Annotated in this window: 47 protein-coding genes and 1 pseudogene (1 of these 48 cut by a window edge); 31 read left to right on the top strand and 17 right to left on the bottom strand. The window is 39.3% G+C overall.

What is annotated here, in order from left to right; all coding sequences use genetic code 11:
* Window positions 1–43 precede the first annotated feature (43 nt).
* Both leuS and F903_RS15970 read right to left on the bottom strand, forming a co-directional pair.
* Complete coding sequence (leuS, locus tag F903_RS15975) at window positions 44–2,668, bottom strand: leucine--tRNA ligase (RefSeq protein ID WP_005198622.1); 2,625 nt, start codon at window positions 2,666–2,668, stop codon at window positions 44–46.
* Window positions 2,669–2,811: 143 nt separating this feature from the next.
* Window positions 2,812–3,162, bottom strand: coding sequence for a DUF4124 domain-containing protein (locus tag F903_RS15970; RefSeq protein ID WP_005198620.1), 351 nt, complete (start codon window positions 3,160–3,162; stop codon window positions 2,812–2,814).
* Window positions 3,163–3,668: 506 nt separating this feature from the next.
* Here F903_RS15970 and F903_RS15965 point away from each other — a divergent pair.
* The 4 genes from F903_RS15965 (at window position 3,669) to F903_RS15950 (ending at window position 9,557) form a co-directional block, all read left to right on the top strand.
* Window positions 3,669–5,393, top strand: coding sequence for an acetolactate synthase 3 large subunit (locus F903_RS15965; protein WP_004672683.1), 1,725 nt, complete (start codon window positions 3,669–3,671; stop codon window positions 5,391–5,393).
* On the top strand, window positions 5,393–5,884 hold the full coding sequence (gene ilvN, locus F903_RS15960) for an acetolactate synthase small subunit (protein WP_004672684.1): 492 nt from the start codon (window positions 5,393–5,395) through the stop codon (window positions 5,882–5,884). Before F903_RS15965 ends, ilvN begins: the two co-directional genes overlap by 1 nt.
* 105 nt (window positions 5,885–5,989) lie before the next feature.
* Window positions 5,990–7,006 (top strand): ketol-acid reductoisomerase, encoded by a 1,017-nt coding sequence (gene ilvC / locus F903_RS15955; RefSeq protein WP_004672686.1) that lies wholly within the window; start codon window positions 5,990–5,992, stop codon window positions 7,004–7,006.
* A 487-nt stretch (window positions 7,007–7,493) separates the two neighbouring features.
* Window positions 7,494–9,557 carry a putative bifunctional diguanylate cyclase/phosphodiesterase gene (locus F903_RS15950; protein WP_005198616.1) on the top strand — a complete coding sequence of 688 codons (2,064 nt, stop codon included), beginning with the start codon at window positions 7,494–7,496 and terminating at the stop codon, window positions 9,555–9,557.
* Window positions 9,558–9,642: 85 nt separating this feature from the next.
* On the opposite strand, the gene F903_RS15945 is transcribed toward F903_RS15950, so the two are convergent.
* Window positions 9,643–10,788 carry an alpha/beta fold hydrolase gene (locus F903_RS15945; RefSeq protein WP_005198614.1) on the bottom strand — a complete coding sequence of 382 codons (1,146 nt, stop codon included), beginning with the start codon at window positions 10,786–10,788 and terminating at the stop codon, window positions 9,643–9,645.
* A gap of 294 nt (window positions 10,789–11,082) precedes the next feature.
* On the opposite strand from F903_RS15945, the gene F903_RS15940 reads away from it, so the two are divergent.
* Both F903_RS15940 and F903_RS15935 read left to right on the top strand, forming a co-directional pair.
* On the top strand, window positions 11,083–12,156 hold the full coding sequence (locus tag F903_RS15940) for an AraC family transcriptional regulator (protein WP_005198613.1): 1,074 nt from the start codon (window positions 11,083–11,085) through the stop codon (window positions 12,154–12,156).
* 307 nt (window positions 12,157–12,463) lie between these two features.
* Window positions 12,464–14,161, top strand: coding sequence for a zinc-binding metallopeptidase family protein (locus tag F903_RS15935; protein WP_005198610.1), 1,698 nt, complete (start codon window positions 12,464–12,466; stop codon window positions 14,159–14,161).
* A gap of 75 nt (window positions 14,162–14,236) precedes the next feature.
* On the opposite strand, the gene F903_RS15930 is transcribed toward F903_RS15935, so the two are convergent.
* A complete protein-coding gene (locus tag F903_RS15930) occupies window positions 14,237–15,745 on the bottom strand; it encodes a hypothetical protein (protein ID WP_005198608.1) in 1,509 nt (502 codons plus the stop codon).
* A 424-nt stretch (window positions 15,746–16,169) separates the two neighbouring features.
* Complete coding sequence (locus F903_RS15925; RefSeq protein ID WP_005198606.1) at window positions 16,170–16,556, bottom strand: carboxymuconolactone decarboxylase family protein; 387 nt, start codon at window positions 16,554–16,556, stop codon at window positions 16,170–16,172.
* Between the two features lie 782 nt (window positions 16,557–17,338).
* Here F903_RS15925 and F903_RS15915 point away from each other — a divergent pair.
* On the top strand, window positions 17,339–18,163 hold the full coding sequence (locus tag F903_RS15915) for a hypothetical protein (RefSeq protein ID WP_005198604.1): 825 nt from the start codon (window positions 17,339–17,341) through the stop codon (window positions 18,161–18,163).
* Window positions 18,164–18,177: 14 nt separating this feature from the next.
* On the opposite strand, the gene F903_RS15910 is transcribed toward F903_RS15915, so the two are convergent.
* A complete protein-coding gene (locus F903_RS15910) occupies window positions 18,178–18,528 on the bottom strand; it encodes a COG3415 family protein (protein ID WP_005198602.1) in 351 nt (116 codons plus the stop codon).
* A gap of 443 nt (window positions 18,529–18,971) precedes the next feature.
* Between F903_RS15910 and F903_RS15905 the strand changes: the two genes are divergently transcribed.
* The 10 genes from F903_RS15905 to F903_RS15860 all read left to right on the top strand — a co-directional run bounded on the left by F903_RS15905 (window position 18,972) and on the right by F903_RS15860 (window position 33,003).
* Window positions 18,972–20,477, top strand: coding sequence for a YadA-like family protein (locus F903_RS15905; protein WP_005198601.1), 1,506 nt, complete (start codon window positions 18,972–18,974; stop codon window positions 20,475–20,477).
* Between the two features lie 56 nt (window positions 20,478–20,533).
* Window positions 20,534–22,153, top strand: a complete 1,620-nt coding sequence (locus F903_RS15900; RefSeq protein ID WP_005198599.1) for a YadA-like family protein — start codon at window positions 20,534–20,536, stop codon at window positions 22,151–22,153.
* Window positions 22,154–22,433: 280 nt separating this feature from the next.
* Window positions 22,434–23,297, top strand: coding sequence for a hypothetical protein (locus F903_RS15895; protein WP_005198597.1), 864 nt, complete (start codon window positions 22,434–22,436; stop codon window positions 23,295–23,297).
* 282 nt (window positions 23,298–23,579) lie between these two features.
* Entirely contained in the window at window positions 23,580–25,169 is a 1,590-nt protein-coding gene (locus tag F903_RS15890; protein WP_005198595.1) for a peptide chain release factor 3, read from the top strand.
* Between the two features lie 125 nt (window positions 25,170–25,294).
* Window positions 25,295–26,122, top strand: coding sequence for a hypothetical protein (locus F903_RS15885; protein ID WP_005198592.1), 828 nt, complete (start codon window positions 25,295–25,297; stop codon window positions 26,120–26,122).
* Window positions 26,123–26,226: 104 nt separating this feature from the next.
* A complete protein-coding gene (locus tag F903_RS15880) occupies window positions 26,227–27,138 on the top strand; it encodes an RsiV family protein (RefSeq protein WP_005198591.1) in 912 nt (303 codons plus the stop codon).
* The gene (locus F903_RS15875; RefSeq protein ID WP_005198589.1) at window positions 27,138–27,950 is read left to right on the top strand and encodes a TatD family hydrolase; all 813 of its coding nucleotides are present in this window, start codon (window positions 27,138–27,140) and stop codon (window positions 27,948–27,950) included. Before F903_RS15880 ends, F903_RS15875 begins: the two co-directional genes overlap by 1 nt.
* A 141-nt stretch (window positions 27,951–28,091) precedes the next feature.
* On the top strand, window positions 28,092–30,848 hold the full coding sequence (gene acnA, locus F903_RS15870; protein ID WP_005198587.1) for an aconitate hydratase AcnA: 2,757 nt from the start codon (window positions 28,092–28,094) through the stop codon (window positions 30,846–30,848).
* 107 nt (window positions 30,849–30,955) lie between these two features.
* A complete protein-coding gene (locus F903_RS15865; protein ID WP_005198585.1) occupies window positions 30,956–32,149 on the top strand; it encodes an MFS transporter in 1,194 nt (397 codons plus the stop codon).
* Between the two features lie 62 nt (window positions 32,150–32,211).
* On the top strand, window positions 32,212–33,003 hold the full coding sequence (locus F903_RS15860; protein WP_005198583.1) for a tRNA threonylcarbamoyladenosine dehydratase: 792 nt from the start codon (window positions 32,212–32,214) through the stop codon (window positions 33,001–33,003).
* A 21-nt stretch (window positions 33,004–33,024) separates the two neighbouring features.
* Here the strand turns inward: F903_RS15860 and F903_RS15855 are convergent, their stop codons facing one another.
* Window positions 33,025–33,432 (bottom strand): CHAP domain-containing protein, encoded by a 408-nt coding sequence (locus F903_RS15855; protein WP_416201918.1) that lies wholly within the window; start codon window positions 33,430–33,432, stop codon window positions 33,025–33,027.
* Between the two features lie 601 nt (window positions 33,433–34,033).
* The gene (gene dusA / locus F903_RS15850; RefSeq protein ID WP_005198580.1) at window positions 34,034–35,050 is read right to left on the bottom strand and encodes a tRNA dihydrouridine(20/20a) synthase DusA; all 1,017 of its coding nucleotides are present in this window, start codon (window positions 35,048–35,050) and stop codon (window positions 34,034–34,036) included.
* 134 nt (window positions 35,051–35,184) lie between these two features.
* On the opposite strand from dusA, the gene F903_RS15845 reads away from it, so the two are divergent.
* Window positions 35,185–36,321 carry a tyrosine-type recombinase/integrase gene (locus tag F903_RS15845; protein ID WP_005198579.1) on the top strand — a complete coding sequence of 379 codons (1,137 nt, stop codon included), beginning with the start codon at window positions 35,185–35,187 and terminating at the stop codon, window positions 36,319–36,321.
* Here F903_RS15845 and F903_RS15840 read toward each other — a convergent pair.
* A complete protein-coding gene (locus tag F903_RS15840) occupies window positions 36,284–36,583 on the bottom strand; it encodes a pyocin activator PrtN family protein (RefSeq protein WP_005198577.1) in 300 nt (99 codons plus the stop codon). The two genes, F903_RS15845 and F903_RS15840, sit on opposite strands and share 38 nt — an antisense overlap.
* A gap of 154 nt (window positions 36,584–36,737) precedes the next feature.
* Here F903_RS15840 and F903_RS15835 point away from each other — a divergent pair, with 154 nt between their 5' ends.
* Window positions 36,738–37,895, top strand: a complete 1,158-nt coding sequence (locus F903_RS15835; protein ID WP_005198575.1) for a hypothetical protein — start codon at window positions 36,738–36,740, stop codon at window positions 37,893–37,895.
* Between the two features lie 39 nt (window positions 37,896–37,934).
* Here F903_RS15835 and F903_RS15830 read toward each other — a convergent pair whose 3' ends face one another.
* On the bottom strand, window positions 37,935–38,870 hold the full coding sequence (locus F903_RS15830) for a hypothetical protein (protein ID WP_005198573.1): 936 nt from the start codon (window positions 38,868–38,870) through the stop codon (window positions 37,935–37,937).
* Between the two features lie 565 nt (window positions 38,871–39,435).
* Here F903_RS15830 and F903_RS15825 point away from each other — a divergent pair.
* The 5 genes from F903_RS15825 to F903_RS15805 all read left to right on the top strand — a co-directional run bounded on the left by F903_RS15825 (window position 39,436) and on the right by F903_RS15805 (window position 44,066).
* The gene (locus F903_RS15825) at window positions 39,436–40,323 is read left to right on the top strand and encodes a YagK/YfjJ domain-containing protein (protein ID WP_005198571.1); all 888 of its coding nucleotides are present in this window, start codon (window positions 39,436–39,438) and stop codon (window positions 40,321–40,323) included.
* Window positions 40,324–40,444: 121 nt separating this feature from the next.
* Window positions 40,445–40,711: a hypothetical protein gene (locus F903_RS15820; protein WP_005198569.1), complete on the top strand. Its 267-nt coding sequence runs from the start codon at window positions 40,445–40,447 to the stop codon at window positions 40,709–40,711.
* A gap of 18 nt (window positions 40,712–40,729) precedes the next feature.
* Window positions 40,730–41,758: a DUF932 domain-containing protein gene (locus F903_RS15815; protein ID WP_005198567.1), complete on the top strand. Its 1,029-nt coding sequence runs from the start codon at window positions 40,730–40,732 to the stop codon at window positions 41,756–41,758.
* A gap of 111 nt (window positions 41,759–41,869) precedes the next feature.
* Window positions 41,870–42,925: a YqaJ viral recombinase family nuclease gene (locus tag F903_RS15810; RefSeq protein ID WP_005198565.1), complete on the top strand. Its 1,056-nt coding sequence runs from the start codon at window positions 41,870–41,872 to the stop codon at window positions 42,923–42,925.
* A gap of 241 nt (window positions 42,926–43,166) precedes the next feature.
* Complete coding sequence (locus F903_RS15805; protein ID WP_005198563.1) at window positions 43,167–44,066, top strand: recombination directionality factor; 900 nt, start codon at window positions 43,167–43,169, stop codon at window positions 44,064–44,066.
* A 103-nt stretch (window positions 44,067–44,169) separates the two neighbouring features.
* Here F903_RS15805 and F903_RS15800 read toward each other — a convergent pair whose 3' ends face one another.
* The 3 genes from F903_RS15800 to F903_RS15790 all read right to left on the bottom strand — a co-directional run bounded on the left by F903_RS15800 (window position 44,170) and on the right by F903_RS15790 (window position 45,787).
* Window positions 44,170–44,442, bottom strand: coding sequence for a hypothetical protein (locus tag F903_RS15800; RefSeq protein WP_005198561.1), 273 nt, complete (start codon window positions 44,440–44,442; stop codon window positions 44,170–44,172).
* A gap of 14 nt (window positions 44,443–44,456) precedes the next feature.
* Window positions 44,457–45,338: a copper resistance D family protein gene (locus tag F903_RS15795; RefSeq protein ID WP_005198559.1), complete on the bottom strand. Its 882-nt coding sequence runs from the start codon at window positions 45,336–45,338 to the stop codon at window positions 44,457–44,459.
* A 68-nt stretch (window positions 45,339–45,406) separates the two neighbouring features.
* Window positions 45,407–45,787 carry a copper resistance CopC family protein gene (locus F903_RS15790; RefSeq protein ID WP_005198558.1) on the bottom strand — a complete coding sequence of 127 codons (381 nt, stop codon included), beginning with the start codon at window positions 45,785–45,787 and terminating at the stop codon, window positions 45,407–45,409.
* A gap of 281 nt (window positions 45,788–46,068) precedes the next feature.
* Between F903_RS15790 and F903_RS15785 the strand changes: the two genes are divergently transcribed.
* Window positions 46,069–48,432 carry a heavy metal translocating P-type ATPase gene (locus F903_RS15785; RefSeq protein WP_005198556.1) on the top strand — a complete coding sequence of 788 codons (2,364 nt, stop codon included), beginning with the start codon at window positions 46,069–46,071 and terminating at the stop codon, window positions 48,430–48,432.
* A gap of 73 nt (window positions 48,433–48,505) precedes the next feature.
* Here F903_RS15785 and F903_RS15780 read toward each other — a convergent pair whose 3' ends face one another.
* Both F903_RS15780 and F903_RS15775 read right to left on the bottom strand, forming a co-directional pair.
* Window positions 48,506–49,882, bottom strand: a complete 1,377-nt coding sequence (locus F903_RS15780; protein WP_004959365.1) for a heavy metal sensor histidine kinase — start codon at window positions 49,880–49,882, stop codon at window positions 48,506–48,508.
* Entirely contained in the window at window positions 49,872–50,555 is a 684-nt protein-coding gene (locus F903_RS15775; protein WP_002058525.1) for a heavy metal response regulator transcription factor, read from the bottom strand. Before F903_RS15775 ends, F903_RS15780 begins: the two co-directional genes overlap by 11 nt.
* A 150-nt stretch (window positions 50,556–50,705) precedes the next feature.
* Here F903_RS15775 and F903_RS15770 point away from each other — a divergent pair, with 150 nt between their 5' ends.
* The 6 genes and pseudogenes from F903_RS15770 (at window position 50,706) to radA (ending at window position 56,774) form a co-directional block, all read left to right on the top strand.
* Window positions 50,706–51,056 carry a hypothetical protein gene (locus F903_RS15770; RefSeq protein ID WP_002058521.1) on the top strand — a complete coding sequence of 117 codons (351 nt, stop codon included), beginning with the start codon at window positions 50,706–50,708 and terminating at the stop codon, window positions 51,054–51,056.
* Between the two features lie 88 nt (window positions 51,057–51,144).
* Window positions 51,145–53,034 (top strand): copper resistance system multicopper oxidase, encoded by a 1,890-nt coding sequence (locus F903_RS15765; RefSeq protein WP_005198554.1) that lies wholly within the window; start codon window positions 51,145–51,147, stop codon window positions 53,032–53,034.
* A complete protein-coding gene (locus F903_RS15760) occupies window positions 53,021–53,914 on the top strand; it encodes a copper resistance protein B (RefSeq protein WP_005198553.1) in 894 nt (297 codons plus the stop codon). The genes F903_RS15765 and F903_RS15760 overlap by 14 nt, the downstream gene beginning before the upstream one ends.
* A 111-nt stretch (window positions 53,915–54,025) precedes the next feature.
* Window positions 54,026–54,430 carry a hypothetical protein gene (locus F903_RS15755; protein WP_005198552.1) on the top strand — a complete coding sequence of 135 codons (405 nt, stop codon included), beginning with the start codon at window positions 54,026–54,028 and terminating at the stop codon, window positions 54,428–54,430.
* Between the two features lie 80 nt (window positions 54,431–54,510).
* Window positions 54,511–55,077: pseudogene (locus F903_RS15750) on the top strand (TolC family protein); the annotation flags it as partial.
* A gap of 209 nt (window positions 55,078–55,286) precedes the next feature.
* Complete coding sequence (radA, locus tag F903_RS15745; RefSeq protein ID WP_005198550.1) at window positions 55,287–56,774, top strand: DNA repair protein RadA; 1,488 nt, start codon at window positions 55,287–55,289, stop codon at window positions 56,772–56,774.
* Between the two features lie 206 nt (window positions 56,775–56,980).
* On the opposite strand, the gene F903_RS15740 is transcribed toward radA, so the two are convergent.
* On the bottom strand, window positions 56,981–57,577 hold the full coding sequence (locus tag F903_RS15740; protein WP_005198549.1) for a putative adenosine monophosphate-protein transferase Fic: 597 nt from the start codon (window positions 57,575–57,577) through the stop codon (window positions 56,981–56,983).
* A 12-nt stretch (window positions 57,578–57,589) separates the two neighbouring features.
* On the bottom strand, window positions 57,590–57,671 hold the 3' end of the coding sequence (locus tag F903_RS16515; protein WP_005198548.1) for a YhfG family protein. It continues 86 nt past the right edge of the window; only the last 82 of its 168 coding nucleotides appear in the window; the start codon falls outside the window, past its right edge; it ends in the stop codon at window positions 57,590–57,592.

Raw genomic sequence — 57,671 nt, 5'->3', positions numbered from 1 at the left:
TTCCTCATAGACAATGAGGGCGTATATAATACGCCCTTACAGTTTAAACGACTAAATTCACCAATTTGTTTGGTACAACGATTTCTTTTTTGGTTGGACCAGTTAAGAATTGTTGAACTTCTGGTAACGCTTTTGCCTGAGCCAATAAATCTTCTTTAGAGATATCGACAGCGACGTCTAACTTAGCACGAAGTTTACCATTCACTTGTACAACAATCGTTTGTGTATTACGGGTTAACGCAGACTCATCGACTTGTGGGAATTCAACTGTGGTTAAATCCATTCCGAACTGAGTTAACAAGGTTTGACTCAAGTGCGGTGCAAATGGCGCAAGTAAAGTCAACAATGTCGTAATGGCTTCACGCGCAACTGCAACGTCATTGTCATCTTTGACTTCAAACTTATTACTAGCATTGAGTAATTCCATCAATGCTGCAATAGCAGTATTAAATGCATGACGACGTTCGATGTCATCACCCACTTTTTGAATAGTTTCGTGGGTTTTACGACGTAAGTCTTGCGCATCTTTTGAAAGTTTGCTGTGATCAATCGCCGTTGCTTGATTGTCTTTTTCCAAGAAACCAGACGTTAAACGCCATACGCGTTTCAAGAAGCGGTTTGAACCCTCAACACCTGCATCTGACCATTCTAATGATTGATCTGGTGGTGCAGCGAACATCATAAATACACGTGCAGTATCTGCGCCGTATTGATCAATAATCGCTTGTGGGTCGATACCATTGTTTTTCGACTTGGACATTTTTTCTTGTCCGCCGATCACAACTTCTTGACCATCACCTGAATATTTAGCTGAAAGGATACGACCCTTTTCATCGCGTTCTAATTCGATGTCGGCAGGGTTAAACCATGTTTTTTTGCCATTGTCAGCTTCACGATAGAAGGTATCTGCCAAGACCATACCTTGCGTTAACAAGTTAGTAAATGGTTCATTGCCTTGTACTACACCTTCATCACGCATCAATTTATGGAAGAAACGTGCATAAAGTAAATGCAGAATCGCGTGCTCTACACCACCGATGTATTGGTTGACTGGAAGCCAGTTTTGCGCAGCTTCAGGTTTAACTAGACCGCCCGTAAAGTCAGGCGATGCGTAACGCGCATAGTACCAAGATGATTCTACGAAAGTATCCAATGTATCGGTTTCACGACGTGCATCGCCACCGCAGTTTGGACATTTTGTTTCATAGAACTCTGGCATCTTGTTTAATGGATTGCCAGAACCATCTGGAACCACATCAGTCGGTAATACCACTGGCAATTGATCTTCTGGAACAGGGACTTGACCACATGTATTACAGTTGATCATTGGAATTGGACAACCCCAATAACGCTGACGAGATACACCCCAGTCACGTAAACGGAATTGAACCTTCGCGTTCGCTAAACCTTGTGGTTCTAATTTTGCAAGGAATGCATCAAAAGCCGCTTGGAGGGTTAAGCCATCAAATTCGCTAGAATTGACCAGTTTGCCTTCTTTAGAGCCATACCATTCCTGCCATTCAGTTGCAGTGTATTCAGCATCATCAGCGCCTTTAGCATCAATGACTTGCTTAATTGGTAGGTTGAATTTATTGGCAAATTCAAAGTCACGCTCGTCATGTGCAGGCACAGCCATTACCGCACCCGAACCGTATGACATCAACACGTAGTTTGCGATCCACACTGGCAACTCTTCACCAGTGACTGGATGCTTCACAAATAAGCCCGTTGCCATGCCTTTCTTTTCAGCAGTGGCTAAATCAGCTTCAGCGACTGAACCCATGCGACATTCTTCAATAAATGCAGCAAGTACAGGGTTACTTTCCGCTGCTTTCAATGCCATAGGGTGTTCAGCAGCAACCGCGACATAAGTTGCACCCATCAGGGTATCTGCACGAGTGGTATAAACCGTTAAGCTATCTGCATACACGTCAGGACTTGCAGAAGGGAAAGTGATTTCCATCCCTGTTGAACGACCGATCCAGTTACGCTGCATGGTCAAGACTTGTTGAGGCCAGCCATCTTTTAAGGTATCTAAATCGTCTAATAATTCTTGTGCATAGTCAGTAATGCGGAAGTAGTACATTGGAATATCGCGTTTTTCAACCAATGCACCTGAACGCCAACCACGACCATTTTCAACTTGTTCATTGGCTAAAACGGTCTGGTCTACAGGATCCCAGTTCACGGTTGAAAGCTTACGATAGATCAAGCCTTTCTTATAAAGCTGAACGAATAACCATTGTTCCCAGTGATAGTACTCAGGGGTACAGGTAGCAAATTCACGATCCCAATCGACAGATAAGCCCAATTTTTTTAATTGATCACGCATATAAGCGATGTTTTCAAAGGTCCATTTTGCTGGTGCAACTTGATGGGCAATCGCTGCATTTTCCGCAGGTAAACCAAATGCATCCCAACCCATTGGTTGTAGAACGGTTTCACCTTTTAGGCGGTAAAAACGGCTAATCACATCGCCAATCGTGTAGTTGCGCACATGGCCCATATGCAGTTTGCCACTTGGATAGGGGAACATCGATAGGATATAGCGATGTTTACCCTCTACAGTGTCTGCAACTTTAAAAACTTTGCGATTGTCCCAGTCTTGTTGAACTTGAGGCTCAATGGCACTTGCTTGATATTCGGCGTCAATGTGAGAAGTCGTCATAGGGATATGCGATACAACAAAATAAGTGGAAAATAATTGCTGCACAGCATAGCGCAAAACGGGGTGAAATGTCAGTTTTTAGCAGTGTTTTTATTGGATATAAGTGAGGAGAATGTCTTGGACACTCTCCCTAAACTTTTAAGTTATTGTTCTACTGGTGCTGCTGCTATTCCTATATTTTGTGGTTGGGGTGTTTCATCTCCATGCATATTTTCTTGTTGAAGCTGATTTGTATTCGATGAGGTGTTGTGTTGAGGTGTAGTTTGCTGATTTTGTGAAGAAGCATTGGGACTGCTTTGATTGTTATTTGAACCATAAGTTGAAATTTTATCTAAGCGTTTTGCTCCTTTAGGTGGTGGAGTAGTGGTGTAATGCGTCGAACCATTCGTATCGATCCATTTATAATATTGTTGAGCATATATTTGGCCAGAACAGAACATGAACAAACTAGTTAAGATTATGGATGTAATTGTTTTTAAATGAGATGATTGCATTGTGATTTTCCCCAAGATCATTTGATCCGATCAGTTGTTTAATATTTAAAATAAATACTTTAACTGGAAATTATAAATACCAAAAGTACAATAATTGAAATAAAACTCATTTGAATATGCAGTTATTTTTATAACTGCGCTGTTTAAAAAAACAGCAGCCAAAAAATATTATATAAAAACTGTTGCTTTATTCTTGACTTTGTTTAAGAAAGCTACAAAAATGCTTGCTTTAGTTTTATATGCGTTTATTTGATCACCCTTCGAATAAATGTCATGGCTTGCAATGGACATTCTTTCTAGCCGAGAGAATGATTTTTTGAAATATGTTTATCCCAACATGTTTTGATTCGAGATGTAATAACAGCTTATACGGCTGATGAGTCAGAAAATTTTTCCTATTGCAGCAAAAACGAGTAGAATACGCACACATACAAAAAGTGCATAAGTTAATGAATGAAACACAATTTATGCCTCCCATAAATTGTGTAAACATAGGGTGAATCACGTTGGAACTTTTATCTGGTGGTGAAATGCTCGTTCGTGCCCTCGCGGACGAAGGCGTAGAGCATGTTTTTGGTTATCCAGGCGGCGCAGTTTTACATATTTATGACGCGCTTTTTCAACAAGACAAAATCAATCATTACCTTGTACGTCATGAGCAAGCTGCTGGTCATATGGCAGATGCTTATTCACGTGTAACAGGGAAAACAGGTGTTGTTCTTGTTACTTCTGGTCCAGGTGCAACAAATACTGTAACTCCAATCGCAACTGCGTATATGGACTCAATCCCAATGGTGATTTTGTCTGGTCAGGTTGCGAGTCATTTAATTGGTGAAGATGCCTTTCAGGAAACAGATATGGTTGGGATTTCTCGCCCAATCGTAAAACACAGTTTCCAAGTGCGTCATGCCAGCGAAATTCCTGCCATTATTAAAAAAGCATTTTATATCGCATCTTCTGGCCGTCCGGGTCCAGTTGTGGTCGATATTCCTAAAGATGCAACCAATCCAGCAGATAAATTTGCCTACGAATATCCTGAAAAAGTGAAGATGCGTTCTTATCAACCGCCATCACGTGGTCACTCAGGTCAGATTCGTAAAGCAATTGATGAGCTGATTACCGCGAAACGCCCAATGATCTATACAGGTGGTGGTGTTGTTCAAGGTAATGCGTCTGGGTTGTTGACTGAACTTGCACATTTATTGGGCTATCCAGTTACCAATACTTTGATGGGCTTAGGTGCTTTCCCTGGAAATGATCCACAATTTGTGGGTATGTTGGGGATGCATGGAACCTATGAAGCCAATATGGCGATGCACAATGCAGATGTCATTTTAGCGATTGGTGCGCGTTTCGATGACCGTGTTACCAATAACCCTGCTAAATTCTGTCTCAATGCTAAAGTCATTCACATTGATGTCGATCCAGCAACCATTTCAAAAACCATTATGGCGCACATCCCGATTGTGGGTGCAGTAGAGCCTGTGCTGCAAGAAATGTTGGCACAACTCAAGCAGATGAATGTTTCTAAGCCAAACCCTGAAGCGATTGCAGCATGGTGGTCTCAAATTAATGAGTGGCGTAAAGTGCATGGTTTGCGTTATGAAGCGGCTAAAAATGGTGAAATGAAACCACAACAAGTGGTTGAAGCACTGGACCGTGTGACCAATGGTGAAGCGATCATTACCTCTGACGTTGGTCAGCATCAAATGTTTGGTGCAAACTACTATAAATACAAACGCCCACGCCAATGGATCAACTCTGGTGGCTTAGGTACCATGGGTGTTGGCTTGCCATATGCAATGGCAGCCAAGCTTGCATTCCCTGATCAGCAAGTGGTGTGTATTACAGGTGAAGCATCGATTCAGATGTGTATCCAAGAATTATCAACATGTAAGCAATATGGCTTGAATGTAAAAATTCTTTGCTTAAATAACCAAGCTTTAGGCATGGTGAAACAGTGGCAAGATATGAACTACGAAGGACGTCATTCAAGTTCTTATGTCGATTCATTGCCTGATTTCGCTAAGTTAATGGAAGCTTATGGTCATGTCGGTATCCAAATCGATCATGCAGATGAGCTTGAGTCTAAACTCGCTGAAGCGATGGCGATTAATGATAAATGTGTATTCATTAATGTCATGGTCGATCGGACTGAGCATGTTTATCCAATGTTGATCGCAGGTCAGTCGATGCAAGACATGTGGTTAGGAAAAGGGGAGCGTACCTAATGAGACATATTATTTCGGTACTCGTTGAAAACGAAGCTGGTGCGCTTTCTCGTTTAGTAGGCTTATTTAGCCAACGTAACTACAACATTGAGACTTTAAATGTTGCACCGACTGAAGATGAAACCTTATCTCGTCTGACCTTAACGACTTATGGTGATGACCATAAAATTGAACAAATTACCAAGCAGTTGAACAAACTGGTTGAAGTCGTGAAAGTGGTTGACCTGTCTGAAGGTGCACACATTGAACGTGAGTTGATGTTGATTAAAGTAAAAGCGTTGGGAGCGGCTCGTGCTGAAATCAAACGTACTGCTGATATCTTCCGCGCTCAAATCGTTGATGTAACGCCAACGACTTATACCATTCAGATCGCTGGTACTACCGACAAGATTGATGGTTTTATTGATGCATTGGCTGAAAATACCATCCTAGAGGTTGTACGCTCTGGTGTTTCAGGCATCGCGCGTGGCGAAAAAGTTCTAACAATTTAGTATATATTTCTCCCAATTTTGGCCAAAGCAATGCCAAAATCGGGAGCGACCAAATCTGTCCTTGTACAACAAGGAAAATGACAAAAATTTTAGCGGAGAAAACAGATGCAAATTTTTTACGATAAAGACTGTGACTTATCAATCATCCAAGGCAAGAAAGTTGCAATTATTGGTTATGGTTCACAAGGTCATGCTCACGCACTTAATTTAAAAGACTCTGGCGTAGATGTCACTGTTGGTTTACGTGCAGGTTCTACTTCTTGGAAAAAAGCTGAAAATTCAGGTCTTAAAGTATCTGAAGTTCCAGCTGCTGTTGCTCAAGCTGACTTAGTCATGATCTTGACTCCAGATGAGTTCCAATCTCAGCTTTATCGTGATGTGATTGAACCAAATATCAAAGAAGGCGCGACTCTAGCATTTGCACATGGTTTCTCTATTCTTTATAACCAAGTTGTTCCACGTAAAGACTTAGACGTGATTATGGTTGCACCAAAAGCGCCAGGTCATACTGTACGTTCAGAATTCCAACGTGGTTCAGGTGTTCCTGATTTAATCGCGATTCACCAAGATGCGTCTGGTAATGCACGTAACGTTGCACTTTCTTATGCTTCTGGCGTAGGTGGTGGTCGTACTGGTATCATCGAAACTTCTTTCCGTGAAGAAACTGAAACTGACTTATTCGGTGAGCAAGCAGTTCTTTGTGGTGGTGCGGTTGAATTGGTGAAAATGGGCTTCGAAACTTTGGTTGAAGCGGGTTATTCACCAGAAATGGCATATTTCGAATGCCTACACGAATTGAAATTGATCGTTGATTTGATGTTCGAAGGCGGTATCGCGGACATGAACTATTCAGTATCAAACAATGCTGAATATGGCGAATATGTAACGGGTACTGAAGTTATTAACGAACAGTCTCGTGAAGCAATGCGTAATGCATTGAAGCGTATCCAGTCAGGTGAATATGCAAAAATGTTTATCCAAGAAGGTGCGTTAAACTATCCTTCTATGACTGCTCGTCGTCGTCAAAATGCTGCACATGGTATCGAAGTGACTGGTAACAAGTTACGTGCGATGATGCCTTGGATTCAAGCAAACAAAATTGTTGATAAAGAAAAGAACTAAGTTTTAGTTCCATCTTTGAAAAACCCTTGTTTTGATACAAGGGTTTTTTATTTGCTGTTGATAACAGAGTTATAACAATACAAATAAAAAATAGGCTTAATATTGTTCATGTTTTAATCGATTTAATAAGTATATTTCGTATTTGATTGAGGCAATATCGTTGCATACTTTGGGGTATCTGCACGATTCACAGCATTAAAAGAGTAATCACTTAAACTTTAAAATAATCGAGTAAAAGATAAAGTAAGTCTTTAGATAAAAATGGAATGGGAAAAACAATATTTTTTATAGGAATAAACTGTATTTTATGTTTTTATTCTATTGATTTATAAAGTGAAAAAGACTTGACCTTATGCTAGATGATGTTATTGTTAGGAAAAGTTTATGAAGATAAACTTCATATTTCTTTGAGTGTGAAGGATCGTTCTGATTTTGAGCAATTTGCTCAGTAAATAAAAAAAGTACTGAATAATCATGGAAGTCCTTTATGGTACACGTTGATTACGATAGCACATTGGTCATCGTTTCCATTCTGGTTGCAGTCGTGATCTGTTACGCTGCAGTTTCAATGGAAGAGCTCGTTTTTAAAGCTGCTTATAAAAAGTTTGAAAAAAGCATTTTAGTAGCGAGTGGTCTGATTTTAGGCCTAGCGATATGGTCGATGCATTTTGTGGGGATGCTGGCTAGCCATTTGCCAGAAGGATATCATTTTGATGTTGGTTTGACGGTTCTCTCTTATCTGATTGGAGCGGTCGCCTCTGTCTTTGCGGTATGGTTGACTTCGCGTCAAACTTTACCTCTTGCTCGTTTGATTCTAGGCGCTGTTTTTATGGGGCTTGGGATATCTGGCATGCATTATACGGGGATGACGGCGCTCACCGTTGAATATCATCAGATGTATTATGATCCATTGCTTGTGATCTGCTCGATTTTGATCGCAATTAGTGGCTCAGGACTAAGTTTCTTTTTTATTTTTAAATATAAAGCTGCGGTGAATTATAGAATTACTTTAAAAGTAATTGTTGCTGTATTAATGGCACTGAGTATCGTTGGCATGCACTATATCGGCATGGCTGCAACGTACTTTAATGAAAACCTCGTTAAAGTAATTACTCCTGCACAAACTGAACAAAGCGTTTTATTATTCACGATTATTGTTATTACCAGTTTGGTTTTTGTCGCAGGTTTCGCGGTAGCTATATTGGAAGCTCGATTAGAGCAACGCAATCAACAACTCACTTTAATCAATAAAGAACTTGCGACACAGTCTTTACATGATGCATTAACTAAATTGCCCAATCGTTTATATTTAACCGATTATGCCGAGGTTGTTTTTACTCATCATCGGTTGCGTGAACAGAAAGTTGCTTTTTTATATATCGATTTAGACCGCTTTAAATCTGTGAATGATGCTTTTGGTCATCATGTTGGTGATCAATTACTGATTCAAATGGCAAATCGTTTACATAATCAACTCAATGCCAATCAAAGGTTATTTCGTATTGGTGGTGATGAGTTTGTCTTGATTTCGGAAAACACCGACAGCAATGATGCGATGCAACTTGCAGAACGTATTTTGTACTTCATTCAGGAAACCTACTTGATTGCAGGTAAAGATATTAATATCTCTGCGAGCCTTGGAATTGCGATGTATCCTGAGCATGGAACCAATGTGCAAGATCTCCTGATTAATGCAGATATTGCCATGTTGATGTCTAAAGATCAGGGACGTAATACCTACACCATGTTTCATGCGATGACGGATCAACAAGATGTCCGTAGTCAGTCAAAATTGATCAATGATTTGTATAAAGCAGTGGATGAGCAGCAGTTCATTTTATTTTATCAACCTAAATTTACGGCAAATTATGAGGTATGCGGTGTTGAGGCACTAATTCGTTGGAATCATCCAAACTTAGGATTATTAACGCCGCACATGTTTATTGATGGTGCTGAAAAAACAGGTTTAATTATTCCAATGGGATATTGGGCGCTGGAACAGGCTTGTCAGCAAATTCAGAAATGGGAACAAGAAAATAGTCCGTTTTATCCCATTGCAGTCAATTTATCGGCGCTTCAATTTGAAAATAAAAAACTCTTTAGTGTCTTAGAGCAACTGATCGAACAATATGCTATTCAACCTCAACATCTGATTTTAGAAATCACTGAGTCAACCGCAATGCATCATATTGATTCGAGCATTCGGACTTTAGAGCGTTTACGCAAGTTAGGTATCCGTATTGCAATCGATGATTTTGGTACAGGTTATTCAAGCTTTTTGTATTTAAAAGACTTACCTGTAGATGAGTTGAAAATAGATCGGGGTTTTATCATCGACTTACAGCCAAACTCTAAAGAAGAAGCCATTTTAGAAAGTATCATTCATCTTGCTGCAAAACTGGGTTTGACGGTAACCGCAGAAGGGGTAGAAACTCAACAGCAAGCTGATATTTTAACCAAGTTGGGTTGCCATCAGTTACAAGGATATTTATTGGGGACACCGGTCAATATTGAGAGTTTGGTATTGCATCGTCAGCAACGCTTGGCTTAGCGTCCCAAGCATTTTTCGATTAGGCTGAGTTAAAGGTAAGGTTGTGGCTTTAAAGGATCGCAACCTTACCGACCTATGCAAATGATCAAAGAGAGCGTTGGGCTAACCAATCAGTCACCACAGGCCAAACGGTTTGCGGTGCTTGATTGCCTGAGACCAGTCCCATATGTCCGCCTGCAACGATTTTAAATTGCTTATCTTCACTGCTAATGAGGTCCATTAAAGGGCGTATCGCTTCAGTGGTGACGATGATATCGGTATTACCACCGACCGCGAGTACCGAGCAGTCGATATCTTTTAAGTTGGCAGTCTGTTCACCGAATTGAACTGAACCCGTCGACAACTCATTATCGATCCAGAAGCGTAAAATAATATCTCGCATAACACCACCTGGATAGGCCAGCATGTTATCGACAAAAGAGCTTGAGGTTGCATGGTTAATCACAAATTGGCGATCATTCAGATTTCTGACCAGGTCCCAATAATTTTTAAAGTTACCGATAGGGTCTGTTAGTTTAAAACCAAGGGTGTTCTGCCAACCATGAATATGAAAGACACGGCTTGGGATTTGTTTAATACGAAAATTGGTGTTGTTGCGAATCCATTGCGCAGGAATGGTTAAGCGTTGGTATAGCTTGCCCATATAACCTGATTGATGGGTGTTAATCGGTGAGGCTAAAATGACTAAGTTTTTTATATTTTTATCTTTAAATAACGAGGTATAGCAGAGTGAAAGGGCACCACCTAAACTCCAGCCATACAGTGACAGTTGTTGCTGACCACTATGTTCTCGGATTTTTTCGATAAAGTCAGGCATAAACGTTTTTACGTAAGTGCCTAAATTGTATTTGGCTTGGCGCAAACTCGGTGTACCCCAATCGATCAAGTAAAGCTCAAAACCTTGTGATTGAAAATAACGGACTAAGCTACGTGAAGGAAATAAATCGTAAATCAGCATATTTGCAGCTAAAGGCGGCACAATAACCAATGGAATACGGTGTTTTTGCGCTGCGCCTGCATCTGCTGCGTAATAACGTAAACTAATGATTTCACGTTGATAAACAACGTCAAATGGTGTTTTACCTGATAAGGCAAGTTGATGTCCGCGTAACAAGCGATCCGCTGCATTGGAAACAATATGACGTGTTTGCTGACTCGTAGAACTATTCAGCATTTTTTTTACAGCTTTGGAGTGAAGTAAACGTTGTTTAACTTTCGGCAATTGAGTCATTGGAACCTAAAACTCTAAGGTTGCTATTCAGTAGCCGCATCTTAGAAGAAAAATGAGATGAGCTCAGTGACTCATCTGCTTAACTTATCCCCCAAAATGATCAATTTAGGATGTTTATTGAATAGATTTTCGAAAAAGGATTGTATATCCGTGATCCTATTTAGCTTGGTATCAGTCAAATAGACGGTCTGTTTAATTCAGTCAATTGGTTTCGTACATTGAAATTTGTGCATAAACCTCATTTGTGATTTAAACTTATTATGATTGAAGGATCAATTATCTAGGGTGATGAAGATGACCACTGATTTTCCAATAAAAATGGATGATACTCTTGGAAGTAAGGTGCTGGTGGGTCTTGTAAACCATATTTTAGAGCATGCTAGTTTTTTTGGAATCAATAGAGAAGCACTGTTATTGCAAGGCGGTCTGACAGAAGAACAATTAGGTGATTCGAATCAATGTATTCCGCTCAGCCATTTTGAAAAAATTATTGCCTACATCTATAGTTATAGTAGCCAAAAAGATCCATTAATTGCTTTAAGTTTTTTCCAAAAAATGGACTCTACAGCTTATGGTGTATTAGGTCATTTAGTACCCTTGGCTTCTAGTTTGAATAAAGCAATTGAAACATTAAAAGAGTTTCAACCACTGATCGGCTGTATTGGTGATATTTCATTACAAGCAGAATCTGACGTGGTTTATTGGAAGTGGAAATGCAGATCAAACGATCCGATTTTTAGCCGTTGTGCCAATGAATATAACTTATCATGGTGGCTCAGTTTACTTCGTTTAGTCAGAAATGAAGAGTTTTCCATTCTCAAAGCTGTTCACTTTACGCACTCTTTGGCGAAGCCTGAATTACAAGCATATTATGAAACGTTCTTTGGTTGTCCTGTCTATTTTGATCAAGCAGAAACAGCTTTGTTATTGTCACCTAAATCATTAACCATGACATTGAAGACAGGAAATGCAGGTTTATATGACAGTGTCAGATTATTCGCGTCAAAGTTATTAGAGCAACAACGAGTTGAACAAAATTTTGCACAACAAGTGAAGGCACAAATTTATTTATTACTTCACCATGAGCGATTGTCTCGCGAAAATGTTGCAGAACAATTAGGTGTTAATGTAAGAACTTTAAGTCGGAAGTTGCAGCTTGAAGAAAGTTCATATAGCAAATTACTGGATGAAGTTCGTTTTGAATTAGCCGTCAATTATTTGGAAAGTTATCAGCATTCAGTTTCATTTATTTCAAAAGCATTAGGTTTTTATACCAGTCATTCCTTTATCTCTTGGTTTAAATTGCAGACTCAGTTAACACCAACTCAATATCGTAAAAATGCAAATTCTAAAGTGGTCGAAGACTAAAACTTATAGATGCTTAAAACAGACCATTTTTCAGTTTGTCCCATATTAGAAATGAGGTGACTCAGAAGCGTTATTTTTAAATGATGAGTTCATTATAGGATTTGAAAGATGACTTAGTGAATCATCAATGAATTCTAGTTGCTAACAGCGACTCACTGTAGTGTTGTAGGGATTAGCATGATTTTGATGATGAATAAGAACGTTAGTTCGGTAGGAATATGGATATTTTTACTCAAAACTCGTGATTTAAATAATCGGGTAAGTCACATGAAGATGTGTTGAGTTTGAGTAAATAAAGGGAATGAATATGAAAATAAAACAGATTTATCAGCAATCTATCGGTTTGGTGTTACTTGGATGTTCAGTGACGGGTTGTGGAAGTGATCGTAATACGGTTGTCGTTAATCCACCTGTTATTGGAGACAGTTGCCCAAGTATTATGGATGAAAAACAATTTACGGACGCTAAAACTTTAGAAAAAATGGTACAAGTCGGTCCTGACTTGGCGCAATTGCGTTCAACAGGAAGTCAAGCGCACCAACAGTTAATTAATTGGATCGAACTTGAAGCCAAGAAAATACCGGGTATGCAGCTAAAATCAGATCAATACGAGATTCAGCGTTGGCAACCGATGATTGTGGCTGAAAATGGTAAAGGTCGCAGTTTATTACGTTCTGGGCAATTGTCCGTGAATGGAAAAGAGATCCCGATTGCTGGAGCTGTTCCTTATTCATTAGGTACAACTTTAACTGGCAACAGTGGCGAATTGGTCTTTCTCACAAGCAATCAACCTATTACGGCTGAACATAAAGGTAAAATTATTGTGCGTGCGATTCCAACGTCACAAGACCCTGTATATGCCAATATGGTTGCACCACCTTATGCATTTTTATTTCAGTTCGCAAAATATTTAAGTTCATCGCTAAATGAACTTAAAACACAACGATATGACAAACCTTTCTTAGCTGGTGAGTTAATGAATCAAGACTTAATTGCTGCTGGAAAAGTGGGAGCTGCAGGTCTGATTCTTGGTTTTGATGTACCTCGAGATCAGATTAAAGACTACTTTGATCCGCACAACGGATTACATTATCGACTTCCAGCAGTATTTTTAGGTGTGGATGAATTTGCTGAAGTCAAAGCTTTAGCATCGAGCAATACACAAGCAAAAATTGTGGTTCAGGCTGAACGAGATAATGCTACTACCCGCAATTTGATTGCCACTCTGCCGGGTTTAAGTGATGAAAAAATTGTATTTGTCGCAAATACAGATGGGAATACATGGGTACAAGAAAATGGTGTAAGCGGTATGATTGCAATGGCACAATATTTTGCAAAGCTACCGTTAAAATGCCGCCCGAAAACCTATGAATTTGCATTCAATACAGGTCATTTACATATGTCGAAAGAGGGAACCTTTCGATATATGGAACAACTCGATCAAGAATATAAACAAGGTAAAGTCAGCTTTGTTTTTGCAGTAGAGCATTTAGGAACACGCGAAATCGTTGCTAAACCACGAACAGATGATGGTGTTGGAAGAACGTTAGAATTTTCAGGTAAGCCAGAACCACAAGCTTGGTTTGTACCCGAAGATCATGTGTTAATGCAGAAAGTTGCAACCGAAGCTGCGGAAAGACGTAAATTACCTGCGGTGATGATATCGACGGGGCAGGATGTGCCGAATGCTAAACGCTTACCAAAACAGTGTGATTTTGGGGGAATCGGAAATGCTTCACATAAAAACTTAATCCCAACTATGGCGACAATTTCAGGACCTTGGTCACTTTGGGCGCCATCATTTGGCAAAGATGCTGTTGATTTTAATTTAATGAGAGAACAGTTATTAGCGATTGGTGATAGTGTTTTGGCTTTGCAAAATCATACTAAAGCAGAAATTGATGGACCTTATACCGCTTGGAGAGCGGCTGGCGAGCAAGGAAAACTTGTTTGTTCACATAACACGAATAGCGGTATAGAGGATGCGACAAGTACCGTGAATTGATGAAGAGATATAAAGGTTTTGTCTAAGTTATAAGGAGGAAGTCTAGATATTTCCTCCTTATTTGTTTGTATTAAATTAAAACTTTTCTCTCACCCAACCATATGCGGCTGCGAATGGTAGGGCTGTTCTTGCCAAATATGGTACATGCCATAAACCACCGTGATTAGCATTTTCCATAATCAGTTCTAATGGATGATCTAACTGCTTATCTGGATTCGTCGCGCTCTCTGGGTTATTTAGATCATGAATCCAAAGCGCAGCCATAATGGCATTAGTCGTTTCAGGATTAAAAGTTTCAACCTTAAATAAATCAGCACCCGAAAAAGCTGCTTTCAGAATTGGATTTTTAACGACCGAGTGTGTTGTGGTAGACGGCGCAATATTGATGACTGTCTTTTGACCACGCGCACGTGTTGAAATAGCGAACCATTGTTGCAATCGCTTCGCGAGGGCGTAGTTTGGACCTTGTTCAATCACCATACAGTCGGAAATACCATATTGTTGACCATTATCTGATTGAATTAACTGTTTCAAATTGGGTTTGAAAAAGTTACTAAGAGAAATATTGTGAATGGATTTAGTGAGCAGTTTTTCTACGATTGGACGCTGTTTAATTTTATCCTGTATAGAATGCACGACTGCTTTTGGAATGGCATAGATATCGGTCGGCGTGAGCATAAACATGATACTGCTATCAGGTTTGTGTTGACTCACTTGTTCCATGATACTGATCATGGCGATGGAAACACGAACATGCTTTTCACCATCCAAATACGCGATCCCTGCCAAGTCTAAAGTCTCAGAAAAGGTGTTTAACCAATTGGCAATCTCTGGCGTTTGAGTCAGTAAATTTGCACCAAGTTGCTGCTTATCAGCGACCTTCATTTGCGGTGCGATTAAGGTGGCATTACCTTTTTCAATCACTTTGGTGATTTTTTCCCAAATGGCTGGATGGGGGAGGTCAATCGCTACAATATTAGCACGCCATTTTGCTAGCCAACTTAAAGGACCTGCTTCAGAACCTGCACCGAACAACACCATAGTGCGCTTTGATAAATCAAACCATTCAGGATGTTGATTGAGTAAGCGGAGCGCCTTGGCATGACTCGGTTCGATGACTTGTTGTTGTTCCCAAAGGTCAATTTGCTGTAATAGTGCTTCGCCTTGTAATTTTTTTCCATGATAGGGAATAAACCAAGGTTGAATCGTTGAGCTACCTGTGCCTTTTAATATAAAAGACTCAAAAGGCTGATCTTTAATATTTGCCATTGCACTAGTTAAAGTATGACTTTGTTCAGCACGATTAAAATTAAATAAACTTTTGGCTGTCTCAAGACCTTGCTGTGCAATACGTGCAGGATGATCGACGGATTCGATCCCGACCTTGACCAATTCGTGGAAATAAAATGGATAATTTTTTCGCCAGTTTTTCTCGCTAGCCAATTGTGTAGCGTAACGAGAATCTACACTTTGTAGTGCTGACTTTAAAATTTGTTTAGCAGTATGGGTGGTACTTGGTGATTTTTTCCCAGACTGTAGAGGGAATTGTATGCCATCATGGTCAAATTGTATTTTTTTACTCAATTGATTGCTCCATTTTACTCAAAATTCATTCATTATCTTGCACATCTTAGTAAGTTCAGGCGCTAAAGATGATGGCAAAAAGTGTATTAATAGCGCTTAAGCTTTATTCGATTGATATTGAGGAAAATTTAGTCAGAGAAAATTGAAATATGCTTGTATTTTTCTATTTCACTGTAACCTTTCATACAGCCCAATCGAGACAAATAGGGTTTAAAGACTTAACTTATTATTTTCAAAGCATAAAACTAAAAATAAAGAAAGAAGTAACCTAAATGGGGCATTTGATTATTGATTTGGGGCATTTAAACAGAATAGATCATGTGGCTGATATTAAATGTAGCAGAGTCTTGAAAGCAAAACGCCGAAAAATTCTTGATTCGGCGCTAGACTTTTTAACGTGAGCAATGCTTAGTTGAAATTTAATTTAAGATTCAGGCGTGTAGTCTTGAATGACTTCAAGCGCGGCTCGAAATGCTTCCTGAGTCGCAGGTGCACCACAGTACGGTAGGCTATGTAGTAAGACTTCTTGAATTTCTTCAATACTCGCCCCATTGTTCAAAGCGCCACGAATATGGCCTTTCAGCTCAGTGGGGCTTTTGAGTGCAGTTAGAAACGCGATGGTAATCAATGAGCGATATTTCCGTGGCAATATATCTTCACGTTGCCAAGTTGAACCCCAAGCATGTTCATTAATCCAGTCCTGTAGGGGTTGCGTGAACGGCACAGTATTGTCCTGTGCGCGTTTCACAAATGCTTCGCCCATGACTTCAGTACGAACTTTTAATCCATTTTCAAAATCTTGTTGTGACATATTTTTACTCTTATAGCGGCGGAAAGGGTTGGATTTGTCCATCGAAAGATATTCATCCTAACTCAATCACTGGATGAGCTAAAGCCGCTTATTTGGATTGTTGTATTTGAAGATAAAATGAATTCATTAAAAAAATAATGAAAATCAAATGTTTAAAATTTAATAATTTTAGATTAATTGTTTGATAAATATTGGTTTACTCAATGAGTATTAACACGATAGTGAAGAGGGATAATAAAGAGATGAAGGAAACGCCAAAAATTATTTCTTTTTTCATGTTCATAGTTACACCTATTCATTTTTCAATCATTATGTGGAACGAGATATATTTTTTAATAAAAATGTGTATTTTGCACATATTAGGTGAGTGTTGGTTTGCTGTCAAGCTGTAATTTTGACCAAAAGTTTCATGTAAATCTCATGTTCTAAATCAAGTATGTCTGATTCATATTTTTAATACGCTTGGTAATTGGGCTTTAAGTAAACATAATCCGTCGGTGTTCAGTCTTAGAGCTGTGTATAGTTGGCATCTAAATAATATATAGGTCATTTAATGAGAGTCTAGATTTATAAAAACCTAATTCGGGTTTAATCTTAAAGCTCATTAAGTTTGTTATATTATTGAATTTTAAATGTTTTGTATTTATTTAATTTACTTTTGGGTAAATTCCCCTCTTTTTTTTGAAAAAAACACTACAATCATAATCCTAACAAGGGTCGAATTCAGTTAGAATAAAGAAGAGTCTATTTGCTATTGATGTTGGGTCAAATGTGGAGATTGCATGAGTAAAGACACCTCAGCTTTGGTTGTTTCTGAGGACACGATGTTGTCTCATGATACGGAAACGACTTTAGAGCATGTTGTCACTATTATGCCGCAGCTTATACATTGGTTGGTCAAATCAGGTATTGGTTATAACGAGTTTACAGTAGCATTAAAAGCATTATTTTATAACGAAGCGATAAAAGAATTAGATGCGATCAAGCAAAAGAAAACAGATTCTGCTATCAGTTTATTGTCAGGGCTAAATCGCCGTGATGTCAGAAGCTTTTGCCAAACTTATGGCGAATATTCACTTATAGATCAGTTCAATATACAGTTGCCAATCAGTGTTCCTGCACGTGTAGTGGGGATGTGGATTAACCAAAAATTGCCTCAGCAGATTCCTTTTCAAGGCGAAGAAAATAGTTTCGAAAGTTTGGTTAAACAGATTTCCTCAGAAAAACATCCAAAGTCTATTTTGTTAGAGCTAAAACGCTTAGGCATTGTGGCCGAGGAAAAAGATAATATCGTGTTGCAAAATTCGAGTTTTACGCCTGATCCGCAAGCGGATGAGAGTAAACAGCTCCTTACACAAAATATTTCTGATCATCTAGCAGCAGGTATCAGTAACTTGACTAAAAATACAAACTTTTTAGAGCAAGCAATTTTTGCAGATGAGTTGAGTCAAGACTCTGTAGATAAGCTTAACCAATTAAGCACTGATTTATGGAATTTGATGTCAAAAGCACTTGTATCGGCAGCAATCGATTATTGTAAGAGTGATGAAGCTGATACTGAGGCAAACAAGCGATTTAGACTTGGTGTATACCAATATAATGAGTAAATAATTAAACCTGATCACTTTTTCTGTTTTTTTACTTTTCCAATCTTTTCTAAACCCCTCCAAAGTATCGAATACGAAATTTTATAACCAAACTCTTGTTCAAAAGGATCAAGTAAGTCTTTGATTTTATTATAAGGTGTTGTCGTTACAAACGCTTCAAAACTTTTTAAGTCTTTGATTGTAAATGCTCTTCCATTGCAAATTGCAGGGAAGGGGTTTAGCTGTTGTGTTGTTTGCTCTAATAAAATCCAATTGTCTAAAGTAGATCTTGCAATATTGAACTGTTTGCAAACATTAGATTTATGTTTTGTCTGACGGTAAGCCGCCATCACTTTTTTTCGAAGATCTAACGAATATGCTCGCATAGAAGTTACTTGTTATTTCCTATCTTGATACTTATGACTTTGAAGAATCAAAAATAATTTAAATTCCTTTCAAACCATTGTTCGTTGAGGCTTTTTACTGCTGCATCCGAACTTTACTGCACTGAATGTATCATCAAAAACCAGTAATGTACATATTGCACATAATTAAAAATATTTTTTATGCGTTCCCTAATGGGTTTTATTTGTTAATTTCTATTTTAATCAATAATAATCAATTTCTTATATCGTTTATCCGTGATTTTTTTGAATGTTTATCAGACTATTGCACAGGGGGTTGCAATATGTTAGTTTTTTATTATGTGCATATTACACATTAAATATTGATTTTAATGATTCATTCCACAGAATGCTTAAAATCGAGGTTTAAAACTTTAAAAATCTATATTTATCAATACTAATTAGTCTTTATAAAGGGATGCGTAATGAAAAAAACTTTTCAATTATCGGTGATTGCCACTGCGTTGTTGACTGCAAATGCTTATGCTGCCGTAACAAATATTGGTGATGGTAATACTGCGAGTGGACCAGATACGACCGTTGTTGGTACTAATAACGCTGCTGCGAATACAACAGTAGTGGGTACAGACAACAAAGGAACAGGTACGGAAGGTTTCATCGGTGGTACAGGCAACACTGTGGATGGGAATGCTTCTGCAGTGGTCGGGAATAACAATACGACTCATGATCACAATGCCGTTGCTGTGGGGAGTAATAATGAGGTCACAGGTGCTGGTGGTACGGCTGTAGGTAATAATATTACGATTCATGATAGTCAATCTACAGCGGTTGGTGGAAATAGTGATGTGAAAGGCCAATATGCCAGTGCATTTGGTGACTCCGTTACGGTTGATGGTACAGGTGCAACGGCAGTTGGTTCTACATCAGAAGCAACTGGGGAGTATGCAACAAGCCTTGGTTATGGTGCGCAAGCAACAGCAGATAATGCCATTGCAACAGGTAGTAACGCTGTCGCAAGTGGCGTTAACTCAATAGCGATTGGTAGTGGTGCAGAAGCAAGTGTCGAAGGTGGGGTTGCAATCGGTGCTGGTGCCAAAGTAACAGGTGCCAACTCAGTTGCAATTGGGGCAAATACCGTTGCGGATGAAGATAACACCGTAGCGATGGGTGATCGTCGTGTAGTTTATGTTGCAGATGGTATTAACAATCATGATGCAGTAAATCTTGGACAGTTAAATGCAGCACTTGCTGATATTGATACATCAGCGAGTCAAGAAGATTTAGATGCGATTAACGATAAAATTGCTCAGGAAAAAGTAGAGCGCATCGCAGGTGATGCAGACTTACAAGCTAAAATAGATAATGAAGCTCAAATCCGTGCAGATGCAGATGCTGCTGAAACCGCTGCACGTACAGCAGCAATTAATAACGAAGCCCAAATCCGTGCGCAAGCAGACGTAGAAGAAAAAGCTGCACGTATTGCTGGTGATGAAGCAGAAACAGCAGCGCGTATCGCAGGCGATGAGGCGGAAAAAGCAGCACGTATTACGGCAATTAATACAGAAAAAGCTGCACGTATAGCAGGCGATGAAGCAGAAGCAGCAGCACGTACTGTGCAAGTTAATCGCTTAGATGGTCGTATTGATGCAGAAACTGCAACGCGTAAAGCAGAAGTAAAGCGCTTAGATGGTCGTGTTGATCAATTAAATCAACGTTTAGATCGTGTAGAAACCACTGCAAATCGTGGTATTGCCATTTCTTTAGCAGCTCAACAAGCTATTCCAAGCATTCAACCAGGACAAGTCGCAGTCTTTGGCGGCATGGGCTATTACGAAGGTGAAGCCGCAGGTGCGTTTGGTGTGGTGACATCATTCAGTGATCGTTTCTCTGGAAGTGGTGCGGTCGGTGTTGCTGAGGGCGGCAAGTTTGGCGGTCGTGCGGGCGTCGCTTATGTCATCGGAGGGAACTAAGTCGTACTTGGTTATTAACACTGGGTTTGATTTAGTCATAATAAAAGGATGATGTAATGAAAAAAACGTTTCAATTATCAATAATAACAGTTGCCTTGCTTGCAAGTCATGCTTATGCAGCACCTGTATGGGAAGGGCCAACAGGAACTGGTACAGGTTTTAGTAACTCGATGGGAGGGGAAACAAATTATGCTAATGTAGATCCTTCATCCAATGGTGTTTTGATTGGTCAACGTAATGATGTCGCTAATACCAGTGTCGGCATTGGCTATGATAGTCAAGCCAAAGGGGAAAATAGCTTTTCTGCTGGTTCACTCAATAACTGGGAAGGTACGACAGGTGGTGGAGATTCTGCAATTTCGATAGGTCGTTCCACTTATGCTAAAGGTGATCAGAGTATTGCACTTGGTGCCACAGTTACAGCCGGAGGTACAGATAGTGTAGCTGTTGGTAATAGCCAAACAGTTAACGGTGATAATGCAACGGCAGTTGGTCGTGGTAGTCTCGTTAATGGTAGCCAAGCTAGCTCTTTGGGACACGTTGCTTGGACGGGTGGCGATGGTGCAACGGCGATTGGTAGCGAAACATGGTCAAATGCAGAGAATGCAACGACCTTAGGTTATAACGCCGAAACAGGCAGTGAAGGTGCTTTAAATATTGGTCATAATGCGCATGGCGGTGGATTGAATGCAATTCATATTGGTCTCAGTACAACAGGTAGTGCAGAAAATACGATTGTAATCGGTTCGAATGATCCAACGAAGGCTGGACAACCATGGGCAGATGATAAAAACTCTGTCGCTATTGGTTATAATGCCGATACTCACAATGGCGGTGGCGGAAGTACTGAGGACACTGTAAGTTTTGGTGGTTTCTTTACTGGGGCTGTTCGTACAATCAGTCAAGTGGCTGATGGTATAAATGACCATGATGCGATCAATATCTCACAACTTAACGATGCGGTTGCGAGTTTAACCTCTGGAGCGGAACTGATTGCGCATGCGGATGATCAACTTGCCGTAGAAAAAAGTCAGCGTATTGCTGCCGATGCTGATCTGCAAGCTGCGATTGATAACGAAGCACAACTTCGTGCTGCTGCTGACGCGAATCAGACCGCAGCGCGTATATCCGTAATTGATAATGAAGCCCAAATCCGCGCCGCTGCTGATGCAGCGGAAAAAGCAGCACGTATCGCAGGCGATGAAGCTTTAGCTGAAGCTCGTATCTCAGGTGATGCAGCAGAAGCCGCGGCGCGTACAGCAGCGATTAATGCTGAAGCGCAGGCTCGTATTGCAGGTGATGCGGAACAAAGAGCAGAGCGCATCAAACAGGTAAATCGTTTAGATGGTCGTATTGATGCTGAAGCAGCAGAGCGTACAGCAGAAGTCAAGCGTTTAGATGGTCGTATTGATCATGCGAGCCGTCGTTTGAATGATATTGAGAAAAGTGCATATCGTGGTGTCGCTATTGCATTAGCTGCTCAACAAGCAGTTCCAAATATTCGTTCAGGTCAAGTGGCACTCTTTGCTGGCGTTGGTCATTTCGAGGGTGAATCTGCTGGTTCTGTTGGTGTTGTGACTTCGTTTATTGCCAATCGAGTTTCTTTGAGTGGTGCTGTTGGCTTCGCTGGTGGAAATGAAGTTGGAGGACGAGTTGGCTTGAGTTATTCATTCTAGGTTTATCATGATCTAAATGAAGATTAAAAATATGAGAATTTGAGTTTTACGGATTGGCTATATGTCTGCTCAAACTCTCTGATATTGAAGCTCCTCTTGGGTTGTCTTTTCCAGCATGAAGACAGCCTTTTTTTAGTGTGTATATTGAATTAATTTAGGGGCTGTTGATATATCTTAGTCATATGCTATACCTCGGTTTCTGATAAAATGTTGTTGGGGAAACAGATGATAGGACGTCATTTGCAATATATTTATAACAATGCTTATTGGGGCAATATGCATGACATCTATACATTCCAAACTTTGCTTGGTTTTAATAGGGACTTTTGTTTTTACTGGCTGTAAAGATGAAACTGGCAATTTCAATGTTGGGGTAAGCTTAGGCGGAACTGGGACAGGTGGATTATCTGTCGGTACCGAAAGCCCAGTTCCAAAACCTCAACCTGATGTCAAGCCTGATCGTATGGAAGAGGATGGGTTGCTATATGCGGTTGCTTATCCAAATCCGATCACTCAAAACTGTAATGGAATAGAACGTACCATTCAGTTTGTGCGTCATTATTCTCCTCATATTCCAATGGCAATGGGAGATCGAGTAGATCTGTTTGGTATGAAGGATTCGGCTCGGATACGTTTTAAGCTACAAGTCATCGTCAAAAATACGACCTCATTTCCAATGTATGAATATACGAATAGTTGTAAAGCGGCTTTCCAGCTTACAGGTACAAAAACGCCAAAAACAACAGAATCGGATTATTGTTTAAATGATGAAACAGTAAATGTTTATCAGCCGAATGAGTCGAGAACGTATTTCTATACCTTTAATTTGCCGAATATTTTACAAAATTGGAAGGCAAGTTATCACGCAGAATATTCAAAAAAATTCTACGCTGCGGATCAGGGTGCAGCTTATGATGATCAGAGTATAAATGAAAGGACTCAATGTGATCCTTTGAATACAATGTTATTAATTGATGAATATCCATCGACTAGAGATGGTGCACCTCCATCATCAAATACAGGAAATACCAATAATTCTGGTTCTGATAATAATCAACCTGCGAATCCTACTCCAATTTTTGGAGGATATGATTTGGATGAAGACGATGCTGAGCCGCCTATCTTCGGTGGCTTTGGTTTGTGAGATAACATTAAGACGGTTTGGTATTGAACGGTCATCACCGAGATGGCTTTTCAACCGTTGTTTACTAATGCGTTGATATATGTGTATTGATGATTAAATTCAATCATCAATACACATATATCTAAATCTAAAAACTGAGGAGCAATATCTAAGGTAAAGAAAGCCTAGATAAATAAACTTTGAAATCTGCTACAATTGCGCCAATTTTGAATTCTCACTTTTTCAGTTAGTACATATTAAAAAGATGTGTACATAACTGTGTGCATATTGAAGATTTTTCTCATGTTTAAAGATGAATTAGCGGCACAAGTTGCCCAACGTCGCACCTTTGCGATTATTTCCCACCCCGATGCGGGTAAAACCACCATGACAGAAAAATTACTGTTATGGGGTAAAGCGATTCAAGTTGCAGGTATGGTGAAAAGCCGTAAATCTGACCGTGCAGCAACATCGGACTGGATGGAAATGGAAAAAGAACGTGGTATCTCGATTACCACCTCTGTGATGCAATTCCCTTATAAAAAGCACACCATTAACCTTCTCGATACACCGGGACACGAAGATTTCTCCGAAGATACCTATCGTACTTTGACCGCCGTTGACTCTGCGTTGATGGTGATCGATGGTGCAAAAGGGGTCGAAGAACGTACCATTAAATTGATGGAAGTGTGTCGTATGCGTGATACACCGATCATCTCCTTCGTAAACAAAATGGACCGTGAAATTCGAGAGCCTTTAGAGTTGCTCGATGAAATTGAAAACGTCCTAAAAATTCGCTGTGTACCGATTACATGGCCTTTGGGTATGGGGCGTGATTTTGCGGGCGTATATAATCTGCTCGAAAATAAATTGTATGTGTATAAAGCAGGTTTTGGCTCAACCATTACTGATATCGAAGTGCGTGATGGTTATGACTATCCTGATATTCGTGAAAAAGTCGGCGATTTAGCTTGGGCATCTTTTGAAGAGTCACTTGAACTGGTACAGATGGCAAATGAGCCTTTAGACCGAGAGTTATTCTTACAAGGAAAACAAACCCCGGTTTTGTTTGGTACAGCATTGGGTAACTTCGCAGTTGACCATGTCCTTGATGCTTTTATCAATTGGGCGCCTGAACCGAAGGCACATCCTGCGCAAGAACGTGTTGTGGATGCCAATGAAGCTGGCTTTACGGGTTTTGTCTTCAAAATCCAAGCCAACATGGATCCGAAGCATCGTGACCGTATTGCCTTTATGCGTATCTGCTCAGGGAAATATGAAAAAGGTTTGAAAATGAATCATGTGCGTATCGGCAAAGACGTGCGTATTAGTGATGCTTTGACTTTCCTTGCTGGTGAGCGTGAACAACTAGAAGAAGCTTGGCCGGGTGACATTATTGGTTTACACAACCATGGTACGATTCAGATCGGGGATACTTTTACCAGCGGTGAGAACCTTCATTTCACAGGTATTCCTCACTTTGCACCTGAAATGTTCCGCCGTGTCCGTTTGCGTGATCCATTAAAGTCGAAGCAATTGCAAAAAGGCTTGAAAGAGTTGTCTGAAGAAGGCGCAACGCAGGTGTTTATGCCGCAAATTAGTAACGATCTGATTGTTGGTGCAGTGGGTGTGTTACAGTTTGATGTGGTTGCTTACCGTCTGAAAGAAGAATATAAAGTAGACTGTATCTATGAGCCAGTGAGTGTTCACACTGTGCGTTGGGTGCATTGTGATGATGAAAAAATCTTCAATGAGTTTAAGAAAAAGGCGCATGATCAGCTGTCAGTAGATGGTGGTGGTCACCTCACTTATCTTGCGCCAAGCCGTGTCAATTTGCAGTTGATGCAAGAGCGTTGGCCTGATATTCAATTTAGCAGTACGCGAGAACATTAGAATCTCCCTAAATCCCTCTTTAGAAAAGAGGGACTTTGTCACGAGTCCTATTGGTATCTAAATTCGTGATATACCTCCCTTTTAAAAGGGAGGTTAGGAGGGATTTAAAAATAAAGGATAATGATATGAACGCTTTAAAACCAATTTTCAGCATAACGTTAATGATTGGAATGATGGCTTTAACAGCATGTGATTCTCCTAAAAAAAATGAATCTGATTCAGCAGAAACAATTGAGTCGAAAACAGCAAAGACTGAAAAAGCAGAGATCCTTCCTTATTTAAATATCCAAGAAAGCAAAGCAAAATATGCATTGCCTTTTTGCGAAAAGAAAAACTGTATTGATGTTGATATTCAAACCATTAAAACCCAAGATGAATGGTTGAATACTTGGATTGAGAGAAATCAAGCCATGGTCATTCAACAGCAAATAGAACTCAAACAAAGTATGACCCTACAACAAGCCATAAATGCTTATGTTAAAAAGTCTGATGAATGGCAAGATAAATATTCGGAAAATAAAGCCTATGCATTGCACCTGAATACTAGAATGGCGTCACAACGTAATCAGTATGTCTTGTTACAAGTGGGTGTTGATACCAAACAAGAAGATATTGAAGTAAAAGATCGTTATTATTTCTTTGTCGCGGATCGTAAGCTACAAAAGCATTTAACAGTGTTAGATGTCATTCAAAAAAAGCAGCAAAGTGCCATGCATGATGTGATTCAACTCCATTATCAGAAATGGATTGAGCAGCAGTCGATAGAGGTGAAAAAACAAGTACCAAAGACCTTATACTGGGGTCAAGCGGATTGGTTCTTTGATGGCGAGGGCATTGGATTGCATTATCGTGCCAATGAGATCAGTAAAGATGCGCCGCAACTGGCTATTTATTTCACAGCTGAGCAAACGAAACAGATGTTACAGCCCGATATTTATCAGCAAATGTTCTAACTTGACTAAGATATGTATAGAAATCGCATGTGTTTATGGTGGTTTCGAGCGAAGTCAGATAGCATTTTAAAAAGCTTGTATACGAATAATGGTGATAGGTTTAGATGAAAAATTTTTATAAATATAGTGTGCTTACTTGTGCAATTTTACTCGCAGCATGCCAACCGAAATCAGAGCCAAAAGAATCACAGGATCAGTCACAAGATCCAGCGATGATACAGCAGCAAACAGAATCTACATTGCGTGGAGAGAGTGTAAAAGTAGCACTGACTTTACCAGAGTGTAAGGGTAACACTTGCCCTGATTTTGTGGTTGAACGTTTGCAGAGTAACTTTGCATTTATTGATCAATTTCTGGATGAGCAAATCCTCGATCAACTCAGCAAAATGTTGGATGTAGTCGATGCAGATAAGGCCATATCGACGGTACAGGCCGCTGAGCAAAAGCCGAATTTAGATACACAAGTTCAGCACTACGCGAATGCTTTTATTAAAATTGATGAAGAATTAAAAGCACTGAGTATCAGTCATCAAATTAGTTTGTTGGTTAAACCTAAGATATTACAAACAGAAGGCTCTTTGGCTACGGTGGTACTCAATAGTAGTAGTTATATGGGCGGAGCGCATGGCGCAACTTCACAACGTTATTATAATTTCGATTTGGTCAATCAAAAGCAAATTAATCTCAATGATTTGTTGTTAGCAAAACAGCAAGCAGCTTTGAAAAAGTTGGCGCATGATGCATTTAAGGCATGGATTGTAGATTCTAAATTAGCCAATAATCCTGAAGAATATGAGCAAGCTTGGCCATTTGAAATGACTGATAATTTTTTGTTAGGCGAAAACGGTTTAATTCTCCAATACGGTGAATATGAAATCGGTCCTTATGTGGTGGGTTTACCTCGCTTGGTAATTCCATTTGATCAATTGAAAGGAGTTTTAAAGCCTGAATATTTGCCTAAAGTAGATGCACCAGCAGCTTCGACCGTTGTTGCAGATACCAAAAGCAAGACCTAATGCAACTGTTTGATACCCACACCCATTTTGATGTTGCCGATTTTGATCATGATCGGCAACAACTGGCGCGACAAGCCAAAAAAGCGGGTGTGGAGGATTTGGTTCTGATCGGGTTTGTTGCATCCCGTTTTGATGAATTAATGGCCACACATCAACAATTACAACAGTGGCAAGACGTACCTCGATCTCATTTAGCTCCCGGTCTGCATCCTTTTTATATCGAGCAACATCAGTCAGAGCATTTACATCATTTGGAACAGATTTTACAGCAACATCATTGTGTTGCTGTAGGTGAGATTGGTTTAGATACTTTTTTAAAGCAACACAAACAGCCTGAATTATTTGCCAAGCAACAGTATTATTTTAACGCGCAGCTTGAGCTGGCAGCCCAATATAACAAGCCTGTGTTACTCCATGTTCGCAAAGCCCATGCAGAAACCCTTGCGATATTAAAAGCGCAAAAATTCAAATGGGGTGGAATTGCACATGCCTTTAGTGGTGGTGTTGAAGAAGCGAAGGCATTGGTAAAACTTGGCTTTAAAATTGGTGTAACTGGGCAAATCACCAATCCAAATGCCAAGAAGTTACATCAAGTGGTACATGCGATTGGTATAGAAAACTTGGTGATTGAAACAGACTGTCCTGATATGACGCCGTTGTGTTGTCAGACATCAACCGAACATAGAACCCGTAATACACCTGTGAATTTGCCTTATGTCTTAGAAGGCTTGGCTCAAACACTGCAGTTGCCTAAAGCACAGCTTGCTGCACAACTCTGGCACAACTCATTTGAGGCACTACATCTCAACTAATACCTGTCCACAATAGAATAATAATCATGTAATTTTAAATAAGATAACTAAAAGGGAACACAGCATTTCCTAAACTGGCTTACATTAAATAAAGAACTTCATAATAAACGAATGAAATCGCCAAACTGGGAGGATCATCCTATGGCCAGATATAGCAAAATCAATAGTTTTAATGCATTACAAACGCTTGATGTCGGTTCAAAAAAATATCAAATTTTTAACTTGAAACGAGCCGCGCAGACACTTGGTAATATTGACCATCTACCTAAATCTTTAAAAGTTTTATTAGAGAATCTCCTTCGATTTGAAGACCAAGAAAGTGTAAAAGTTGAACATATCCAAGCCTTAGTCGATTGGCAAAAAACACGCAGCTCCGATCAAGAAATTCAATACCGACCCGCGCGAGTATTGATGCAAGATTTTACTGGTGTACCTGCGGTAGTCGATTTAGCCGCCATGCGTGCAGCAATGGCCAAAGCAGGCGGTGATCCGAATCGAATCAATCCATTGTCACCTGTTGATTTGGTGATTGATCACTCGGTCATGGTCGATCATTTTGCCAATCAAAATGCATTTGCCGTAAATGTGAGAATTGAAATGGAGCGCAATGGCGAGCGTTATCAGTTCTTACGTTGGGGGCAGTCAGCATTTAATAACTTCAGTGTGGTGCCACCGGGTACAGGTATTTGTCACCAAGTCAATTTAGAATATTTGGCTCAAGCCGTTTGGCTCAACGAAGAAGACGGGCAAACCTTTGCTTTTCCAGATACCTTAGTCGGAACAGATTCGCATACCACCATGATTAATGGACTTGGCGTATTGGGTTGGGGGGGAGGCGGGATCGAAGCAGAAGCGGCGATGCTCGGACAACCTGTTTCGATGTTAATTCCTGAAGTAATCGGTTTTAAATTGACTGGTAAGCTCAATGAAGGCATTACCGCAACTGACTTGGTTTTAACCATTACCCAAATGCTCCGTCAGAAAGGCGTGGTTGGTAAATTTGTTGAATTTTATGGGGATGGTTTGGCGGACTTGCCACTCGCTGACCGTGCTACGATTGCCAATATGGCACCTGAATATGGTGCAACCTGTGGTTTCTTCCCTATTGATGAAGTCACACTGGCGTATTTGGTACTGACTGGTCGCCAACAAGAACGCATCGATTTGGTGGAGGCATATAGTAAAGCACAAGGCTTATGGCGAAATGCGGGAGATGAGCCAGTCTTTACCGATACATTGAGTCTTGATATGAGTACGGTGCAAGCAAGTATGGCTGGCCCTAAGCGCCCACAAGATCGTGTATTACTGGCAGATGTACCCAAAACCTTTAATGCGCTCATGGAGCTGACATTAAAACCAATTGCAGAGATGAAAGAGCGATTGGAAAATGAAGGTGGTGGCGGTACAGCGGTTGCTGCTCACCAAGCCAATCTTCCACATGATAGCCCATCTTGTACCCTTGATGGGCAAATCTATCCTTTAAACCATGGTGATGTGGTGATATCAGCAATCACTTCATGTACCAACACCTCGAACCCAAGTGTCATGTTGGCCGCAGGTTTATTGGCGAAAAAGGCGATTGAACAAGGCCTGCAACGCAAACCTTGGGTAAAAAGCTCACTCGCACCCGGTTCCAAAGTCGTAACAGATTATTTGGCTGCCGCAGGATTGACACCATACCTCGATCAATTGGGTTATAACCTTGTGGGTTATGGTTGTACCACATGTATCGGGAATTCTGGACCTTTGCCTGATCCTGTTGAAGAAGCGATTCAATGTCATGATTTAAATGTAGCATCTGTGCTTTCAGGCAATCGTAACTTTGAAGGCCGTGTACATCCATTGGTGAAAACCAACTGGTTGGCTTCACCGCCACTGGTGGTTGCGTATGGCTTGCTTGGCAATATCCGTACCGATTTAACCACACAGCCGATTGGTATCGGAAAAGAGGGACAAGAGGTTTATCTGAAAGACATTTGGCCAAGTCAGGCTGAAATTGATCAAGCACTGAAACAAGTCACCACCGCCATGTTCCATAAAGAATATGCCGCAGTATTTGATGGTGATGAGACGTGGCAAGCGATTCAAATCCCGCAAAGCCAAACTTATGCATGGCAGGACAATTCGACTTATATTCGCCATCCGCCTTTCTTTGAGGGAATTGAGCAACCGCCCAAAGCAATCACCAATATTGAACAGGCACGTATCTTGGCTGTGCTTGGCGACTCAGTAACGACTGACCATATTTCTCCAGCGGGGAATATCAAGAAAGATAGTCCAGCAGGGCGTTATTTACAGGAACAAGGCGTAGACCCGAATGACTTTAACTCCTATGGTTCGCGTCGTGGTAATCATGAAGTGATGATGCGAGGAACATTTGCCAACATTCGAATTAAGAATGAAATGTTAGGTGGCGAAGAGGGAGGCAATACCATTCATATTCCAACCAGTGAAAAGCTATCGATTTATGATACTTCTATGCGTTATCAACAGGAACAAACACCGCTGATTATTATTGCAGGTAAAGAATATGGTACAGGCTCATCGCGAGACTGGGCTGCGAAAGGTACCAATTTACTGGGCATTAAAGCAGTGATTGCAGAAAGCTTTGAGCGAATTCATCGTTCAAACCTTGTTGGCATGGGCGTATTACCACTTCAATTTATTGATGAGCAAACACGTCAGTCTTTAAACCTAACAGGTCGAGAGGTTCTTTCAATTCATGGCTTATCTGATGAGATTCAACCGCATCAGGCTTTAGATGTGAATGTGATTCGAGAAGATGGCAGCCAAGCGCAATTTAAGGTGTTATGCCGAATCGATACCTTAAATGAGGTCGAATACTTTAAAGCAGGTGGGATTTTGCATTATGTACTGCGGAATTTAATCGCTGCATAGCACCAAAAAAGTTATTGTAAAAAGATGAAAGCGAGTCTTTCATCTTTTTTTTTGTTTGAATTTTACCGTTTCGGCGTTAAGGTGATAGCCATTAATCTGTGAGGGTGATGGCTTTGAATCAGTTGCCGAGATATGTTTATTATTTATTGGTTGCACAAGCATTTAATTTAATTGCAGCAGTATTATCGGTAACAGTTTCAGCGATTGTTGGCTTAAAACTTGCGCCCACTCAAGCTTTGGCGACAGTACCCTATGGTTTGCAATTTTTGGCTATGTTGCTGACGACTTTTATCTTCTCATTTTTAATGAAAAAGTTGGGTCGACATCTGGTGTTTCAGTTTGGATGCTTTTGTCTTTTTTTAGCGGGTGTGTTTGGCTATCTCGCCCTACAAAGTGAACAGTTTTATTTATTGTGCCTTAGTCATTTTTCACTGGGCTTATTTATTTCTACTGCGAACTTTTACCGTTTTGCTGCCTCTGATCGTCTAGCTTCTGATTTAATCCCGAAAGCCACAGCGATGGTGATTTCTGGCGGTGTCGTCGCAGCGATTATTGCACCTGTTTTGGCGATTCAATTTCAACAGGTGCAAGGCTTACCTGATTTCACTGTGATTTATTTAATTTTCAGTGTGTTGGCATTATTGTTGTCGCCAATTTTGTATGTTTGGAATCAGAAGTTTAAATTACAGCAAGTACAACAAGTCGTGACTGAGTCGCTACAGCGAGCTAAATTGCCTGTCAATTTTATTGTGGTGGCAGTGATTAGTGGGGCATTTGCATACTATATTATGAATGTCATGATGATTATGTCTTCCTTACATTTGAAAGAACATCATTCATTTCACTATGCTTCTGTCTCGATTCAGTTACATGTCTTGGCCATGTTTATTCCTTCATTCTTTGTATCTAAGCTGATTCAACGCTGGGGAACACATCGCACGATTTATATCGGATTTGTTTTACTGATGTTGTCCTCTTTGATTCCAATATTTGGCCAAGAGGGAATTTATATTAATGTCGCTCTGATTGTGCTTGGTGTAGGCTGGAACTTTGCTTATTCAGGTGCATCTACGCTATTGGCAGGGCTAAACGAACAGCAAAAGCATCGTGTACAAGGTATTAATGAAACCATAATTGCCTTATTCGCGACACTTGGTGCTTTCTTGCCTGCACCGATTTTGACGAAGGTTGGCTGGATGAATGCTAATCTGCTGGCTTTATCAATCAGTGTTCTTATTTTGGTAATATTGATTATTTTAAGTGGACGTCATCGATTTGCAATCAAAGTCTCATCTTCCTAACCAAAACCATATTAAACGAGTTAAAATAGTGCTTTGATTGAAAGATATAGATCGCCACTGTTATGACTGATGTGCCTGTAAATGATGAATATGACCGCCGTTTTGCTGGTGTGGCAAAGATTTATGGAGAAAGTTCATTTAGCCATTATGAAAACAGTCATGTGATGGTGATCGGAATTGGTGGCGTTGGGAGTTGGGCTGTAGAAGCGCTGGCCCGTACAGGGGTTGGTCAGCTAACGCTCGTCGATATGGATGTGATTGCCGCATCCAATATTAACCGTCAACTTCCTGCATTGACCTCAACGTTAGGACAAGAAAAAATCGAAGTGATGGCTGAGCGCTGTCGTCAGATCAATCCACGCATGATAGTCAATGTAATAGATGACTATTTAACACCTGAAAATGTCAAAGAGATTTTAAGTCCTGTTCCCGATATCATTTTAGACTGTATTGATGATGTCAAAGCCAAACTGGCGTTGATGCTGCACTGTCGCTTTAACAAGATCCCGTTAATTGTATCGGGTGGGGCAGGCGGTAAGCTTGATCCTTTAAAGATACGAGTCGCAGATTTATCAAAGACAGAACAAGATCCGATGTTGGCAAAGTTACGTGCACAACTTCGCGCTAAAGGTATCTGTAAAAAACCAAAAGAAAAGTTTGGGATCACTTGTGTGTATTCAATCGACAATCCATTTTCAAATGCAGAGGTTTGTTCGACCTCAGAAAGTACCACGTTTAATCCAGGCTCAGGCTTGCGCTGTGGTGGTTATGGGTCGGCAGTTGTGGTGACGTCGAGTTTTGCGATGGTTGCGGTGGCAGAAGTTTTGAAAAAGCTGGGTGCGAAGAAGGGCTGATCAAGTCGGCCCTTGCTGAGATTAGATGTAGTTTGAACCTAAACGGTAGTAACTATACGTCACATTTTTATCTTTATATATATCGTGACTGCGTTGTTTAAAGTCTGAAATCCATTGTGTGCCAGAGAAGCCAGCAATATGGCCATAACGATGTTTTTGTGTGCGGTGAATAATATAGATATCACCTTTCTGTGGGTTATCAAAAGCAGGGGTAATTTTTTTATAGCCAATTTCTTGTAAGGTTCTACCCCAGTCAGAAGCGGCTACAGGATGGTTGACGATTTTTGCACCCGCAGATTGTAAAGCGATTCTGACGAACTTGGCACATTGAGATGAACTACGATAAGACGCTCTGCGCGTTAACTTTTGTGCAAATGCCATAACATCGAGTGAAGGCTGTTTTGGTACATCTTTGGTCGTCACAATCATTTGATGAGGTGGGGTGTGAACCATACTGTGATCAACTGAGGGCGCATCATAAATCATCTTCAATCTCTATCGCATTTCTAAATAACCAGACTAATGCCAGACTCTTGGCGAAAGACATGGTAAGCGAAAAAGAGCAGAAAAGCCCCTTTGTAATGTAATAATGTATCATTTGTGATGGCTTGGGAATAACTTAGCTAAATCGTAGAACAATTTTTTTATTAATTATCATCAGTTTGGCGAGTGTTAACTTTAGATAAAATGATTTGTAAAATTATATTTCAAAATTGTGTATTAAATAAGCGTTTTTGTGCTAAAAAACAAAAAATCATCCATTTTATTTATTCTAAAGCTTTGTTTTATAATGGTATTGATTTTTATGTGTGAAATTTGAAGATTTTTATCATTCATTAGAAAATTTAACAAGTGATTCGCTTTTGTGAGTATTCACGATGAAGCTCTGGATTTTAAAGTACGAATTAGGCGTTATTCAGCTTTATATGAAGTTAGCTAAAATCGCTTAAGATCTTGTTATAAAGTAAATTTTGATGCGCAAGAGGATGAGCTTCACGCGATACCCTTGCGCATGCATGGAGAACAAGCTTTAGTGTTGCTGTTCTCGAATATAGTCTTCGGTGCGCTGCATTGCCACTTGGATGTTCTGAATCGCATTTTCAATATCCGTAATGGTTTTTGCGTTGCCACCACTCAGAGCTTGCCTCCATTTACGCGCACCCGGTAAGTTTTGAAATAAACCCAAAATGTGGCGTGTGATAATGGAGAGTGGGGCACCCTCAGCAACGCGTTGATGAATATACGGCATCATTTGCTGCATAATCTCAAAACGGTCTGGCGCTTGCAAATTCCAGAGCTGTCCCATTTCCGCGAGCAAATAAGGGTTGTGATAAGCCTCACGGCCAATCATCACACCATCGACATGTTGTAGGTGTTGTTGAGTTTCCTCAAGGGTTTTGATGCCACCATTAATTTCAATGGTGAGATGTGGACGTTCTTGTTTTAGGCGGTAGACATCTTCATAGCGTAAAGGGGGCACTTCACGGTTCTCTTTCGGCGATAAGCCCTGCAAGATTGCGATCCGCGCATGTACGATAAAGTGAGTACATCCTGTTGCTGCAACGGTATCAACAAAATGCAGCATTTCTTCATAAGAGTGCATGTCATCGATGCCGATACGATGTTTGACCGTCACAGGAATTGATACCGCTTTTTGCATGCTATGAATACAGTCAGCAACTAGGTTTGGCTCAGCCATTAAGCATGCGCCGATCTTATTGTTTTGAACTCGGTCGCTTGGGCAGCCGACATTTAAATTGACTTCATCATAACCCCAGTCTTCAGCCATTTTGGTACAAGTGGCTAATTCTTGTGGATTTGAACCACCGAGCTGCAACACGATCGGATGTTCTTGTTTGTTAAAATCTAAATGACGATTCGCTCCACCATAGATGATTGCACCTGTAGTGACCATCTCGGTATACAGCACCACATTTGGATTAAATAAACGCGCAAAGAAACGATAGTCCTTCGTTGTCCAATCCATCATCGGTGCTACGCTGATTCTTGGAATTTTATAATTTTCAACAGGGTTTGTTTTAAACATTTAAAAACAGCCATTTACGTCAAAGTTAATTCCAAATTATTTGCGACCATTAGCGCTTAATTTGAACCGTTTCGGATGGAATTTACGCCATTTTTACGCCATAATGGCGTAAATCTGTTTATGGCGTAAATTTTGTGGGTACTATAACACAACGAAAACTTAAGGACGGAACAATCCGTTATCGTGCGGAAATTAGAATTAATAGAAATGGATTCCCTCCGTTTAAAGAAAGCCAGACTTTTAGTACAAAAAGAGCAGCTACGATTTGGTTGGGCAAACGCGAAGCAGAGATAGAAGAAAACCCAGAAATTTTACGTGGTCTTGAAAGCTTATTGGATTTGACCCTAGATGATGCTATTAGCAAATATTTAGCAGAGGTAGGCGATCAATATGGACGAACTAAGACGTATTCGCTTAAGTTGCTTCAGAAGTTACCTATTGCCCAAAACATGATTACTGAAATAGGTTCATCACAAATTTCAAGCCATGTAGCCCTCCGTAAAAAGGGAATTAGCAAATTTAATTTACAACCAATAGCGACCAGCACATTACAACATGAGTTATTGCACATCCGAGGCGTATTAAGCCATGCATCAATTATGTGGAATTTGAAAGTAGATTTGCAGACATTTGACAAAACAACGGCTCAACTAAGAAAGACACGCCAAATATCATCGAGTAGAAAACGAGATCGCCTGCCAACTTTTGATGAGCTCGAAAGGCTCACAAAATATTTTGTTAAAAAATGGAATCACTCAAGTAGTAGCTACCCGATGCACTTAATCATGTGGTTCGCAGTATTCTCTTGCAGAAGAGAATCAGAAATTACAAGAATGCAGCTAACAGATTATGATGAAGTTAATAAATTATGGAAGATTAGAGATTTAAAAAACCCGAATGGATCTAAAGGTAATCATAAAGAGTTTAATGTTAATGATGATTGCCAACAATTTATTAAATTTTTGCTTGATGAGAAGATCCGTAATCGGATGTTAAAGCGTGGTTATTGTGAAAGTTTATTAGTACCATTGAATGCTAAAGCGATAGGTAGTGAGTTCAGAAATGCGTGTAAGCTATTAGAAATAGAAGACTTACACTTTCACGATTTACGACATGAGGGGTGTACACGTTTAGCGGAACTAGGTAAGACTATTCCACAAATACAACAAGTAAGCTTGCATGATTCGTGGAGTAGTCTCGAACGTTATGTTTCTGTAAAAGCCAGAAAAAACGTTATGCCAAGAAGCCAGATTTTGGAATTAATGGATTAATTTTTTTGAAGTCCTCATAATGTTTCTTGTAACTGTTATCTAATACAAATGCCAAGTCTAATAAATCGACAAGGTAATGCGACTTTTGGCTGTTATCAATTCTAAAGCAAATGAATGGAAATTCCATTTTTCGTGCTTTCTCAAGTTGCTTGGCTTTACAGAGATGTGGGTAATATACAGCACAGACGTTTTCAAGCGTGGGTGTTGCTGTTCTGAACTGCATAAACAAAAAGTCAGCGATATTCAATTTTGCATCTTTCATGTTGTACTCCATTGTGTATGGTAATTAGTTAATTTTATCAAATGGATAGTGTTAGAAGTGTCGTAACACATTAGGCACTTGATCAGCACAATGGTAAAATCATGACTCAAATAATGCTATAATTTCTGAAATCGATTTTGAAAAAGTGTTGACAATGAGTGAAAAATATGAATTAAGAAATTGTGCTTTAAATATTTTAGACTATCTCTATTTCCATGAACTTGCATTTGGTTTGAGTGCTGAAAATACGAAAGATGTCATATATTTTGATCTCTCAAATAAGATTGAGAAAATCAACTTAAGTAGGGGTTATGAAAATAAAAAAGCAGATATATATAAGCATTACCTTTTATGTGGTGTGGAATTGTTTGCAGCATTACCAACTGTTTCAACGCCAGATATTGATTTTGTAACTGGAAATTTTGAATTATATGAATTTTCTAAAGATTTCTTTTTAGATGATGTTATGTCATTAGTAATAAAGTGCAATATTAAGAATATAGATAAATCAGTGATGCATAAGTTGGTTGGGCAAAACTTTTATTATGATTATGATAAACTTGTCACAATTGAGGTTCTTAAGTTATTCTTGGATAAGAAGTTTTTATCTATTAAAAAACATAGAGAAAGATTTGGTTTAATTGAGTATGCTAAATATTCTGATTTTTTTCTTAGAGTAATGTTGTTTATTGAATTTGAAATAGTGAAAAAACAAATTTACATTAGAAATAAAGGTGATCAGCTAAAGGATGAGATTAATGCTATATGGAATTGGGATAATGCTGATAACTTCATGTTGCTTCTAGGTGCGTTAAGCAAGAGTAATTCATTGATAGGTATTGATTTTAAATCAATAGGTGATGAATTTAATTCAATGGGTGATAAATATAATTCAATGGGTGAAGACTGCACTGGTGAAGATTTAAAAAAATATCTGATTGATATTTGTGATAGATTGGGTCATGTTAATTTGTTTTTTAATGATATAAGTAAATGTGTAGATACGTTGAATGGATTTTATTACTATTATGTTTATGACCGTTCAAAAAGAGATATTGATTATGACGACCTAGAGAGTATAAGAACAAAAGAAGATGTGGAAAATGAGTTTGTAGCTACGACAGAATCAATAATGGGCGTGTATAGTATCTCTAGTTCTACTAAGCCAACGGTTATTTCTTATTATGAACAAGTAAATAAGCATTATGAAATTGCACGAGGGTGGCTTGATGAGATTTATGGTAGGGAGGGTCACTTTATAGGTCAAGATCCCTCCTTCTATTATTATTTGTCAATGAAGAAGCTAGGTTAATCATAAATCTATATTTATAAATATCTAGCAATAAAATATTTAATATATTGCCTCTCCATGATGATCGGTACATTCATCCGCAAAACATTTATTAATTAAATGTTCAATCATCTTATCTTCAGACTTGTTGTACTTTTGGCAGAGCACGTTTAAGCAATCTAAGGTTTTATCTGTTAGATAGTAGTGATGTGTTTTGCCTTTATTTTTAGCACGATATTTTTTCTGATACCAAGCATTTGACAACTTATCTTTTAACGCTGTATAGGCGAGTTCGTTTCCGCAATACATTTTATCAAATGCTGAATTTACTACAATACTGTAGTCAGAGTCTTCGCAAATGATGATCGATGATTTGTTATACTCCCTAAAATTTCTCTTATCTTCATCCATGTATTTTTTTGCCCATTTGTAGAACTCCACATCATTATAATTTTTAAAGTGAGTGGGTTTTTCAGTTACAAGTTTCGCATAGTCTTTCTCAATACAATCAAGTTCATCATTATCACGGTAATATTCTTCGAACAAATAAATTGAATAAAGAAATTGAAAATACGGGTTTGTGATGGATTTAATTAATCTGTGAGTTTTTATTTCGCAGGTTTTTATACTATCGAGTGTGAAAATTAGAAAACGTTTGTCTGATTTGTATTGGTTAAAATCCCTTCCACGAATAATTAGTGAATCTTTATATTTCTTGATCATGTTAATAAGTTCAATTGCGCATTTTTCACTTACTTCTGAGATCTCAGTAATCAGTTCATTCTTTAATTCATTTAAGGATTTTGATGAGTTTAGTTTGTCGATGTTAATTTTGATTAGTTCGTAGTCATAATCGCTAAGACGATTTAAATATTCATTGAACATAATCCTGTCTTTATTAATTACATGTAATATCCAAACTATATCATCATTATGAAGATTTTTGATGAGTTTGATAAGTTCGTTACGATGTTCTGTTAGTTCAATGTGTTTCATTAGCCTTTCCTTGCAGTAAGATTTCCATAAACTTATTGCATCTTCGGCAAGGTTTCAAATGATTTTTTTGTCAGATTTCCTACGAATTTCGGTTATTTTTTTATAATGTTAGCATAATGAAGAAACCATGCTAGGTTAGTCGAGTACTGTGCCTATCCACCCACAAGTTGTGCACGGTACGCTACTGGTCAACGATGAGTTTTTCAGGAATTATAACTTTTTCATGGTTGTTGATGTGATTGGAATTTTTATCTATTTGCATGAATTAATCAATCATTTCTATCGGATAACTTTACTTTTTTTCATTTGTTTTTTTGTGGTTTGGATAATTGCTTATATTGCTTAACTCTTTATTGTATTATGGGTTGAGCGGGTTTAATCATCTAATTGTTTTAAGTTGCTAGTTTGTGTAATGACTTTGTTTATAAATATATATCTATGCTAACTTTTCATTGCGGTTGTTTTGTCTATTAATTATTAATAATTAACTTATAAATTTAAAATTTAATTATAAATAATTACATATTTGCCATTTCATATAGTTTATCGCTATAGGCAATTGCACATGTATAATCCAAGAATTGATGAGTCATTTAATACAATTAACGAAGCTGTCTTAACCATCGAAATTGAAGAATTCATTCAAAGCTCTTTACTAGCAACTCGACAACCACGATCTTTCTATGAAAGCTTCAGTGAGCTACTACTCGAATTTAATCAAATATATAATCCTGACTACAGCTACTCAAGTTTAATTCAATTATTCTGTACGCTTGTGTATGACTATCAGTTTGATTTAGATTCCCCTCTAACCTTATGTACTCGCTTAAAACAAAATTCATTTCACGAGTGGCAACAGTATTTTCTGCAAACGCAAAAAAGCTATAAGAATGAAATGAGTCAACATTGGTACAACGAAAGTATTAATGCAAAGAATTTGGATATGCGATTACTTGCTCTTAAAGATGCCTACGAAGCACTATTGGTGGTTCGTGTTGATTTATCCTATGCACAAAACAGAAATATTTTACAAGTAGAGCAGGACTTAGAGCGGCTTAGAAGCCGTATTAATCGTTCAGTTTATGGCGGTCAAGTACTACTTCTGGTCTGGGCTTTAGAGCAGGGGGCATCGGCGGGCTATCATTGCCATCTAGCATTGATCTTTGATGAACGGGCACGAATAGGAGCTTGGAGTATTGCAAAATCAATTGGTGAACTCTGGGCGGAGATAACGGATGGTAGAGGACGCTATTTCAATTGCCATGATCGGCAATATCTCAGTCGCTATGAAGCACGAGGCATAATTGCGGTAGGGGTTATTTTTTGTAAGGTGGATTATCAATTTGATCAGATGCGTTCCACGCTGGCTTATCTTGCTAGACCAAAAAAAGGGCAACAGTTAAGAGTAAAGAGTTCCAAGAAGAAGCGCAGCTTTGGTATGTCACAACGTTGATCCCAAAAAATCATAGATATATATCATTAACATGAAAATTGAATGTTTTCTTTTTTCCTTACATTCAAAAACTAAGGCTTATCGATTGATAAGCCTTTTTTCATTTAATGAGGTTTATCTTATGAACATTACATGCCCATATTGCTATTCAGCCGATGTTAGCCGTGCAACTGCACAGCCATCAGGCAATAACAGTTTTTCATCTATGGCAGGTGCAGGGTTTGGTGCAAGTCTTGCCAAGAGTTTCCCTACACCATTTTCTCCATTACTTGGTGGGCTTGCAGGGGCAGTGGTCGGTGGCTTGATTGATAGTCTGGTTCAACCCTCACAACCACAGCAGCCTACTGCTTATTTCCACTGCAACAATTGCCAGTGCAATTTTAACTAGGGGCAGGAGGAAGTTATCATGGCACATTTACTCGAACAAATGGCTTATGTCAGTCAAACCCCTTGGCATGGTCTAGGCAATCAGCTCACCCAAAACCAACCGATTGAAGTGTGGTCACAACAAGCAGGCATGGACTGGCGTATAGAAAGCTCTGATGTGAGCTACATGGCACAGAACCATCGTGGGCAAAGCATTATCATGCCTTTTGAAGAACAACGCGTACTGTACCGCTCAGACACCCATGCACCGCTATCTGTTGTCAGCCAACGCTACCAAGAAGTGCAACCCAAAGAAATTTTGGAGTTCTACCGTGATTTAACCGAGCTATCGGGCTTTGAACTGGAAACCGCAGGCGTACTCAAAGGTGGTAAGAAATTCTGGGCATTGGCACGCACAGGACAATCTACCGCCCTTAAGGGTAAGGATGTTAGCAATGGCTATATTTTACTGGCAACAGCATGTGACGGTACGCTTTCCACTACCGCACAATTCACCAATATCCGTGTGGTGTGCAACAACACCTTAGCCATTGCCCTAAAAGGACAAGGCAACAGTGCTGGCGTGGTTAAAGTGCCGCATAGCACCAAGTTTGAAGCGGATAAAATCAAACAGCAGCTTGGCATATCAGTACGTGCATGGGATGAACACATGTACGAAATGAAGAAACTCAGCCAACGCAAAGTGACGCAGCAAGAAGCCGCTGCCTACTTCGATGCGGTGTTTAACAATAGCAGCCTCAGCAGCGCAGAACAGGATGATGGCATTATTCAGTTCTACCGCAATGTGGCAGCCAAAACGGAACAAAAGACTGAACCGAACGGACGTGCCATGTCGAAAGTAATGACCATGTTTAACGGTCATGGACGCGGGGCCGAACTCAGCTCAGCCAAAGACACCGCCTACGGCTTGCTGTGCAGCATCACCGAGTTTGCCGATCACGAACGCCGTGCCATGAGCCAAGACCACCGACTCGATTCTGCTTGGTTTGGTGCAGGTGCAGGCTTAAAACAGCGTGGCTTAGAACAAGCATTAGGCATGATTGCCTAGCGCACAATGATGCAAGCAAAAGTCGAATGACCGTTTCCCCCTTAATACCACATCTTCGGATGTGGTTTTTTTATGCCCGAAATTTAATTTTTTACAGACTTGGAGTATCAAATGAACCATATCGTTGAACCGAACCATAGCCATTCCACAGCATACTTACCATTGCCACACACAGCTAAACCGAGCCGTCCGCAACCTAAGCGTTTAGCAGATACCAAAGGAATGAGCCGTGAACAATGGTTACAAGTACGAAAGCAAGGCATTGGCAGTAGTGATGCCGCAGCAGCATGCGGCTTAAATCCCCACATGAGCATGTTGGAATTGTGGATGATTAAAACAGGTCGAATACAGCCACCACCCGATCAACCGACTAAAAATCGCTACTCACCATTGTACTGGGGTAACAAGTTAGAACCGCTGATTGCTGACTACTATCGACACAAGACAGGCAATAAAGTGCGGCGGGTCAATGCCGTGTTGCAGCATTCCGATGCAGACAAATGCTTTATGCTCGCCAACCTTGACTATGCCGTTGTGGGGAGTGAAGAGGTGCAAATATTGGAATGTAAATCGGTAGGAGAGTGGGGGACGAAACATTGGCGTGATGCTGTGCCTTTATACGTGATTATTCAGGTGCAACATCAACTGGCAGTGACAGGCAAACAAGCAGCGCATGTTTGTGCTTTGATTTGTGGGCATGAGGCAAAAATATTTAAGATCGAACGCAATGAAATCGTGATTGATCGAATCATCGCTTCCGAGCGGATATTTTGGAATTGTGTAGAAAAAGATATACCGCCCGCAGTCGATGCCAGTGAGTCGGCAGCCAAAGCCTTACAACTGCTATATCCGCAGCATATTCCTTTACAGACCGTAGACCTTTCAGGTATGTCAGGTATCGACCAACTGTTTACTGATTTACTCAATGAGGACAAACAACTGGCACATCATCAAACCAAATATGACTTCCTCAAACATCGTATTCAGGCTTTGATGAAAGATGCTGAACGTGCCACCTTCAGCACTGGTTCGGTGACATGGAAAAAATCCAAGGACAGTGTGGTTTTAGACCAAAAAGCCTTGCTACAAGCACAACCCGAATTACTGCAACAGTACCCACAAGCTCGCAGTGGCAGTCGAAGATTTAACATCCACCCATTGAGTTAAAGCTCAATAGAAATACGCCTTAAACCTAAAAAAGCGCAAAGCCGCCCCTTCTGCCCTCCCTCCAAAAAACAGAGAAAGGGCGTTGGAGCAGCTTTGCGTAAAACTAGGATGCACACAATCTCTTATGACCGACAAATAACGATAGGTGATTGAAAGGGCTGAACAGAAATGGGCGAAGAGAAGGTGCTTTACAGTAAATACCATAACTTCGTAAATATTTAACGAAACGAGGAATCAAACCATGATTAAAGGTTTAGCCATTACCCCACCAGTCTTAGGACGCATCAGCATTGGCAAAGTGGTCGAAAAGAACGGCAAACGCCTGCCTGAAAAAGATGATCAATTTACCATTACCAGCCAAATCCAAAATAAAGATGGGTGGGTCAAACATCCACTGGATGAGCAACTACGTGCCAAAGCGCCCAATCAGAACCAAAAGCTGAGAAGCATTCCAGTCCGCATGATCTTCAATGATCCCGATCTCAACTTAAGAGCAGAGTACAGCCTATTTGACCGCCAAACTGGACGTTTAATCTGTTCAGGCAATGGCGAAAGCTGTCAGCGACTCGGTCAAAATGGCATTGAACAACATCCATGTCCATCACCTGATTTATGTCCATTGGCACAGGGTGGATTATGCAAGCCCTATGGCAGACTCTACGTCAACTTAGATGAATCAGATGAGTTTGGTACTTTCATCTTTAGAACCACAGGCTTTAACAGCATCCGCACTTTGGCAGCTCGACTTCGTTACTATCACGCAGCATCGGGTGACTTACTTTCTTGTTTGCCATTGCAATTGACCTTGCGAGGTAAAAGCACCACACAAAGTTACCGTACCCCGATCTACTACGTGGATCTGACTTTACGTGATGGCACAAACCTGAAAGATGCGATTAGTTCAGCCAAACAGATGGATGAACAAAGTAAGACAGCAGGGTTCTATCAGGAGGCTTTGGATCATGTGGCACGGCAGGGTTATGGTAATGCCTGCTTTGAGGTGGGAGGTGAAGAGGGTTTGGATATAGTGGAGGAGTTTTACAGCGTTGAATCTCAAACAGAGCATCAGCAAACGCATGATCTCACTCATGTTCAAGATATTCAGAAAGGCTTACAGCAGTCGGTTCAAGCTCTGAATTAAATACTGTTGGGGGCTAAGAAGCCCCCAACAGTAATATTGCTACTATTTTTTATTAAAAAATTTGAACTACTTATTGAATCAATAAACATTACTTAAGTATCGTTTATTTGGAGGGCGGTAGTACGTTAGGCTTTTGTAACATTAATCCATTTATAACTTTTTGTTGTCTACTATCCTCATTACGTAGTTGTTTATCTTTGGAATGATGGTCATCTTTATTCTCATCAACTTTGGTATCGCCATGGTTATGATCAGTAATATTACGTAATTCAGTATCATCTAAGGAGCGAATCGTTTTTGAAGTGCTAGGTTCAGCCCAAGATATTGTATTTAAAAATATGTGAAATAATAAATTGTACTTCATCCATGAAGTCATAGCGTGATCCTTTTTTACTCAATACCGACTACAGTGGTGATATAACCAGTGGCTAAAAGAATTGATAGACCTAATGACATCTCAAATAAAATGGCATAGCCCAATTGTTTCGCAAATTTCGGGTCTTGTAAGCGAGGTGTGAAATACCATTTGTTAAAGGCTGCTAACAATAAAATACTTAGGACAAATAATATTTTAATAATAAATCCATGCCCATAAGGTGTATTGATTAGAGTATTAAAATCTTTAAAGAGTAATAAAGCAATACTAAGACCACAAGCGATGAGTATTCCTACAATAAAGGCTGCTATTTGCCCAAATAGATGCATATGTTCTTTAAGTGGTAAGCCATTAATTTTTTTGCTTGTTTTCCATAATGGATAAAGCGACCCCATCCATAAGGACATTACAAGTACATGTATTGATAACAAAGCTTGAGCGAATAAGGGTAAATTCGTGACGTGTCCGAGTTGTGAAAAACTTAAAACGATTGGTGTGAGCAGTATGGTAAAGATTGCTCCTTCAGTTTTGGAAATATCAATCGTCCCTTTACTAAGTTTGACTATCATAAATATGAGTAAAAGTGCAAAACTGATTGATCGAATGATATAGACATGTCCAGTAGGAGTATTGACTAGTATATTTATATAGTTGCTATCCCACATACCTGAAAGGCCAGTGTTGGCAAAACTTCCTATAAGAATGAAGAAGCCGAGAACACTTGAAAAAAGACCTAATCCTGTACCAATAGTTATGTATTTGAGAATAGTTCCCTTTATTTCAACATAACGTCCAAGTAAGAAATAGCAGAAAGCACCACCTATAATAAATGCAATCCCTAAATATAGAATGACTTTAACCAACCATGTTGCGTATATCCAAGTCTCAGGAATCATATTTTTCTCCCACAGTTATAGCCAACGTGTCAGCAAGCTGCTTGCATGTTGGCTATTTGCATTTATTGTTATTTTACCGATTTAATAGTGAAATTATATTCACCATTCATGTTATGGCCATCGGTACCCATTGTGGTCCAAACCACCGTATATTTTCCTTTTTTTAGTTTTGGAACCGCTACGTCAAATGATTTTTTCATATCATGAGTTATTTGGTAGTTCAAAGGGATATCCTTACGTTGGGCATCAAGTAACTTAACGTTCATTAGCATGACTTCTTCACCAAAATTGAGTGTTATGTTTTTTGGTTGACTTGCTACAGAAGCATTGATCGCAGGAATTGCACTTTCAAGTTTCACGTGTGCAAATGCACTTGAAGCAGTAACAATCAGTGTTGCACCTACGAGAGTGTTACGTAGAGCTGACATTTTATTTTTGAAAATTTTCATTTCTTCATCCTCTTTAAACTAATCTTGGGCTCAGTAATGACCGAATGAAATGCATCAATTGGTTGCTTGGTCATCACCTTTCTCATGCTTATTATTAAAGGATGAGAGAAACATCCCGATGACTTCAAAATTACATTTTTGTCATTTTAAAAATTAAAAAACCACAAGTGGTACACTGGCTTTAAAGAAAACAATGATCACTAAACAAACTAATAAGAGGGCGTCTATTTCCATCTTAATGAAATTATTAATTTAAAAAATTAAATATGAAGGAGGCTTTTATGGACCATCATCATGAAAACAAAGTACTCAATAACAGACTTACTGACCCTGTCTGTGGTATGACAGTTACAGAAGCATCCAAGTTTTATGAAGAAGTTAAAAATAGAACTTTTTACTTTTGTAGTGAGAAATGCCACATAAAGTTTAAAAGTGATCCTCATTTTTATTTTACTAAAGTTGAGAATGTAGTTGCGTTAAAAGAACCACAAAAGAGGGATGGTGAGGATTCAAATGAAGTTAATCAGCCTGCTCATGTTAATACCTTCACGATATACACTTGTCCAATGCATCCTGAAATTAGACAGAACCATGCGGGAAATTGTCCGATCTGTGGTATGTCGTTAGAGCCTTTACTTCCTGACTTAGATGACGCTGATAAAAACCCAGAACTCAAGAATTTTAAGCATAGATTTTGGTGGACCTTACCGCTAACCATTATTGTAGTTTTCTTAGCAATGTTTGGTCATCAATTGAACTGGTTCGAAATGCAGGTGCAAAGCTGGATTGAACTGGTACTGACTTTACCAATTGTTTTGTGGGCAGGAATGCCATTTTTTGTGAGATGTTGGCAGTCAATCCTTAATCGGAGTCCAAATATGTGGACCTTGATTGGAATTGGTACAGGAGCTGCTTTTATATACAGCCTTGTTGGAACAATAGTACCTCAAGTATTTCCAGACTCATTTGTATCTATGGGGCGTGTTGCTGTGTATTTTGAGGCGACCGCAGCGATTATTTCTCTCACATTGTTAGGTCAAGTGCTAGAGTTAAAAGCACGTTCCCAAACTTCAGCGGCAATTAAATCCCTACTTGGGCTAGCACCTAAAACAGCAAGAAAAATCAGTGTTGATGGTATAGAAGAAGATATTCCACTATCTCATGTACACGTAGGCGATTTATTACGGATACGCCCCGGTGAAAAAGTTCCTGTTGATGGAGTCATTACAGAAGGTTCAAGCTCTGTAGATGAATCGATGTTAACTGGTGAACCTGTGCCAGTTACAAAACGTGTGGGTGATCAAGTCATTGGTGCAACAATGAACATGAATGGTTCATTGGTGATGCGATCAGAAAAAGTTGGATCATCAACCGTACTTTCTCAAATCGTGCAAATGGTTGCTCAGGCTCAACGTTCAAAAGCACCTATGCAGCGGATGGCGGATCATGTTGCAGGACGATTTGTTATGGGGGTTATAGGTATTGCTGTTCTAACTTTTTTGGGGTGGGGGCTATTCGGACCTGAACCTAGTTGGGTTTATGGATTAATCAATGCAGTAGCTGTTTTAATCATCGCATGCCCATGTGCTTTGGGATTAGCTACGCCAATGTCAATTATGGTAGCAACAGGGCGAGGTGCATCAAATGGAGTACTTTTTCGAGACGCTGCCGCAATAGAGAATCTACGTAAAATTGATACATTGATTATTGATAAAACAGGAACTTTGACAGAAGGACAACCATCATTCAATAAAGTAGTAGCCACTTCAGGATATGAAAAGAATGAAGTCCTCCGTTTAGCTGCGAGTTTAGATCAGGGCAGTGAGCATCCTTTAGCAAATGCAATTGTACGTGCCGCCCGTGAGCGAAATCTTACTTTAAGTAAACCTACTTCATTTGAATCAGGTTCAGGTATTGGTGTTAATGGAGAGATAAACGGACAAAAATTAGCTCTAGGTAATACGGCACTGATGAAGCAATTAGGGATATCTGTTAACACTCTTATTCCACAAGCAGAGGTATTAAGAGCTGAAGGTGCCAGTGTTATGTATTTGGCAGCCGATGGAAAACTGCTAGGTCTTCTGGCTGTTTCAGATCCAATCAAAGCAAGTACACCTGAGGCTGTTCTTTCATTAAAAGATTCCGGTCTAAGAATCGTAATGGCTACTGGTGATGGATTAACAACAGCTAAGTCTGTTGGCGCTAGATTAGGTATTGATGAGGTTTATGGTGAGGTTAAACCCGCAGATAAATTAGAATTGGTTAAGAAATTGCAAAAAGAAGGAAGAGTGGTTGCGATGGCTGGTGATGGGATCAATGATGCCCCAGCTTTAGCTCAGGCTGATATCGGAATTGCAATGGGTACAGGAACAGATGTAGCAATGAATAGTGCACAAGTTACTTTGGTAAAAGGTGATTTACGCGGTATAGAGATTGCTCGTTCATTATCAGAAGCAACCATTAAAAACATGAAGCAGAACCTTATGTTCGCATTTCTTTATAATGCTTTAGGTATTCCTTTAGCAGCGGGTATTTTATATCCATTTACTGGCTGGTTACTTTCTCCTATGATCGCAGCCTTAGCAATGAGTCTAAGTTCAGCATCAGTAATTGGTAATGCTTTACGACTACGTAGCCAAAACTAAGTTTTTCTGACTACTCATTATTTTTAACTATTAAAGATGAGTAGTCAGTAGTTGTTTATTTTTATATAAGTGATTAATTTTTAAAAATAATTTTAAAAGTTATGCGGCCATTATGATAGTCTGCTCTAATTGTTGCGCCATGTACATCAAGAATGGATTTGGTAATTGCTAGCCCTAAGCCAGTACCTTCCTCAACTCGCTGTCTGGAAGCATCTGTTCTATAAAAACGGTCAAATAATCGATTTAGCTGGTCTGATGATAAAGGTGAGCTTTCATTCTCAATTGTAAAAACAGTTTTATCAAAGCTTTGTTGGCAATTGATTTTGATCACTGAATCTGTTTTTCCATATTTGATCGCATTTGATAATAGATTACTGAGTGCTCGACGTAACATTGAAGGATCGCCATTTACATAACCTAGACCAGTTTGTTCTAAAGTCATTTTCTTTTCAGAAGCAATAGCATCATAAAAGTCAAATAAAGCTGAAATTTCTTTGACCAAATCAATTCTTTGTAAGTTTGGTAAATGCAAACCGTGTTCGGCTTTGGCAAGGAATAACATATCTGAAACCATCCGAGCTAAACGTTCAAACTCTTCTAAGTTAGAAAAGAGAACTTCCTGATAAGTATTGATATCTCTACTACGGGATAAACATACTTGGGTTTGAGTCATCAAATTATTAATAGGTGTGCGAATTTCATGAGCAAGATCAGATGAGAAGTCTGATAATTTCTCTACAGCAGATTCCAGTCTATCTAACATATCGTTAAAAGCTATGGCTAAGGATCTAAGCTCTGTTGGCGTGTTTTCGACTTCTAAGCGTTCAGAAAGATGTTGAGCAGATATACCTTCTGCCACTTTTGCCATTTTTTGAACTGGGCGTAACCCTCGCCATGCTGCGAACCACCCTAAGAACATTAAACAAATTGTACCCACAAATCCAATGTATAGAAGTTGACGTCTAAAGTCATTTAAGAAATGTAGATGCTCAGAAGTATCGATGCCAACGACAATTTGAGCTGACATAATTGAGTCTTGATGATTAAAAGACTTTGTATAAATTAAACCACGGTAGGTTTTATTTTGAATGCTCCATTCAACCCAAGGCTTTCGTTTTGATTTATTGAGTGTTTGGGTATGAATGGTGGATGGTGCTGAACTAAAAATAATTTGACCCGTTGGTCGTTCAATTTGAACAATTAGATCATGATGACCAACTAAGGCATCTTTTAAATATAAATTCAATTCTTGAGAATTAGAAGGATTCTGTTCTAATAGATTCTCTATAAGTTGAATTTTACCTTCTAATTGAGTTCGGTCTTGAGCTTCGAAATGATGCATTACGAGTTGATGAATAACTAGTCCCATAATCATTAGAATGATTACGGTAGATAGAGAAAAAATAATAGCTATACGAAAGCTGATTGCATTAAACAATTTACGAGTCATCTTCAACCTCTAGAACATAACCCATTCCCCGTATGTTCTGGATTAGCTTAGGGCTAAAGTTACTGTCAATTTTACTTCTCAAACGTTTAATAGCGACTTCTACGACGTTGGTATCACTATCAAAATTCATATCCCAAATTTGAGAAGCTATGAGTGCGCGAGGTAAAATTTCACCACGTCTACGCATAAATAATTCCATCAGCGCGAATTCTTTAGCTGTTAAGTCAATACGTTGCCCAGCGCGAGTGACGCGGCGTTTACGAAGATCAAGTTCAAGATCAGCAATTGTAATAAGGTTACTATCTTCTTTTTGTTGTCCCCGTCGGAGTAAGCTTTTAATGCGTGCTAATAACTCAGCAAAAGCAAAAGGTTTTACGAGGTAGTCATCAGCTCCCAAATCTAATCCCTTAACTCGATCTTCAATTTGATCACGCGCTGAAAGAAATAGAATAGGCATTGTCTTTCCGCTTTTGCGAATATCATAAATGATATTCCAGCCATCTAATTTTGGTAACATAACGTCCAAAATGATGAGGTCATATTCTTCGGAAAGTGCTTGATGTTTACCTGATAATCCATCTGTGACCCAATCCGTAATATACCCAGCTTCAGATAGACCTTGTTTAAGGTAATCACCAGTTTTTTGTTCATCTTCAACTAGTAAGATTCTCATTGATAAAAATCCAATATCACTCATTAAGAATATAATAACGTTATAAATACGTGATTCTTTGTAGATTACAAAAATGTCATTTTCATGTCATATAGATGTTTGGTGGTAGCCTTTAAGGTATTTGTATAAAGTTAATTTTTGGAGCAAAACATGAAAACTCTATTCCGTCGTAGCTTAACTACACTTATGTGTATTGGAACTTTAATTGCAGGAACTCAGTCTTGGGCAGCCGATGCTAAACAGGGAACCACTGTAGTCACTGAAACTAAAGCGGACTCAAAAATGTCAGAGAAATGCCAAAAACCTTGTAATATGAAGAATGATGAGAAAACCCAACAGGATCATAGTCAGCATGAGCATGGCAATATGGCTGATATGTCTCAGATGGATCACTCTAAGATGATGAATATGGATCAGTCTAAAATGGGTAATATGGATCATTCAAATATGATGAACATGGACCACTCAAAGATGAACATGTCAAATACATCAAATAAATAACAAATACGATAAATGAAAGATTGGTGAGATTAAAGCGAATAATTGGTTTGCTTGAGCTCCCCATCTTTATATTAGATAGGTGAAATAAATGTCTAAAAAATTAAGTCATGTCCTTTTAATAGGAGTTGGTTTATTTTCATCAACTTGGGTAATGGCGGCAGTTAAAGAATATGATTTAACAATCGCTGAACAAACTGTAAATATCACAGGAAAACCAGTTGAGAGAATTACTGTAAATGGTAAATTCGTTGCACCACTTCTTGAATTTGAAGAAGGTGATGAGGCCGTTATCCGTGTTCACAATAAGTTAAAAAATCAGGACTCTTCAATCCATTGGCATGGCTTATTATTACCTGGAATTATGGATGGTGTACCTGGATTTAACAAATTTAATGGCATTGCCCCTAATAAAACTTATGAATATAAGTTTAAAGTCCGCCAAAATGGTACTTATTGGTATCATTCACATAGTAAAGGACAAGAACAAGACGGTTTATATGGTGCTTTTGTTATTTATCCTAAAGATAAAACTCCACTAACAGCTGCTGAAAAAACCGATAAAGATTACGTTGTTTTGCTTTCTGATTTTCATAATTCGACAAGTGATCAAATTATGAAAAATCTTAAAAAAGAAGCAGACTACTATCAGAACCGCCGCGAAACAGTATTCGATGTATTAAAACAAGTTAAACGTGATGGGCTAAAAGCGACTTGGCAAGACCGTTCTATGTGGAATCAGATGCGAATGCTGAAAACAGATATGTCCGATGTGACTGGTTATACATTTTTAATGAATGGCAAGACACCTCAGCAAAATTGGACGGGTAACTTCAAAGCTGGTGAAAAAGTTCGCCTTCGTTTTATTAATGCTTCCGCTATGTCATTCTTTGATGTACGCATTCCAAACCTAAAAATGACTGTAGTCAGTGCTGATGGTCAACCTGTAAAGCCCGTTCCTGTAGATGAGTTCCGTATTGGTACTGCTGAAACTTATGATGTCATTGTGGAACCAAAACAAGCACATTACCAAATTGAAGCTGAATCTATTGATCGTACTGGTTTTTCGGTTGGAACCTTACATGATGAAAATACCTTACCTGTAAAACAAATTGAGATGCCTAAACCTCGTCCTCGCTCTTTATTGACTATGGAAGATATGGGGATGGATCATGACATGTCTTCAATGCAAGGTATGAATCATGATATGTCTTCTATGAAAGGTATGGATCATGATATGTCTTCTATGAAAGGCATGAATCACGATATGTCTTCTATGAAAGGTATGGATCATGATATGTCTTCAATGAAAGATATGAATCATGATATGTCTTCTATGAAAGGTATGAATCACGATATGTCTTCTATGAAAGGTATGAATCATGATATGCCGATGAATAGTGCTACTGTTAAGTCGGCTTCAGACAAGAATGATAATACCGTATTTGGATGGGCAAATGCTTCAACACCCGTTGGTCAAAAAGCACTCCAGTATAGTGATTTACAATCTTTAAACCCTCAACCAGATACTCGTGCCCCTGAACGTGAAATGGAAATCCGTCTTGGTGGGAATATGGAGCGCTACATTTGGACAATTAATGGTAAGAAGTTTAATGAAACAGAACCATTCAAAGTGAAATATGGGGAACGTATACGCTTGAAATTTGTGAATGACAGTATGATGGCTCACCCAATGCACTTGCACGGTATGTTTATGCAGCTTGAAAATGGTCAAGATCCAAGTAATATGCCAAATAAACACACGATCATTGTGCCACCAGGGAAAACAGTTACAACTTTACTTACTGCTGATGAATTAGGTGAATGGGCTATCCACTGCCATTTGTTATATCACATGGCAGCTGGAATGATGAACAAACTCATTGTGGCAAATGTAGATAGCAATGATGTTGATTCAAAAAGTATCGTTGCCCAACCCCATGCAAATGATAAGGGAGTGAATCAACATGCAAACCACTAAAAAACTTTTTTCAAAAACACTTTTATCAGTTGCTTTAATTGGTTCAGCAGGTATGGCATTTGCTAATGATAATTCGACTGAAAATCTAAATAAGAGTACGTCAAGTATGAATGTGCTTTTAAGAGAATCAGGCGGATTAGGCTATGTTGAACGTAATACTGATCAAAAGTCTTCAAACAGCAAAGAACTTGAAACTTTAGCTTTTAGCCAAAATCATAAAAAACATTTGAACGAGCATGGTGGGCAAATCTATCAAACAACTAAATTTTCCAATGAGTGGATAGTTGATAAAGATGGAAAGGGCAGCTTAGGTTCGAGTTTCGAGGCATTGATTGGAACAGATGAAAATCGAATGTTTGTTGAAGCTAATATGAATAAAGCGGAGAGTAATGACCCCAAATATGATGTATCAGCTCTTTACAGTAGAAATGTTGCAGCATTTTGGGATGTACAAGCTGGGGTAAGGTATAGTGAGGACAAAAATAACCGTAATAGTAATCGCATTGATGGCGTTATTGGATTATTAGGTCTTGCTCCTTATTTCTTTGAGACAAAAGCTTATCTTTATGGTGGTGAAAATAATTTTTGGGGAGCCAGTTTTGAGTTTGATCGAGATCTATTACTCACTCAAAAGCTAATTACTCAGCCATATATTGCAGCAGATATTGTGCTTAATGATAATTCAGATTTTGCTGCAAAGTCAGGTTTGTCTGAGTTAAAGACAGGTATAAAAACTCGTTACGAGATTAATAAGCGTATCAGACCATTTGTTGATGTCGCTTATCAATATGAAAAAGGGCAGAAATTAACGACTTTTCAAGAAGCTACAGATTCTGAAAAAGGGTGGTTATACGGGGCAGGTATTGAATTAGTTTTCTAATTTTGTCTCGATATTAAAATAGCAGCCTTAAGGCTGCTATTTTAATGAATAAAATTGCTAATTTTTCTAAATCTGTAAAACTAAAAAAGCTTAAATTTTGGTCATGACGTTATGCACTGGTTAAAAACATGCCTTTCGCTGTTTTTATCATTTGCTATCCTCATCGTAGGATCGGCAGCAGCTGCTGCATCTGTACATAGTCCATGTTTAATGTCATCTCAAGATATGCAATCCATGCAAATGATGAATTCTGAAGATCATGAAAAAGCAAGTGCTATGCACATGGATTGTATGAAAGCTGAAGTAAAGATTAAGAAGCAATTACATGATCCATCATGTATGTCTAAGCAAGATTGTATTATGTCATTTTCTAAAATTGCATATACATCTACAGCACTAGGTGTTTTGCAATCTATGGTTTCTTCCCCTGTGGAACAGTCTGCTTTTTCTCCATTAAATCAAAATTTCACCTCATCTGATCCATCCAATTTATGGAAACCCCCACGCTCTAATTAATTTGATGACTAATCACCATTCATAGAGTTTTCTATGGATGTTCTGCACGTGCGCGTGTACATCATTTTAGAGCTAAAAATATGAACTTTAATAAAGAAAAACTGTCCCTAAAATGGGGTGGATGCTCAATTGCGACGATCTGTTTTTTCTTGAGTTATGGTCATGCTTATGCCCAGCCATTGACTTTGGATACAGCGTTGAAGCTTGCTGAGCAATATGCACCTACTCTAAGGGCCAATAGTGCTCAGATTGAAGGCGCTGAGAATATGGTTTCAGCTTCCGGTATCTTACCCAATCCTAAACTGTTTGTTGGCTTAGATAATTACCCCGTGTCTGGCGATGCCGCATGGTCAGTCACACAAGAAGGCATGACGATGCAAAAGATTGGCATCATGCAAGATTTTCCAAATCGTGCCAAAAGATTGGCCGAAATAGAATTAGCAAAAGCTGAATTGGGTTCAGCTAATGCTCAGACAGAAATTCTTCGTATTGAGTTACGTCAAAAAGTAGCGTCGGCATGGCTTAAGCGTTTTTATCTTGAGCGTAAACTGACCTTATATGATGACCTTCTTTCAGAAAATGGATTGTTATCCCAGATTACGCAGACACAGGTTACATCTGGTCGGACTATGGTTACTAATGCAATTTCCCTTATTTATTCATCAAAGGGGATGTGGTTATAAATGTAATTTTTTTTTTGACGCTAGTTAGCATCTTGGATGGGTTATCACTCTTAATCAATTGAATATTTTTTTCACACTATTTACTACCCATTGCCCTTATTCCGCCGCAGCTCTTGAGAAAGACAATTATGCTGGTTAGGCTGCGTTTATCAGTCCAGCATAGGTTGTCAATTATGGTTAAAAGTGTGCTTTTTGCATGTAGTCAATGTGGGCACAAAGAGGAGCAATGGGTAAAACAATGTATTAACTGCGGTGATTATAATAGTTTTAGGAAAAGTATTGTTGAGGTAAAAACTCAACATCGAGCCATCGCAGGTCTCAATAATTCTGGTTACGCAGGAGAGCACCATCATATAACGAAATTAAATGAGGTTAAGGCAAGTCAGGAGATTAGGTGTTCAACTGGTATAGGGGAGTTTGATCGTGTACTAGGTGGTGGTTTGGCAAGTGGTTCAGTTGTATTAATTGGTGGCGATCCGGGCATTGGTAAGTCAACTCTACTTCTACAAACTGCTACACATATTGCAGAAAAACAATCTGTTTTATATATCACAGGGGAGGAATCGCTGTCGCAAGTTGCAATGCGTGCTAAACGTTTAGCTTTGCCAGTGGATAAACTGAATGCTATGGCTGAAACAAATGTGGAGCGTATTTGCGAAATATTAGATAAACAAAATACATCTATAGTGATACTGGATTCTATTCAAACCCTTTATACGGAGTCTGTTCCGTCCGCTTCAGGAAGTACAACGCAAATTAAGGAGTCTGCTTCAATCTTAACCAGATATGCTAAACATACAGGTATATCTTTACTGATCGTAGGTCATGTCACGAAAGAAGGTGCTTTAGCGGGACCACGAGTGCTTGAGCACATGGTTGACTGTGTATTGTATTTTGAGGGTCAAAGTGATTTGCAGTATCGGATGTTGAGAGCGGTCAAGAACCGTTTTGGTGCTGTGAATGAATTGAGTGTTTTTGAAATGACAGAACAAGGTTTAAAAGAGGTGGTCAACCCTGCTGCTATTTTTTTAAAGCGTTATGCTGAGCCTTTTGCTGGTTCTGTGGTCATGGTCAGTCGGGAGGGCGCGCGCCCATTCTTGGTTGAAGTTCAGTCTTTGGTCAGTGAGTCAAAAAACCAAGCTCGCCATGTGGTGCTAGGGGTGGAACACAACAGACTTTCTATGTTGTTAGCTGTAATGCGTGAGCGAGCGGGTGTAAATCTTGTTGAGCATAATGTCTATGTCAATATTGTAGGTGGTTTAAAGATTACTGAAACAGGCTCGGATTTAGCTGTTTTATTGGCGTGTGTATCGAGTTTAAATAATCAACCTTTGCCACGAGATGTGGCTGTATTTGGTGAAGTAGGCTTGTCAGGAGAAATTCGTACTGTATCCAATGCACAGGAGCGAATTAAGGAAGCACAAAAGCATGGTTTTAAAGTTGTAATCGTGCCTCAAGCAAATGCCCCACAAAAACCGATCGAACAAATGGAAGTAATAACCGTTGAGAATTTGAAACAGGTATTACAAATAGTTTTTGAAAATGGCATCGCTAGTGCTAAAAATGAGAATGCACAGCAAGGACGTGGAAAGGTTCACTCTAAGTCGGATGAAGATGATGATTTTGACGAGCTTGAGGATTATTGTGTAGATGACTACTAGCGGTATTTACTCACTAATATGTCACTTGAATTCAGGTGTAAAAGTGCCTCTGTGCTTGTTCATGTCGTTGCCCTCGTAACGGCGATGGTTTATACCTATCGAACTGCCCGATTCCATTAGACCATTACAATACGACCTGATGCTCCCAAAGAACTTAAATTGCAAAACCGTGCATAAACTAATGGGAGCTTCGGCTCCCTTTTTTTTTAATCAGTAAGAATCAGGCAGCGTTCAAATATTTTAATCAATGGGTTTAATTTGCCATAAAAGCCTTCAATGTTCGCTTGTACCCACAATGCTTGTGATTCAATTCGCGACCAATCTACACCATAGCCACAGTACACAATGAGGTGTTCAAAGAAAATACGTTGGGTGCGTCCATTGCCTTCACGAAATGGATGGATGACATTGAGTTCACAATACAAATCGGCAAGCTTTGGTATAAGTTGCTGTGGCTCTAAACCTTGAAAGTAATTGTGCTGCTGTAGTGTGTTCAAAAGTTTATTGGTTTCAATTTCGATACGTGTAAAAGTACAAAATCGTGTATCGCCTTTGGAAATATCAATCTGTCGAAGTTGTCCAGCCCATTCGTATAAGTCACCAAAAAGCTGGGCATGAATAGATTGTAAATATTGCAGGTTGTAAGGTGGTTCTGCATATTCAATCAGACTGCTTGATATGCCAGACAGTTCAAGTTCGGCTTGCTCTAAAATCTGCTCATCACGGATATTCAGCTTGTTTTTTAAAATATTTGTACCTGAGTAGCAATATAGGCTATCACCCAGTTCGCCATACTTATCCATTTAAGCACCCGACTAGTTTTCTTGTTGTGAATACTTTTTATATTTTTGCAAAATTTGCGCTTTGTTGAGCTGTGCTATATTACCAGATGTGATG

This window comes from Acinetobacter sp. NIPH 298 (assembly GCF_000369505.1).
Classification (GTDB): Bacteria; Pseudomonadota; Gammaproteobacteria; order Pseudomonadales; family Moraxellaceae; genus Acinetobacter.
Note: the sequence above shows the minus strand (reverse complement) of the source record. Positions and strands in the feature narration are given on the sequence as shown.

Coding starts and splice junctions, on each gene's coding strand:
- leuS (WP_005198622.1), bottom strand. CDS start 2,668: ATGACGACTTCTCACATTGACGCCGAATATCAAGCAAGTGCCATTGAG.
- F903_RS15970 (WP_005198620.1), bottom strand. CDS start 3,162: ATGCAATCATCTCATTTAAAAACAATTACATCCATAATCTTAACTAGT.
- ilvN (WP_004672684.1), top strand. CDS start 5,393: ATGAGACATATTATTTCGGTACTCGTTGAAAACGAAGCTGGTGCGCTT.
- ilvC (WP_004672686.1), top strand. CDS start 5,990: ATGCAAATTTTTTACGATAAAGACTGTGACTTATCAATCATCCAAGGC.
- F903_RS15950 (WP_005198616.1), top strand. CDS start 7,494: ATGGTACACGTTGATTACGATAGCACATTGGTCATCGTTTCCATTCTG.
- F903_RS15945 (WP_005198614.1), bottom strand. CDS start 10,788: ATGACTCAATTGCCGAAAGTTAAACAACGTTTACTTCACTCCAAAGCT.
- F903_RS15940 (WP_005198613.1), top strand. CDS start 11,083: ATGACCACTGATTTTCCAATAAAAATGGATGATACTCTTGGAAGTAAG.
- F903_RS15935 (WP_005198610.1), top strand. CDS start 12,464: ATGAAAATAAAACAGATTTATCAGCAATCTATCGGTTTGGTGTTACTT.
- F903_RS15925 (WP_005198606.1), bottom strand. CDS start 16,556: ATGTCACAACAAGATTTTGAAAATGGATTAAAAGTTCGTACTGAAGTC.
- F903_RS15915 (WP_005198604.1), top strand. CDS start 17,339: ATGAGTAAAGACACCTCAGCTTTGGTTGTTTCTGAGGACACGATGTTG.
- F903_RS15910 (WP_005198602.1), bottom strand. CDS start 18,528: ATGCGAGCATATTCGTTAGATCTTCGAAAAAAAGTGATGGCGGCTTAC.
- F903_RS15905 (WP_005198601.1), top strand. CDS start 18,972: ATGAAAAAAACTTTTCAATTATCGGTGATTGCCACTGCGTTGTTGACT.
- F903_RS15900 (WP_005198599.1), top strand. CDS start 20,534: ATGAAAAAAACGTTTCAATTATCAATAATAACAGTTGCCTTGCTTGCA.
- F903_RS15895 (WP_005198597.1), top strand. CDS start 22,434: ATGACATCTATACATTCCAAACTTTGCTTGGTTTTAATAGGGACTTTT.
- F903_RS15890 (WP_005198595.1), top strand. CDS start 23,580: ATGTTTAAAGATGAATTAGCGGCACAAGTTGCCCAACGTCGCACCTTT.
- F903_RS15885 (WP_005198592.1), top strand. CDS start 25,295: ATGAACGCTTTAAAACCAATTTTCAGCATAACGTTAATGATTGGAATG.
- F903_RS15880 (WP_005198591.1), top strand. CDS start 26,227: ATGAAAAATTTTTATAAATATAGTGTGCTTACTTGTGCAATTTTACTC.
- F903_RS15875 (WP_005198589.1), top strand. CDS start 27,138: ATGCAACTGTTTGATACCCACACCCATTTTGATGTTGCCGATTTTGAT.
- acnA (WP_005198587.1), top strand. CDS start 28,092: ATGGCCAGATATAGCAAAATCAATAGTTTTAATGCATTACAAACGCTT.
- F903_RS15865 (WP_005198585.1), top strand. CDS start 30,956: ATGGCTTTGAATCAGTTGCCGAGATATGTTTATTATTTATTGGTTGCA.
- F903_RS15860 (WP_005198583.1), top strand. CDS start 32,212: ATGACTGATGTGCCTGTAAATGATGAATATGACCGCCGTTTTGCTGGT.
- F903_RS15855 (WP_416201918.1), bottom strand. CDS start 33,432: ATGATTGTGACGACCAAAGATGTACCAAAACAGCCTTCACTCGATGTT.
- dusA (WP_005198580.1), bottom strand. CDS start 35,050: ATGTTTAAAACAAACCCTGTTGAAAATTATAAAATTCCAAGAATCAGC.
- F903_RS15840 (WP_005198577.1), bottom strand. CDS start 36,583: ATGAAAGATGCAAAATTGAATATCGCTGACTTTTTGTTTATGCAGTTC.
- F903_RS15835 (WP_005198575.1), top strand. CDS start 36,738: ATGAGTGAAAAATATGAATTAAGAAATTGTGCTTTAAATATTTTAGAC.
- F903_RS15830 (WP_005198573.1), bottom strand. CDS start 38,870: ATGAAACACATTGAACTAACAGAACATCGTAACGAACTTATCAAACTC.
- F903_RS15825 (WP_005198571.1), top strand. CDS start 39,436: ATGTATAATCCAAGAATTGATGAGTCATTTAATACAATTAACGAAGCT.
- F903_RS15820 (WP_005198569.1), top strand. CDS start 40,445: ATGAACATTACATGCCCATATTGCTATTCAGCCGATGTTAGCCGTGCA.
- F903_RS15815 (WP_005198567.1), top strand. CDS start 40,730: ATGGCACATTTACTCGAACAAATGGCTTATGTCAGTCAAACCCCTTGG.
- F903_RS15810 (WP_005198565.1), top strand. CDS start 41,870: ATGAACCATATCGTTGAACCGAACCATAGCCATTCCACAGCATACTTA.
- F903_RS15805 (WP_005198563.1), top strand. CDS start 43,167: ATGATTAAAGGTTTAGCCATTACCCCACCAGTCTTAGGACGCATCAGC.
- F903_RS15800 (WP_005198561.1), bottom strand. CDS start 44,442: ATGACTTCATGGATGAAGTACAATTTATTATTTCACATATTTTTAAAT.
- F903_RS15795 (WP_005198559.1), bottom strand. CDS start 45,338: ATGATTCCTGAGACTTGGATATACGCAACATGGTTGGTTAAAGTCATT.
- F903_RS15790 (WP_005198558.1), bottom strand. CDS start 45,787: ATGAAAATTTTCAAAAATAAAATGTCAGCTCTACGTAACACTCTCGTA.
- F903_RS15785 (WP_005198556.1), top strand. CDS start 46,069: ATGGACCATCATCATGAAAACAAAGTACTCAATAACAGACTTACTGAC.
- F903_RS15780 (WP_004959365.1), bottom strand. CDS start 49,882: ATGACTCGTAAATTGTTTAATGCAATCAGCTTTCGTATAGCTATTATT.
- F903_RS15775 (WP_002058525.1), bottom strand. CDS start 50,555: ATGAGAATCTTACTAGTTGAAGATGAACAAAAAACTGGTGATTACCTT.
- F903_RS15770 (WP_002058521.1), top strand. CDS start 50,706: ATGAAAACTCTATTCCGTCGTAGCTTAACTACACTTATGTGTATTGGA.
- F903_RS15765 (WP_005198554.1), top strand. CDS start 51,145: ATGTCTAAAAAATTAAGTCATGTCCTTTTAATAGGAGTTGGTTTATTT.
- F903_RS15760 (WP_005198553.1), top strand. CDS start 53,021: ATGCAAACCACTAAAAAACTTTTTTCAAAAACACTTTTATCAGTTGCT.
- F903_RS15755 (WP_005198552.1), top strand. CDS start 54,026: ATGCACTGGTTAAAAACATGCCTTTCGCTGTTTTTATCATTTGCTATC.
- radA (WP_005198550.1), top strand. CDS start 55,287: ATGGTTAAAAGTGTGCTTTTTGCATGTAGTCAATGTGGGCACAAAGAG.
- F903_RS15740 (WP_005198549.1), bottom strand. CDS start 57,577: ATGGATAAGTATGGCGAACTGGGTGATAGCCTATATTGCTACTCAGGT.